This is a genomic window from Streptomyces eurythermus (assembly GCF_014649115.1).
GTDB classification, from domain to species: Bacteria; Actinomycetota; Actinomycetes; order Streptomycetales; family Streptomycetaceae; genus Streptomyces; species Streptomyces eurythermus.
Window position 1 is genome coordinate 376,074 of record NZ_BMSK01000006.1, and the last position, 57,671, is coordinate 433,744.

General features: G+C 73.8%; 42 protein-coding genes and 1 pseudogene (2 of these 43 cut by a window edge). 25 read left to right on the plus strand and 18 right to left on the minus strand.

Annotated elements, in window-relative coordinates; all coding sequences use genetic code 11:
• A protein-coding gene (locus IE251_RS14340; protein WP_189753293.1) for a cytochrome P450 crosses the window boundary here: on the plus strand, positions 1-183 show its final stretch. It extends 978 nt beyond the left edge of the window; the window shows 183 of its 1,161 coding nt (coding positions 979-1,161); its start codon lies beyond the left edge, outside the window; it ends in the stop codon at positions 181-183.
• A 179-nt stretch (positions 184-362) separates the two neighbouring features.
• Here the strand turns inward: IE251_RS14340 and IE251_RS14345 are convergent, their stop codons facing one another.
• Complete coding sequence (locus IE251_RS14345; RefSeq protein ID WP_373301994.1) at positions 363-2,099, minus strand: SpoIIE family protein phosphatase; 1,737 nt, start codon at positions 2,097-2,099, stop codon at positions 363-365.
• Positions 2,100-2,901: 802 nt separating this feature from the next.
• A complete protein-coding gene (locus tag IE251_RS14350; protein ID WP_229896754.1) occupies positions 2,902-4,035 on the minus strand; it encodes an acyl-CoA dehydrogenase family protein in 1,134 nt (377 codons plus the stop codon).
• A 245-nt stretch (positions 4,036-4,280) separates the two neighbouring features.
• On the opposite strand from IE251_RS14350, the gene IE251_RS14355 reads away from it, so the two are divergent.
• From IE251_RS14355 to IE251_RS14410, 12 genes are all read left to right on the plus strand, one after another.
• Entirely contained in the window at positions 4,281-4,589 is a 309-nt protein-coding gene (locus tag IE251_RS14355; RefSeq protein WP_189753294.1) for an acyl carrier protein, read from the plus strand.
• Complete coding sequence (locus IE251_RS14360; protein WP_229896755.1) at positions 4,586-5,749, plus strand: acyl-CoA dehydrogenase family protein; 1,164 nt, start codon at positions 4,586-4,588, stop codon at positions 5,747-5,749. The genes IE251_RS14355 and IE251_RS14360 overlap by 4 nt, the downstream gene beginning before the upstream one ends.
• On the plus strand, positions 5,746-6,963 hold the full coding sequence (locus IE251_RS14365; protein ID WP_189753295.1) for a 3-oxoacyl-ACP synthase: 1,218 nt from the start codon (positions 5,746-5,748) through the stop codon (positions 6,961-6,963). The genes IE251_RS14360 and IE251_RS14365 overlap by 4 nt, the downstream gene beginning before the upstream one ends.
• Positions 6,964-7,047: 84 nt before the next feature.
• The gene (locus tag IE251_RS14370; protein WP_189753296.1) at positions 7,048-8,142 is read left to right on the plus strand and encodes an HAD-IIIC family phosphatase; all 1,095 of its coding nucleotides are present in this window, start codon (positions 7,048-7,050) and stop codon (positions 8,140-8,142) included.
• Entirely contained in the window at positions 8,139-11,753 is a 3,615-nt protein-coding gene (locus IE251_RS14375; protein WP_189753297.1) for a non-ribosomal peptide synthetase, read from the plus strand. The genes IE251_RS14370 and IE251_RS14375 overlap by 4 nt, the downstream gene beginning before the upstream one ends.
• 5 nt (positions 11,754-11,758) lie before the next feature.
• On the plus strand, positions 11,759-15,028 hold the full coding sequence (locus IE251_RS14380) for a non-ribosomal peptide synthetase (RefSeq protein ID WP_189753298.1): 3,270 nt from the start codon (positions 11,759-11,761) through the stop codon (positions 15,026-15,028).
• 335 nt (positions 15,029-15,363) lie between these two features.
• Positions 15,364-22,041 carry a non-ribosomal peptide synthetase gene (locus IE251_RS14385; protein WP_189753299.1) on the plus strand — a complete coding sequence of 2,226 codons (6,678 nt, stop codon included), beginning with the start codon at positions 15,364-15,366 and terminating at the stop codon, positions 22,039-22,041.
• Positions 22,038-22,937, plus strand: coding sequence for a 3-hydroxyacyl-CoA dehydrogenase family protein (locus tag IE251_RS14390; protein WP_189753300.1), 900 nt, complete (start codon positions 22,038-22,040; stop codon positions 22,935-22,937). The genes IE251_RS14385 and IE251_RS14390 overlap by 4 nt, the downstream gene beginning before the upstream one ends.
• Positions 22,934-24,628, plus strand: coding sequence for an AMP-binding protein (locus IE251_RS14395; protein WP_189753301.1), 1,695 nt, complete (start codon positions 22,934-22,936; stop codon positions 24,626-24,628). The genes IE251_RS14390 and IE251_RS14395 overlap by 4 nt, the downstream gene beginning before the upstream one ends.
• A gap of 68 nt (positions 24,629-24,696) precedes the next feature.
• On the plus strand, positions 24,697-25,587 hold the full coding sequence (locus tag IE251_RS14400; RefSeq protein WP_189753302.1) for an ABC transporter ATP-binding protein: 891 nt from the start codon (positions 24,697-24,699) through the stop codon (positions 25,585-25,587).
• Positions 25,587-26,366: an ABC transporter permease gene (locus tag IE251_RS14405; RefSeq protein ID WP_030776524.1), complete on the plus strand. Its 780-nt coding sequence runs from the start codon at positions 25,587-25,589 to the stop codon at positions 26,364-26,366. The genes IE251_RS14400 and IE251_RS14405 overlap by 1 nt, the downstream gene beginning before the upstream one ends.
• A gap of 88 nt (positions 26,367-26,454) precedes the next feature.
• The gene (locus IE251_RS14410) at positions 26,455-26,883 is read left to right on the plus strand and encodes an OsmC family peroxiredoxin (RefSeq protein WP_189753303.1); all 429 of its coding nucleotides are present in this window, start codon (positions 26,455-26,457) and stop codon (positions 26,881-26,883) included.
• Between the two features lie 120 nt (positions 26,884-27,003).
• Here the strand turns inward: IE251_RS14410 and IE251_RS14415 are convergent, their stop codons facing one another.
• The 7 genes from IE251_RS14415 to cynR all read right to left on the minus strand — a co-directional run bounded on the left by IE251_RS14415 (position 27,004) and on the right by cynR (position 33,463).
• Entirely contained in the window at positions 27,004-27,945 is a 942-nt protein-coding gene (locus tag IE251_RS14415; RefSeq protein WP_189753304.1) for an ADP-ribosylglycohydrolase family protein, read from the minus strand.
• A 104-nt stretch (positions 27,946-28,049) separates the two neighbouring features.
• Complete coding sequence (locus IE251_RS14420) at positions 28,050-28,895, minus strand: LLM class flavin-dependent oxidoreductase (protein ID WP_189753305.1); 846 nt, start codon at positions 28,893-28,895, stop codon at positions 28,050-28,052.
• A gap of 180 nt (positions 28,896-29,075) precedes the next feature.
• Positions 29,076-29,975: a class I SAM-dependent methyltransferase gene (locus IE251_RS14425; RefSeq protein ID WP_189753306.1), complete on the minus strand. Its 900-nt coding sequence runs from the start codon at positions 29,973-29,975 to the stop codon at positions 29,076-29,078.
• Entirely contained in the window at positions 29,972-30,616 is a 645-nt protein-coding gene (locus tag IE251_RS14430; RefSeq protein WP_189753307.1) for a cysteine hydrolase family protein, read from the minus strand. The genes IE251_RS14425 and IE251_RS14430 overlap by 4 nt, the downstream gene beginning before the upstream one ends.
• Entirely contained in the window at positions 30,613-31,746 is a 1,134-nt protein-coding gene (locus tag IE251_RS14435) for an isocitrate/isopropylmalate family dehydrogenase (protein WP_229896757.1), read from the minus strand. The genes IE251_RS14430 and IE251_RS14435 overlap by 4 nt, the downstream gene beginning before the upstream one ends.
• Positions 31,743-32,279, minus strand: coding sequence for an EF-hand domain-containing protein (locus tag IE251_RS14440; RefSeq protein ID WP_189753308.1), 537 nt, complete (start codon positions 32,277-32,279; stop codon positions 31,743-31,745). The genes IE251_RS14435 and IE251_RS14440 overlap by 4 nt, the downstream gene beginning before the upstream one ends.
• Before the next feature lie 293 nt (positions 32,280-32,572).
• Entirely contained in the window at positions 32,573-33,463 is an 891-nt protein-coding gene (gene cynR, locus IE251_RS14445; RefSeq protein WP_189753309.1) for a transcriptional regulator CynR, read from the minus strand.
• Positions 33,464-33,610: 147 nt separating this feature from the next.
• Here cynR and IE251_RS14450 point away from each other — a divergent pair.
• From IE251_RS14450 to IE251_RS14475, 6 genes and pseudogenes are all read left to right on the plus strand, one after another.
• Positions 33,611-34,209, plus strand: a pseudogene (locus IE251_RS14450) (carbonic anhydrase).
• 52 nt (positions 34,210-34,261) lie between these two features.
• Positions 34,262-34,732: a cyanase gene (gene cynS, locus IE251_RS14455; RefSeq protein WP_189753310.1), complete on the plus strand. Its 471-nt coding sequence runs from the start codon at positions 34,262-34,264 to the stop codon at positions 34,730-34,732.
• A 126-nt stretch (positions 34,733-34,858) separates the two neighbouring features.
• On the plus strand, positions 34,859-35,833 hold the full coding sequence (locus IE251_RS14460) for an L-threonylcarbamoyladenylate synthase (protein WP_189753311.1): 975 nt from the start codon (positions 34,859-34,861) through the stop codon (positions 35,831-35,833).
• A gap of 507 nt (positions 35,834-36,340) precedes the next feature.
• Positions 36,341-37,774: a uracil-xanthine permease family protein gene (locus IE251_RS14465; RefSeq protein ID WP_229896758.1), complete on the plus strand. Its 1,434-nt coding sequence runs from the start codon at positions 36,341-36,343 to the stop codon at positions 37,772-37,774.
• Positions 37,771-39,207: an amidohydrolase family protein gene (locus tag IE251_RS14470; RefSeq protein ID WP_189753313.1), complete on the plus strand. Its 1,437-nt coding sequence runs from the start codon at positions 37,771-37,773 to the stop codon at positions 39,205-39,207. Before IE251_RS14465 ends, IE251_RS14470 begins: the two co-directional genes overlap by 4 nt.
• A complete protein-coding gene (locus IE251_RS14475) occupies positions 39,204-39,914 on the plus strand; it encodes a sulfite exporter TauE/SafE family protein (protein WP_189753314.1) in 711 nt (236 codons plus the stop codon). Before IE251_RS14470 ends, IE251_RS14475 begins: the two co-directional genes overlap by 4 nt.
• 24 nt (positions 39,915-39,938) lie before the next feature.
• Here the strand turns inward: IE251_RS14475 and IE251_RS14480 are convergent, their stop codons facing one another.
• Positions 39,939-40,979, minus strand: a complete 1,041-nt coding sequence (locus IE251_RS14480) for a LacI family DNA-binding transcriptional regulator (RefSeq protein ID WP_189753315.1) — start codon at positions 40,977-40,979, stop codon at positions 39,939-39,941.
• A 158-nt stretch (positions 40,980-41,137) separates the two neighbouring features.
• Between IE251_RS14480 and IE251_RS14485 the strand changes: the two genes are divergently transcribed.
• Positions 41,138-41,734, plus strand: a complete 597-nt coding sequence (locus IE251_RS14485) for a GNAT family N-acetyltransferase (RefSeq protein ID WP_189753316.1) — start codon at positions 41,138-41,140, stop codon at positions 41,732-41,734.
• A gap of 36 nt (positions 41,735-41,770) precedes the next feature.
• On the opposite strand, the gene IE251_RS14490 is transcribed toward IE251_RS14485, so the two are convergent.
• From IE251_RS14490 to IE251_RS14505, 4 genes are read right to left on the minus strand one after another with little or no spacing between them, the layout of a single operon-like run.
• The gene (locus IE251_RS14490) at positions 41,771-42,061 is read right to left on the minus strand and encodes a lasso peptide biosynthesis PqqD family chaperone (RefSeq protein WP_189753317.1); all 291 of its coding nucleotides are present in this window, start codon (positions 42,059-42,061) and stop codon (positions 41,771-41,773) included.
• The gene (locus tag IE251_RS14495) at positions 42,061-42,510 is read right to left on the minus strand and encodes a lasso peptide biosynthesis B2 protein (RefSeq protein ID WP_307784798.1); all 450 of its coding nucleotides are present in this window, start codon (positions 42,508-42,510) and stop codon (positions 42,061-42,063) included. The genes IE251_RS14490 and IE251_RS14495 overlap by 1 nt, the downstream gene beginning before the upstream one ends.
• Before the next feature lie 21 nt (positions 42,511-42,531).
• Positions 42,532-44,367: an asparagine synthase-related protein gene (locus IE251_RS14500; RefSeq protein ID WP_189753318.1), complete on the minus strand. Its 1,836-nt coding sequence runs from the start codon at positions 44,365-44,367 to the stop codon at positions 42,532-42,534.
• 10 nt (positions 44,368-44,377) lie between these two features.
• Complete coding sequence (locus IE251_RS14505; RefSeq protein ID WP_189753319.1) at positions 44,378-44,503, minus strand: lasso RiPP family leader peptide-containing protein; 126 nt, start codon at positions 44,501-44,503, stop codon at positions 44,378-44,380.
• Positions 44,504-44,771: 268 nt separating this feature from the next.
• Between IE251_RS14505 and IE251_RS14510 the strand changes: the two genes are divergently transcribed.
• The 4 genes from IE251_RS14510 to IE251_RS14525 all read left to right on the plus strand — a co-directional run bounded on the left by IE251_RS14510 (position 44,772) and on the right by IE251_RS14525 (position 48,921).
• Positions 44,772-45,656 (plus strand): tetratricopeptide repeat protein, encoded by an 885-nt coding sequence (locus IE251_RS14510; protein WP_229896765.1) that lies wholly within the window; start codon positions 44,772-44,774, stop codon positions 45,654-45,656.
• A gap of 118 nt (positions 45,657-45,774) precedes the next feature.
• Positions 45,775-47,202 (plus strand): FG-GAP-like repeat-containing protein, encoded by a 1,428-nt coding sequence (locus IE251_RS14515; RefSeq protein ID WP_189753320.1) that lies wholly within the window; start codon positions 45,775-45,777, stop codon positions 47,200-47,202.
• 173 nt (positions 47,203-47,375) lie between these two features.
• Positions 47,376-47,681 (plus strand): hypothetical protein, encoded by a 306-nt coding sequence (locus IE251_RS14520; protein ID WP_189753321.1) that lies wholly within the window; start codon positions 47,376-47,378, stop codon positions 47,679-47,681.
• A 355-nt stretch (positions 47,682-48,036) separates the two neighbouring features.
• Positions 48,037-48,921, plus strand: coding sequence for a DUF5995 family protein (locus IE251_RS14525; RefSeq protein ID WP_189753322.1), 885 nt, complete (start codon positions 48,037-48,039; stop codon positions 48,919-48,921).
• 80 nt (positions 48,922-49,001) lie between these two features.
• On the opposite strand, the gene IE251_RS14530 is transcribed toward IE251_RS14525, so the two are convergent.
• Both IE251_RS14530 and IE251_RS14535 read right to left on the minus strand, forming a co-directional pair.
• The gene (locus IE251_RS14530) at positions 49,002-49,508 is read right to left on the minus strand and encodes an MSMEG_6728 family protein (protein ID WP_189753323.1); all 507 of its coding nucleotides are present in this window, start codon (positions 49,506-49,508) and stop codon (positions 49,002-49,004) included.
• A 122-nt stretch (positions 49,509-49,630) separates the two neighbouring features.
• A complete protein-coding gene (locus tag IE251_RS14535) occupies positions 49,631-51,262 on the minus strand; it encodes a flavin-containing monooxygenase (RefSeq protein WP_189753324.1) in 1,632 nt (543 codons plus the stop codon).
• 267 nt (positions 51,263-51,529) lie between these two features.
• Between IE251_RS14535 and IE251_RS14540 the strand changes: the two genes are divergently transcribed.
• Positions 51,530-53,056, plus strand: coding sequence for an alpha/beta hydrolase domain-containing protein (locus IE251_RS14540; protein WP_229896759.1), 1,527 nt, complete (start codon positions 51,530-51,532; stop codon positions 53,054-53,056).
• Between the two features lie 97 nt (positions 53,057-53,153).
• Here IE251_RS14540 and IE251_RS14545 read toward each other — a convergent pair whose 3' ends face one another.
• Both IE251_RS14545 and IE251_RS14550 read right to left on the minus strand, forming a co-directional pair.
• Positions 53,154-55,538 (minus strand): SpoIIE family protein phosphatase, encoded by a 2,385-nt coding sequence (locus tag IE251_RS14545; RefSeq protein ID WP_373301997.1) that lies wholly within the window; start codon positions 55,536-55,538, stop codon positions 53,154-53,156.
• A gap of 97 nt (positions 55,539-55,635) precedes the next feature.
• Positions 55,636-57,671: the 3' portion of a HAMP domain-containing protein gene (locus tag IE251_RS14550; RefSeq protein WP_189753326.1), read on the minus strand. Its footprint extends 2,242 nt past the window's final position; the window shows 2,036 of its 4,278 coding nt (coding positions 2,243-4,278); the start codon falls outside the window, past its right edge; its stop codon occupies positions 55,636-55,638.

Consider the following 57,671-nt stretch of genomic DNA (forward strand, 5'->3'; position numbering starts at 1 on the left):
GGTGCCGCGGTGGCGCAGGCGCTGCTGACCGAGTCGCTGACCGCGCTCATCCGTGACGCCCGCCTGACCGTCACCGGCGGCGACACCCGCGCGGTCGTCTCCGAAGGCAATGTTCCGCGACCGTTCGTCCTCCACCGCACCCCACGCCACGGGGGAACCGGACACGACAGGGAAGGGAGGTGAGCAGTCATGGCCGCATCGATGCGACGCATCTTCAGCAACAAGCCCGCCCGCCGCTGGTACTGGTACTGAGCACCAGGGCAAGGGAGGCCCGGAAGCCGGCCCCGGCTTCCGGGCCGTCCCGGACCCGTCGGGGAGGCGTCAACCGCACAAGCGCCCGTCCGGCTTCGGGCCCCCTCCAGTCATCTCGCGGTGGGTTCGAGCGGGGTGCGCAGAGCGAGGAGGGCGACGTCGTCGTCGTTGTCTTCGGGACGGACCCGGCGCAGGAGGTGGTCGGTGAAGGCCGCCAAGGGGCGGTGGGCAAGAGCGGCGGCGTGCTGGCGCAGCCGCCCCAGGCCCTCGTCCAGGGAGTGACCGGCTGATTCGATGAGGCCGTCGGTGTACAGCAGGAGGGTGGATCCGGGGGGTAGCACGAGGGTGGCGTCGGGGCGGGATTCGCGGACTCCGGTGCCCAGGAGGATGCCGTGGCCGTCGGTGAGGTAGTGGGTGAGGCCGTTTCGGGTGATGAGCAGGGGCGGTGGGTGGCCGGCGTTGGTCCAGCACAATTCCCAGTGGCCGTTGCCGGTGGTGTCGAGGCGGGCGAAGATCATGGTGGCCATGGGCACGTTGGTGATGTGTGTGACGGCCTCGTCGAGCCGCTCGACGACACGGCTGGGCGGATCTTTCCGGGACCAGGCGTAGGCGCGGAGCATGTTGCGTACCTGGGCCATGCCGGCGGCGGCTTCCAGGTCGTGGCCTACGACGTCCCCGATGGTCAGGGCGGTGGCATTGTCGGACAGGCGGAAGGCGTCGTACCAGTCGCCGCCGACCTGGGAGGCGTCGGGTGCGGGCAGGTAGCGGGCGATCATCTGCGGCCCGCCCAGGCTGGGCAGCCGGGGCAGCAGGTGGTTCTGCATGGTCTCGGCGACCTTGCGCTGACGCTGGTAGAGGCGAGCGTTGTCCACGGCGAGCGCGGCGCGGCGTGCGATGTCCTCGATCAGAGGGAGGTCCGCGGTGGTGAAGTCGCCCGTCTGGTCGGCGCGGCCCAGCGTGAGGGCCCCCAGAACCTCCCGGGCACTGCGGAGGGGGACGATGGCGGCGGAGCGGATGCCGGTCGCCTCGAACAGGCGCCGCTGTTCGACCGCGATGCCGGAATCCGGAGTCCGCCGGTAGGTCTCGGGGCCGGCCACGGTGGAGGCCACTCCGCGCAGTGCTCTGGACAAGGGCATGGGCGATTGCTCCGGCACCGGGGGCATGGGCCCTTCGAGTTCCTCGTGGCGTTTCAGGGTATGGCCGTCGGCATGGGCCACGGTGTTGCGCCATACCTCGTCACCCTCTGTGATCAGGTCGATGATCACCCAGTCCGCCAGCCGAGGTACGACAAGCCCCACGAGCCGGCGCAGGGCCTCTTGGACATCCAGGGTGGAGGTCAGCTGTGTGGTGGTCTCTGCCAGCAGGGCCAGACGCTCGAGCTCTGTCAGCGGCTGCGGCCGCGGGACGGGCCCGGGGTGTTGCCGGTCGTCCGCCGGTTGCCGGTCGGTGTGGAAGACGACGAGGGTGGCGGCTTCCGAGCCCTGGATGTCGTAGGGGGTGATCAGCCATGAGACCGGCAGCAGGGAGTCGTCGCCTCGCGAGAACCAGTCCCCTGCCGCCTGCGCCGGATTGCTGGCGTGGAACGCCTGCCGCATGCTGCATCTGCTGGTCGGCATCGGCTGGCCGTGGGCGTCGCGGTGCAGCAGATCGTGCGCGTCCCGCCCGACCATCTCCTCGGCCGGCCGGGCCAGCAGTCGTTCGGCGCGTGCGTTGACCGCGATGATGCACCCCTTGTCGTCCACTACGTACGCCGCCGCGCCGATGGCGGCCAGTGCCCCCGCCAGCGCGGTGTCCCCCGGTCCAGGGGACCGCTGGTCGGCACTCCTGGTGCGCCCTGCCTCCACCACCGTGTGCCTCCTCCGTGATCGCCGGTCGTGCCGTGTGCTCGCCCCCTTCCCGAGTGCCCAGATCCACGGGTAAGCGGGCCTTCCCCTGTGCCCGCCGTCTCGAGTGGCACATGTGCCGGACTGCCGGGTACTCGGCCGGGGACGGCACAGGAGGGCCTGGTGCCGGCAGGAGGTGACGCACGGCGGAGGCGAACAAGGGGTACGGCGAGTGCTCGCCCGTGTCCGCGAGCCCGGCGAGTACACCGACCGGGGCCGGGCCGCCACGCTCACCGAAGCCGTGCCCGGCGTGCCGGCACAGTGGGACACGGCCTGTCCTGCATTGGATCCGGGACGCGCTTGTCAGAGCCTTTGATCTTCATGACTCATCGAAGGCCGCGCTCGGCGACAAGACCATTCCACGGCGCGGGAAGGCCACCCGGAGCCAAGGACGACCACTGACGGCGTTGGCGCAGCGGCCGGCGGCGGGAACTGTGGTTCTACGGCCGAGGGGGTCGGGGCGACGGGGGAGCGGGCGGGTCGGTGCCTGATGGGCGGGCGGGCAAGGGCGAACGGTGACCAGCTGTCGGACCGGTCCGCCGTCGGCCGTGGGACGGCCGCGGCGGTGCCGTCCGCCTCGACCGCGGCCCGGTGGTGGCAGAGGGCCGGTCGATCGCTTCCGCACGTGGTCGTCGGCGGCGTCGGTCAGGTCGTTCCTCGTCACCTCGAAGGGGACGCGTACGCGGTCGAGGCGTCCCCCGCCACCTTCCGTCTGCCCGGGGCGACGAAGACCACCCGGGCGCTCGCGCCGTTCGCCGTCCTCCGGTCACAAGGAACTCGCCACCATCTCCAGCATGACCTCGTTCGTCCCTCCGTAGATCCGCTGCACCCGCAGATCGTCACGCATCCGCACGAGCGGGAACTCCGGGTCGTGTGCGGCGGTTTCCCCGAGGGCGTCCAGGCAGCGGTCGATGATGTGGCCCGTCGTCTCCGTGCACCAGATCTTCGCCATCGACGCCGTCGCCGTGTCCAGCTCCCCGTTCAGTGCCTGCTCCACGCAGTCGTCGAGGAAGGACTCGGCCACCCGCGCCTGCGTCGCGCAGCGGGCGATCTCGAAGCGGACGTGCTGCTGTGCGAAGAGCCCGGCCTCCCGGGCCCGGTCCAGCGTCACGTCCACCGCGCGCCGTGCCGCCGCCACCGCCTCGGCCGCGATGATCAGCCGTTCGCGCGGCAACTGCCGCATGAGCATGAGGAATCCGGCGCCCTCCCGGCCGAGCAGGTTCTCCGCCGGCACCAGCGCGTCCTGGAAGTACAGCGGCGCGGTGTCGGAGGTGTGCTGGCCGAGTTTGGCCAGCCGCCGGCCCCGCCGCAGCCCGGGGGTGCGATCGGCCTCCACCACCAGCAGCGACATGCCGCGGGTCCCGGCGCCCGGGTCGGTGCGGACCGCGGTGACGATCAGATCGGCACTGGAGCCGTTGGTGATGAACATCTTGCTGCCGTCGACCCGGTAGCCGTCGTCCCCGCGCACCGCCGTCGTGCGGATCCCGCGCAGATCGGACCCGGCGTCGGGCTCGGTGAGGGCCAGTGCGCCGACCAGGTCGCCCGAGCACATCCCGGGCAGCCAGCGGAGCTTCTGCTCCGGAGTGCCGTACTGCTCGATGTACTGGGCCACCACCCCGCTGTGCATGGAGTTCCCGAAACCGTGCTCGCCCACCCGCACCTGCTCCTGGAAGATCACCAGATCGTGGGCGAGGGTCCCGCCACCGCCCCCGTACCGCTCGGCCACGGAGGCGCCGAGCAGGCCCAGTGAGCCCGCCTTGCGCCAGAAGTCCTTCTCCACACCGCCCCGGCGCTCCCATTCGGCCCGCCGGGGCACGGCCTCGTCGGTGAAGAAGGAACGGGCGAGTTCACGGACCGCAAGTACGTCATCGGTCATCCAGCGGCGAACGTTCTGAGCCACGTTGTGTGCCACTCCTCCAAGGTCCGCCGGTCTCGGGGCCGTCGGCCACGGCGTTGCAGGCCGAGCGGCCGCACGCCTCCGGCCACGGACATCGACCACACCATCAAACACCGCCATTCCCAAGCGAGTTGGCGACCAGTCACGCCTGGCCGAAAGAACCCGGTGGTCGGCAGGGGACGTTGTGGCGCCCGATCACGGTTGTTACAGTGCCGCCGTCTCTGGTCGAGATACGGGGGTGATCGGTTATGCCGTCTTCCGCAGCCGTGATCGAGCGGGATCTGTTGCAGTTTCTCGAAACTGTCGCACGAGAGAGTGTCCGCGGCCCGGACGACGATCTTTTCGCCGGGGGTTATCTCAACTCGCTGGGCGCTCTGGAACTCGTCGCCTTCCTCGAAGGTCAGTATGGGATAGCGGTCGAGGTGGAAGACCTCGATCTGGACAACTTCCGGTCGGTGACCAGGATTGTCGACTTCGTCCTGGCGAAACGTTCTTCCCGTGAACAGGGTGGCACACCGGGGGCCGCCGCCGCGGCCCCGGGCGGGGGCGGGCGGTGACCGAGCGCCTGCCCCGCACCGAACCGAACGACTTCACCGAAGGGATCCGGCAGGCCGCGGCGGAGTGGGACACGGCCGGAGGACCGCCCCGGGACATGGCGGAGCGGATGGCCAAGGCCGGTCTCCTCGGCGCCGACCTGCCCGCCGGCTACGGCGGCTCCGCCCGCTCCGCACTCCAGCTCGGCGAACTGACCGCCGCGCTCGGCGCCGTGTGCACCTCGCTGCGCAGCCTGCTCACCGTGCAGACCATGGTGGCCGCCGCCGTGCTGCGCTGGGGCACCGAGGAACAGCGGCACACCTGGCTGCCCGCCCTGGCCTCGGGCGAGCGGATCGCGGGCCTCGCCGTCACCGAGGCGGACGCGGGAAGCGACCTGAACGCCGTCCGGACCACCATCGAGCGCGACGGCGACCGGCTGCGGATCAGCGGACACAAGCTCTGGGTGACCTACGGCGAGTGGGCCGACGTCCTGCTGGTCCTGGGCCGCGACGGCGACCGCCCGACCGCCGTCCTGGTTGAGACCGACCGCCCCGGAGTGGAACGGGAACCGGTCTCCGGCCAGCTCGGGCTGCGCGGCGCCCGGATCGCGCACATCCGGCTCCGGGACGTGGAGGTGCCGGCCGGAAACCTGGTCGCGCCACCGGGGTTCGGCCTCTCCCACGTGATCGGCACGGCACTGGACCACGGCAGGTTCACGGTCGCCTGGGGATGCGTCGGCATGGCGGGCGCGTGCCTCGACGAGGCCGCCGGCCATGTGCTGACCCGCCGTCAGAACGGTGTCGCGCTCGCTGAACACGAGCTGGTCCGGGCGAAGATCGCCGAGATGCACCTGGCCGCGGAATCGGCCCGGGCGCTGGCCGAGCGGGCGGCCCGGCTGCGCGACCACCGCGCCCCGGACGCGGCCTCGGCGACGTTCGCCGCGAAATACGCCGCCGCCCGCGCGGCGGCCTTGGTCAGCCAGGACGCGGTGCAGCTCCAGGGCGCCGCCGGATGCGCACCCGACAGCCTGGCCCAGCGGTTCTTCCGGGACGCCAAGGTCATGCAGATCATCGAGGGCGCCGACGAGGTGGCCCTGCTGCGGGTCGCCGAGCACGTCCTGGGCGGACGCCGGGCCCGGACCGCCCCCGGGCGGAACCCGGCCGGGAACGAGGCGGCACGATGAGCGCGTACGCCGGCACGCGGGCCGGGATACGCATCGGGCCCGTCCACTTCTGGCACCCCGAACACACCCTGGCCGTCACCGACCTGCCCGAGCGGGCCACCCTGCCCGAGGCACGCGACCGGCAGTTGCTCGCGCTCGGCATCGACCGGGTGCGCGTCGCCGGCGGACTGACCGAGACCGACCTCGCCGAGCGCGCCGCGCTGGGCGCGCTCGCCGACTCCGGCACCGACCCCGCCGACCTGGACGGGCTGCTGCTCGTGCAGGGCCGGGCCCCGGAATACCTCATGGCCTCCGAGGCCACCCGGCTCCAGCACCGGATCGGCGCCACCCGCGCGCTGACCCTCGGCGTCGGCGACCTGGGGTGTGTGTCCAGCAGCGCCGCCATCGAGATCGGCGCCGCGCTGCTGCGCGGCCGGGGCGGACCCGGGCGCATCCTCGTCGCGATGGGCGTGCGGGCCGCGGCCACCGCCCGGTACCGCCCGCCGATGACGGTCCTGGGCGACTGCGGCGCCGCTTTCCTGCTCACCACGGGCGACGACGACAGCGGCGGCGCGCTGTCCATCGCGGGCGGCGCCACCGGCGGCGGTGCGCCGTACCCCTCGGACGGTGACACCGTCGGAGCCGCCCCGTACACCAACGGGAGTGGCCCGTCCGTCGTGGGCGGTACCCCGTACACCAGGGGGAGTGGTGGCCCGTACACCCCCGGCGACGACACCGCCGGCCGAGCCCCGCGCCCCGCGGCCGGCCGGACCGCCCGTTACCGGCTGCTCGGCCAGGAGCTGCGCAGCGACGGCCGCTACGCCGATCTGTTCCGCATCCGCTACCGCGAGCTGCCGCCCGAGCGGTGGGCCGAGGAGTGCGCGGACGAGAACGCGTACTCCTTCCAGCTCGCCATCGAAAGCCGCAACCGGCTGCGAGACCTCAACGCCGAACTGCTGCGGCGGTGCGCGACCACACAGGACGAACTGGCCGCCGTGGTCATGCAGAACCTGTCCATGGGCGCGTTCGCCTTCTGGCAGGACGCCCTGGGACTGAAGATCGCCGACGTCTGCCGCGACAACCTGGCCGGCCACGGCCATCTCGGCCCGGCGGACGTGCTGATGAACCTGGAGAGCCTGGCTCCGTCCGTGCCCGCCGGCGGCAAGGTGCTGGTGATGAACAGCAGCCCCGTCGCCGCCTGGTGCACCGCGCTCGTGGAGCGGCTGCCCGACTGAGCACGGGGACCCGCCGGTACGACGGCCCGCGCCCCGGGCCGTCCGCCCGGGGCCGCCCCGCGCCACCGAACCGGAAGGACGCAGATGACCGCGGCCGTTGGCCTTCCCACCGTCAAATGCCTGGTGTGGGACCTGGACGACACCCTGTGGGACGGGGTGGTGCTCGAAGGCGACCGGCCCAGGCCGTTCGCCGCCGCCCTGCGCACCCTGGACACCCTCGACAGCCGCGGCATCCTGCACGCGGTGGCCAGCCGGGGCGAGCGCGACGTCGCCGAACGCTGGCTGAAGGAATGCGGTCTGGCGGACCGCTTCGTCGCCCTGGAGATCGGCTGGGGCGCGAAATCCGACGCCGTGGCCGCCGTGGCCGAGACCCTCGGCATCGGCATCGACACCCTCGCCTTCATCGACAACGATGCCTTCGAACGCGGCGAGGTCGCCGCGGCCCACCCCACGGTGCGCTGCTACCCGGCCGACCAGGTGGGCGTCCTGCCCGACCTGGACGACTTCCGGCCGCCGTTCGTCACCCCCGAGTCCCGCCAGCGCCGCGCCATGTACCAGGCCGAGCAGCGCCGCAGGGCCGCCGAGGAGTCCACGAGCGGCTCCCCGGCGGAGTTCCTCGCCTCCCTCAGGCTGACCCTGACCGTGCGCCGCGCCCGCCCCGGCGACCTGGAGCGCGCCCACGAACTGACGGTGCGCACCCACCAGCTCAACAGCACGGGCCTGACCTTCTCCCTGGAGGAACTGCGGGACCTCGCCGCCTCACCCCGGCACGAGGTGCTGGTCGCCCGGCTCACCGACCGGTTCGGCTCCTACGGCACCATCGGGCTGGCCGTCAGCGACCTGCTGGACGGCGAACAGCGGCTGCGGCTGCTGCTCATGTCCTGCCGCGTGCTCTCCCGGGGCATGGGCCGGGTCCTGATCGGACACATCGTGGAGCGGGCCCGCGCCGCCGGCCGGGTGCCGCGCGCCGAGTTCGTCTCCACCGCGCACAACCGGATCACGCTCGTCACGCTCGGCTTCGCCGGCTTCGTCCCGGTCGTGCGTGACGGCGACCGGATGCTGCTCGAACACCGCCCGGACCGCGGCGAGGCCGGCTCCCCGCACGTGCGGATCATCGACGAGGACACGGACCCGGCGGGCCCGGCCGGCACCGAGGAAGGGGAGGGGAGCACCACGTGAGCGAGATCGACACCGCCGAGCTGACCGAGCTGGTGCGCCGCACCGTGGCCGAGGCCGTCGGCCGCGCGGACGACGAGATCGGCGACGACGACACCCTGGTGGGCCTCGGCCTGGACTCGCTGCGGGCCCTGGAACTCGCCGCCCGGCTGGAAAAACGCCTGGGCGCACGCCTCGACCCATGGCTGCTGCTCGACCGCGAGACCGTCGCCGAGGCGGCCGAGGGCATCGCCGAGCAACTGCGCGCGGACGGCACCGGCCGGGCGGAACCGGAGCCGGGCGGCGCCGCGACCGCCGGCGGCCGGCGCGAACTGTCCGACGGTGAACGCAGACTGTGGTTCCTGTACCAGCTGGCCGAGGACTCCTCGGGCTACCTGCTCTCCTGCGGGCTGCGCCTGCGCGGACCGCTGGACCCGCCCGCCCTCCAGGCCGCGTTCGCCGCCGTCGTCACCCGCCACCACCCGCTGCGCACCCGCTACGCGGAAGGCCCGGACGGCGAACCCGTCGCCGAGACCATGCCCCCGCCCGCCCCCTTCCCGCTGCCCGTCACCGACCTGCGTGACCGCGCGGACCGCGAGCAGGCGGTCCGGGCCGCCGCCGAGGAGGACCGCCACACCCCGTTCGACCTCGGCGCGGGCCTGCCGCTGCGGGCCCGGCTGCTGCGCACCGCCGACGACGAGCACGTCCTGCTGCTGGCGATGCACCACATCGCCTTCGACGCCTGGTCCACGGCCGTACTGCTGCGCGAGCTGACCACCGCCTACCGCGCGCACCGCGAGGGCACCGACCCCCTGGCCGCGCTGCCCCGCCTGGAGGAGGGCTACGACGCCTTCGCCCGGGCCCAGCGCCGCGGCTCGGTGCTGCGCAGGTCCCGTCTGGCCTGGTGGCAGCGCTACCTGGAGGGGGCACCACCGCGCATCGACCTGCCCGGCGACACCGACGGCGCCGCCCCGCACGCCGGCACCCACGGCTTCGACCTGCCGACCGACCTCGTCGCCCGGCTGAAGGAGTTCTCCGTCGGCGAGGGCAACACCCTCTACACCACGCTCCTCGCCGGATTCCTCGCCCTGCTGCGGGCCCGCGGCGCCGGCGCCGACCTGGTGGCCGGCACGCCCGTGACCGGCCGCGTCACCCACGCCTACCAGCAGCTCATCGGGCTGTTCGTGAACACCGCCGTGGTCCGCGCCGACCTGTCGGGCACACCCACCGTGCGCCAGACCGTCGACCGCGTCCGGGCCGCGGTACTGGGCGTGCGCGACCACCAGGAGCCGTTCAGCGAGATCGTGCGCGCCGTCAACCCGCCCCGGGTGCCCGGACGCAACCCCCTGTTCCAGGTCATGTTCGACATGCACAGCCTGCCCATCGACCTGCTCGATCTGCCCGGGGTCACCGTGTCCTCGCTCGACGGCCGGCCGGTGTCCCTCAACACCGTCGAGGCGGCCGGCGAGGAGGCCAAGTTCGACCTCACCCTCACCGTCGAGGACCGCGGCGAACGGGTGCTGTGCGCGCTGGAGTACGAGGCCTCGCGCTTCAGCCGCCACTGGGCCGAGGAGTTCGCCGCCGACTACGCCCGGCTGCTCGGCGCCTGGGCCCGGGACCCGGACCAGCCCCTCGCCGCCACCCTGCCCGCCGCCGCGTCCGCCGCGCCGCCCTCGGTCCTGACCGGGCCGGCCGAACCCCTGGACGACCTCGCCGCCCACCGGCTCGTCGAGGACCACGCCGCCAGGCACCCGGACGACCCCGCCGTCCGCGACGGGCACGAGGAGCTGACCTACGGCGCACTCGACACCCGCGCACAGGCACTCGCCCACACCCTGCGCCGGGAGGGCGTACGCCCCGGCACCGTGGTCGGCCTGCTCCTGCCGAAGTCCGCGAGCCTGGTCACGGCCGCCCTCGCGGTGTGGAAGGCGGGCGGCGCCCATCTCACCCTCGACCCGCGCTACCCGGCCGAACGACTGCGGGCCATGCTCACCGAGTCCGGCTGCCGGCTCGTCGTCGGCGACCCGGGCCTCGTACCGGAACTCGCCGACGCGGCCCGCTTCCTCCCCGCGGCACCGCCACCCAGGGACACCGACCGCACCGGCGACACCGACGGCGCCGATGGCACCAGCGACACCGACCGCATCGGCGGCACCGGTGACCATCTGCCCGGTCCGCCCGGCGAGGAGGCGGACCGCACCGCCTACGTCGTGTTCACCTCCGGCTCGACCGGACGGCCCAAGGGCGTCGCCGTCACCCACCGCGCGCTGCTGAACAACTTCCGCGCCTGGAGCGCCGCCTACCACCTCGACCAGGTCCGCGCCCACCTGCAGATGGCCGGCTCGTCCTTCGACGTCTTCCACGCCGACCTGGTGCGCGCGCTGTGCTCCGGGGCCTGCCTGGTGCTCTGCCCGCAGGACGCGCTGCTCGACCCGCCCGCACTGCTGCGGCTGCTGCGGGAGAACCGGATCGGCTTCGCCGAGTTCGTGCCCGTCGTCCTCCAGGGACTGCTCGAACACCTGGAGGAACAGGACGCCGACCTGTCGTTCCTGCGCGCCCTCGCCGTCGGCTCCGACGCCTGGCCGGCCGGCGCCCACCGCCGCCTGCTGCGCCGCATGGCCCCGGACGCCGTCCTCGCCAACTCCTACGGCCTGGCCGAGGCCACCGTGGACAGCGCCCTGTTCACCGGCGACCCGGCCGGCCGGACCGACGAACAGCAGGTGCCCATCGGCCGCCCGCTGCGCAACACCCGCCTGTATGTGCTCGGCGAGGACCTGCGTCCGGTGCCGCGGGGCACCCCCGGCGAACTGTGGGTGGCCGGCGCGGGCGTGACCGCCGGATACCTGGGCCGGCCCGACGAGACCGCCCGGCGCTACCTGCCCGACACCGTCGCCGGAGCGCCCGGCGAACGGATGTACCGCACCGGTGACCGGGCGGTGCTCCTCGACAGCGGCGACCTGGTGCTCCTCGGCCGGGTGGACCGCCAGCTCCAGGTGCGCGGGCTGCGGGTGGAACCGCAGGAGGTGGAAACGGTGCTGGCCGCCACCCCGGGCGTGCGCCGGGCCCTGGTGGTCGCCGACCCGCGCGGAGCCGCCGAGGGCCTGGTGGCCTACCTCGTGCGCGAACCGGGCGCCGACCCCGACCCGCGGCAGGCCGCGGCGATCGCCCGCCGTGCCCTGCCGGAACCCGCCTGCCCCGGCCACTACGCCGTCGTCGACACCCTGCCGCTCACCCCCAACGGCAAGCCCGACCTCGCGGCCCTGGCCCGGGTGCCCCTGGCCGCCGCCGGCGCGGGCGGCACCCGGACCGCCCCGCGCACCGACGCGGAGCGGTCCGTCGCCGCCGTGTGGCGCGAACTGCTGGAGACGGACGACATCGGCGCCGACGACGACTTCTTCGAACGCGGCGGACACTCCCTGCTGCTCACCCGCATGGTGGCCACCCTGCGGCGGCGGCACGGCGCCGCGCTCGCCCTGTCCGAGGTGTTCCGGCAGCCGACCGTGGCCGCCGTCGCCCGGCTGCTGGAACAGTCCGGCCGGGCGGCGCCGACGACGGTCCCAACGCGCCGCACGGCGGCCCGTACCACCGTCAGGATCGGCGCCGACGGCACCGTACTGGCGGCAGAGGACAGGTGAGCCCCGTGGACTCCGCACCCGCCCGGGAGGCGGCCGCCGAGGTGCTGCCCGCCACCTCCGCCCAGGAACGGCTGTGGTTCGAGGAGCAACTCGACCCCGAGCGCGCCCTCTACGCGGTGCCGTGCGTGCTGGAGCTCACCGGGCCCGTGGACCGGGAAGCGCTCGCCGCCGCCCTCACCCGGCTGGTGGCCCGGCACGAGGCCCTGCGCACCGGCCTGCTGCGCCAGGACGGCCGTCTGCTCCAGGTCGTCCTCGGCCCGGACCAGGTGCGCGCCGAACTGGCCTACGAGGACCTCGGCGGTGGCCTCGGTCCGACCGCTCTGGCTGACGAGGACCTCGGAGGTGATCCCGGCCCCGCCGCTCTGGCTGACGAGGATTCCGGCGGCCGCCCCGGCCCCACCGCCCGGGCGCTGGCGCGCGCCGAGCGGGAGTTCCGGCGGCCCTTCGTGCTGGCCCGGCCCCCGCTGCTGCGGGCGCTGCTGCTGCGCACCGGCGCGGACCGGCACGTGCTGGTGCTCACCGTCCACCACACCGTCTGCGACGGCGCCTCCGTCGCCGTCCTCGTCGACGGGCTGCTCGACGAGTACGCCCGGGTGCGGCGCGGCGAGCCGGCCGCCCCGCCCCCGGACGGTCCCGGGTTCGCGGACTGGGCCGCCTGGCAGGAGGAGCGGCTCGTCCCGGAGCGCGAACGGCTGCTGGCGCACTGGAAGAGCGCGCTGGCCGGCCTCAGCCCGCTCGCGCTGCCCACCGACCGGGAGCGGCCCGCGGCCCCGGACCACGAAGGGGCCGTCCGCCACACCGCGCTCGGCGGCGCCCGGCTCGCCGCCCTGCGCGCACTGTGCCGCGCGGAGGGTGTCGGCAGCGCCACCGGGCTGCTCGCCGCCGTCTGCGCGCTGCTGCACCGCCTCACCGGACAGCGGGACGTGTGCGTCGGCATGCCCGTCTCCCGGCGCGACGACCCCGCGCTCGCCGAGGTCGTCGGCATGCTGGTGAACACCGTGCCCGTACGCGTCGACCTGCCGGGGGAGACGACCTTCCGGGAGGCGCTGCGGCGCACCGGACGGGCCGTGGCCGACGCCGTCGCCCACGGCGACCTGCCGTTCGACGAGATCGTGCGGGCCGCCGACGTGCCCCGGGGCGCGGACACCCCGCTGTTCCGGGTGCTGGTCGGCCACGAGCGCGCCGGCGGCCCCCGCGCGGACGACACCGGGCCGGCCGTGCGCGAACTGCGCCCGCCGTTCCCCACCGCGCGCTACGACCTGTCGTACTACTTCACCGAGGACGCCGACGACGCCGCCCTGTCGGTGGAGTACCGCACCGCCCTGTTCGACCCCGACCGGGTCGAGCGGCTGCTCGGCCACTTCCGCACCCTGCTCACCGCCGCGCTCGCCGCCCCCGACCGCCCGCTCGCCGAGCTGCCCCTGCTCACCCCCGAGGAGGAACGCGAGACGGCAAGGCTCGCCACCGGCACCTGCGTGGCAGCGCAGCCGCCGGTCACCGGACAGATCGCGCACTGGGCCCGGCGCACCCCGGACGCCGTCGCGGTCGCCTGCGGCGGCACCCGGGTGACCTACGCGCGACTGACGGAGCGCGTGCGCCGGCTGGCCGCCCGGCTCCGGGCACTCGGCGCGGGCCCCGAACGGCCCGTCGTCGTCGCCGTACCGCGCTCCGCCGACCTGCCCGTCGCCCTGCTCGCCGTACTCGCCTCCGGATCGGCCTTCGTCCCCGTCGACCCCGGCCACCCGCCCGCCCACCTGGCGCGGGTGTGCGCCGACAGCGGCGCCCGGCTCGCCGTCACCACCACCGACGCGCGGCCCGCACTGCCCCGGGACGGCCTGCGTACGCTCCTGCTGGACGCCGAGGAGCCGCCGCCCGGGACACCGGAGCCGATCGCGGTGCCGGAACCCGGCCACCTCGCCTACGTGCTGTACACCTCCGGCTCCACCGGACGGCCCAAGGGCGTGATGATCGAACACCGGTCGCTCGCCGGACTGATGGCCGTGATGGACGAGGTGGACCCCATCGGCCCCGGCGACACCTGGCTCGCCACCTCCAGCGTCACCTTCGACGTGTGCCTGGCGGAACTCCTGTGGCCGCTCACCCGGGGTGCCACGGTGGCGGTGTCCGCCGCCGGCGTCGGGCGCCCGGGACTCGCCGCCGAACTGCGCCGCTTCGCGCCCACCCACCTCCAGGTCACGCCCTCGGCCGCCCGGCTGCTGCTCGCCGACCGCGACACCGCCGCCGGGCTGCGCGGCCTGCGCGCCCTGATCCTGGCCGGCGAACCCCTCACCGGGCCGCTGGTACGGGAGTTGGCCCGCGCCACCGACGCCCGGGTGCACAACCTGTACGGGCCCACCGAGGCCACCGTGTACGCCACCCACCACGCCGGCCCCGACCCGGAACAGGCCGCGGTGCCCATCGGCCGGCCCGTCGCCGGCGCGGTCGTCCAGGTCCTCGACGAGCGGGGCCGCCCCTGCCCGCCGGGCGTGCCCGGCGAGCTGTGGATCGGCGGCACCGGCGTCGCCCGCGGCTACCTGGGACAGCCGGAACTGACCCGGGAGCGGTTCACCGACGCCCCCGCCGCCGGCGGACGTGCCTACCGCACCGGGGACCTGGCCCGGCGCCGCACCGACGGGGTACTGGAGTTCCTCGGCCGCCTCGACCGCCAGGTGAAGGTGCGCGGCGCCCGGGTGGAGCCCGCCCAGGTGGAGCGGGCCCTGGAGGAGCACCCATGGGTACGGCAGGCCGTCGTCGCCCCGCGGACCGGGCCCGCCGGCATCACCGAACTGATCGCCTACGCGGTCCCCGCCGGCTGCGACGAGGCCGAGCTGCTCGCCCATCTGCGCGCCCGGCTCCCGCAGGCGATGGTGCCCGCCGCCGTGGTCGCCCTGGACCGGATCCCGCTCACCCGGAACGGCAAGACCGACTTCGCCGCCCTGCCCGAGCCGGCGGTACGGCGCCCCGCACCGGGCGACGGCCCGCCGCGCACCGACGCCCAGCGCGCCGTCGCCGCCCTGTGGGCCGAGGTACTGGGCCGTCCCGGCCCGGGGACCGACGCCGACTTCTTCGCCTCCGGCGGTGACTCCCTCAAACTCGTCGCCCTGTACGAACGGTTGGAGAGCCGTTGGCCGGGGGCGCTGCGGCTGGCCGAGCTGTTCGACCTGACCACGGTGGCGGCCCAGGCCGAGGCGGTGGAGCGGCGAGCACGCACGACACCGGCCGGGCCGGACGGTGCGGGATCGGATGGTGCCGGGTCGCGGAGGGTGGAGCTGTGACGGACCGGCCTCCCGCGCGAGCCGGGCGCCCCGGCCCCGCGCCCGCGCCCGGTCCCACGGCCGGGCACCTGGACTCCGCATCGCCGCCCGATCTCGTACGCCTGCCCGGTCTCGCACCCCAGCCCGATCTCGTACGCCTGCCCGGTCTCGCACCCCAGCCCGGTCTCGCACCCCAGCCCGATCCCGTACGCCCGCCCGTTCCCGCATCCCCGCCCGATCCCGGCTTCCCGTCCGGGCCCTCGGCCAGGTGGCCGGACCCCGCGCCCCCGACCGGAGCCACGACCCGGGGCCGTGCCCCGGGTCCCCAGACGACCCGCAAGGAGACCGTCGCAGCCATGAACGACGTCGCGATCATCGGGGTCGCCGTCCGCTTCCCCGACGCGCCCACCCTGGACGCCTTCCGGGACAACCTGCGCCGGGGCCACGACAGCGTCCGGCCGCTGTCCCCGGAGCGGATCCGCACCAGCGGCATCGACCCGCACCGCGACTACGCGGAACTCGCCCACCTGGACCGCGTCGACACCTTCGACCACCGGTTCTTCGGGCTCTCCCGGCGCGAGGCCGAAGTGCTCGACCCGCAGCACCGCCTCGCCCTCCAGCTCGCCTGGCACGCCATGGAGGACGCCGGGCACAGCCCCGCGTCGCTGCGCGGCACCCCGACCGCCGTCGTCCTCAGCGCCCCGCGCGCCGACTACTTCCGGCTGGTGCCCCGGCCCGACACGCTCAGCCTGCTCGGCAACCTGCCCGCGGGCCTGCCCGGACGCGTCTCCCAGGTGCTCGGCCTGACCGGGCCGTCGTACGCGATGGACACCGGCTGCAACGGCTCCCTGGTCGCCGTCCTCCAGGCCTGCCGCGAACTGGCCGACGGGGAGGCGGAGTACGCGCTGGCCGGCGGGGTCAGCCTGAAGGTGCTGCACGAGCCGCGCGACGCCCACGCGCACTTCCCCGAGATCCTCTCCCCGGACGCCCGCTGCCGCGCCTTCGACGCCTCCGCCGACGGTACGGGCGACGGCGAAGGCGGCGCCGTCCTGCTGCTCACCACGCTGGAACGGGCGCTGCGCGACGGCGACCACGTCTACGCCGTCGTCAAGGGCGGCGCCGTCGCCCACAACGGCCCGCGCACCGGAGCCATGGGCACCCCGTCCCCGGCCGCCCAGGCCGAGGTGATCCGCCGCGCCTGGCGCCGGGCGGGCCTGGAGCCGGGCGACGCCGGATACCTGGAGGCCCACGGTTCGGGCACCCGGCTCGGCGACGCCGTCGAGCTGCGCGGGATCGCGCTGGCCCGCGGCCAGGCGCCGGGAGCACCGCTGCCGATCGGCTCGGTGAAGACCAACATCGGCCACCTCGACCACGCCGCGGGCATCGCTGGACTCGTCAAGGCACTGCTGTCGGTCCGTCACGGCGAGCTGTACCCGTCCCTGCACTACACGGCCCCGCCCCAGGGGCAGGACCCCGCCGAGCACGGTGTGGAGGTGGTCACCCGGGCCCGGACGTGGACCGAGCCGGACGGCCGGCCGCGCCGCGCCGGGATCAGCTCCTTCAGCCTCGTGGGGTCCAACGCCCACCTGGTCATCGAGCAGGCCCCGCCCCCGAGACCGGCGGCGCCCTCGCGACCGGCGGAGGAGAGGGGGGCGCGCACCCACCTGGACGCGCCCCTGGCCGTTGGGGTGTCCGCCCGGAACCCGCGCACGCTGGCCGAGACCTGCGAGCGCCTGGCCGCCGCCCTGGACACCACCCGTCCTCCGCTCGCCGGCACCGTCCTCACCCTCACCACGGGCCGCGACCACCACGACCACCGGGTCGGCCTGGTCGCCCGGACCACCGAGGAACTCGCGGGTGCCCTGGCCCTCGCGGCGCTGCGCACCCGGCAGGGCCAGGGCGCGGGCGCCGCTCCGGCACCGGCCCGCGACGGCGTCCATCTGCTGCTCTCCCGGGACATCACCGTCGCGGACCCCGCTCAGGACGTACCCGAGCAGGAGCGCACGCCGGAGGGGACGGCGGCCCGCGTGCTGGACCGGCAGCTCGACGCCCACCGCCGGCTGTCCGGATACGGCATCACCGTGACGAGCCTGCTCAGTTCCGGCGTCGGGCGCTGGGCCGCCCGGGTGATCGACGGCGAAGCGACCCGGGAGGAGGCCGGCGCCGCGCTGGCCGCGGCGGACGGGATCGGCCCGGCCCCGGACGGCGAGCGCCTACGGGCCGCGCTGGACCCGCTGTTCACGGCGGAGCGACCGCCGGTCTTCGTCGCCCTGGGCGAGGACGGCGAGCTGGCCCGCGCCGTCACCGCCCGGCTCGCCGAGCGTCCCGGCGCCGCACTCGTCACCGTGGGCAGCGGACCGGACGCCGTGGCCCGCGCGGTCGCCGAGCTGTACGCGCTCGGCGTGGACATCGACTGGCCCCGGCCCGAGGGCGCCCGGCGCACCCCGCTGCCCGGCTACCCGTTCCAGGAGGAGCGCTGCTGGGTCCGGCCGGAGGGCGAGTACCTGCGCTGGGAGGAGCTGTGGCCGGGCGCGGCCCCCCGGCCGGAGGCGTCGCCCGCGCTCCGGCCCGCCCCCGCGCCGGAACAGCCCGCCCCGTCCCCGGCCACGCCCGCCGAAGCTCCCGTGCCCGTGGGCCCTTCCGTCTCCGCCTACGCCCCCGCGCCCGACGGCGAGAGCGTCGTCGACCGGGTCCGCCGGGCCTGGACCGACGCCCTGCACGCCGGGGAAGTCGCCGACGGTGACGACTACTTCGAGCTCGGCGGCAACTCCATCACCGCCCTGGAGGTGATCAGCGCCCTCGACCGCGAGTTCGGCGTCACGCTGAAGCTCATCGACCTCTACGACCACCCCACCCTGGCCGACCTCGCCGCGTACGTCGCCGACCGCGCGGGACTGCCGAGGACGGAGCCCACGCGGCACCGGCCCACCGCCTTGCCGCCGCACACCACCGGCACAGAGCCACAGGAGCCCCAAGAGCCACAGCAGCCGCAACCCCAGCCCCAACCACACCTCGCCCCCGTCGGCGCCCCCACCGCCCCGCCCCCCATCACCCGCACCGACGCCACGGTGCTGTCCTTCGGCCAGGAACGCCTCTGGTACCACCAGCAGTTGGAACCCGGCAGCCCGCTGTACAACATCCCCACCCGCGTCCACCTGCACGGCACCCTCGACGTCGAGGCGCTGCGCGGGGCCCTGCACGACCTGGTGGAGCGGCACGAGATCATGCGGTCGTATCTCCCGGCCCGTGACGGCCGTCCCGAACTGCGCATCGCGCCGTCGCTGCCCGGCCTCGGCCGGTTCGTGGACGTCCGCGGCGAACCCGATCCGCTCGCCGCCGCCCGCCGCCTGGTCGAGGAGGAGGCCACCGCCCCGTTCGACCTGGAACACGGCCCGCTGACACGCGCCCTGATCGTCACCTACGGACCCCAGGACCACGTGCTGTGCCTCAACGTCCACCACGCCGTGGACGACGGCTGGAGCCCGGGCATCCTCGACCGGGAACTCACCGAGTTCTACACCGCGCGCGTCGAGCGCCGCGCCCCGCGCCTCGACCCGCTGCCGGTGCGCTACACCGACTACGCGCACTGGCAGCGCCAGTGGCTGACCGGGGACGTACTGCGCCGGGAACTCGACCACTGGCGCACGGTGCTGCGCGACGCGCCCGTGCTCGACCTGCCCGCCGACCGGCCCCGCCCGCGCCGCAAGGACTTCGGCGGCGGCCTGCACACCTTCACCATCCCCGCACCGGTCGCCGCGGCGCTGCGCGAGACCGGCAGACGGGAGCGGGCCACCCTGTTCATGGTGCTGCTCACCGCGCTCGACGTGCTGCTCGCCCGGCTCACCGGCGGACGCGACATCGTCGTGGGCTCCCCGACCGCCGGCCGCGACCGGCCCGAGACCCGGGGCCTGATCGGCTTCTTCAACAACACCGTGGCCCTGCGTACCCGGCTGGCCGACGGCCAGCGGTTCACCGAGGTGCTGCGCGAGGCCCGCCGGGTGGTGCTCGACGCCATGGAACACGCCGAGGTGCCCTTCGAGAAGGTCGTCGAGGCGGTCGCACCGGCGCGGGACCTGAGCCGCAACCCGCTGTTCGACGTGGTCCTGCTGCACCAGACCATCCCCGTCGTCCAGGGCCGGATGCCGGGGCTGGAACTCAGCTCCTTCGAGGCCGAGGACCGCACCATCGTCCACAACGGACTGGCGCCCGGCACCGCCAAGTTCGACCTGACCTTCTGCGTGTGGGAGCGGGACGGGCACGACGACCTGCCGGTCGGCCTGGAGTACAGCACGCAGCTCTTCGACCGGGAGACCGCCGCCGCCATCGGTGACGCCTTCCTGGCCCTGCTGCGCGCGGTGGCCGCCGACCCCGAGGGCGAGGCCCTGGCACTCCCGCTGACGGACGGGACGTCCGCCGCCCCCCTGTACACCCCGCCCCTGTCCGGCGCGCCCGACACCACCCTGCACGCCCTCGTCCTCGACCAGGCGCGGCGTACCCCCGACGCGCCCGCCGTGGCGCTGGACGAGGCCACCTTCACCTACGGCGACCTCGACCTGTGGTCGGCCGACACCGCCGCCCGGCTGGCCGCCGCCGGAGTCGCACCCGGTGACATCGTCGCCGTACGCCTGCCCCGCTCGGCGCACATGGTCGCGGCGGCGCTCGGCGTCCTCCGGCTCGGCGCCGTCCACCTGCCGCTCGACCCGCGCCAGCCGGACACCCGAACCGCCGCCATGCTCACCGACGCCCGCCCGCGCGCCCTGATCACCGACGGCGAGGCACCACCGTCCTGGACCGGACCCGTCGTCCACCTCGCCGGGCGGCCGCCGCGGACCGCGGAGCCCCCGGCGGACCCGGCCGCGCCCGGCGACCCGGCCTACGTCATCTTCACCTCCGGCTCCACCGGACGGCCCAAGGGCGTACTGGTCGAGCACCGCGGCGCGGCCACCCTGGTGCGCGCCACCCGCGAGGAGTGGGAACTGCGGCCCGGCGAACGCGTCCTGCAGTTCGCCGCGCCCACCTTCGACGCCTGGATCTGGGAGGTCTTCACCGCCCTCGCCGCCGGCGCCGTCCTCTGCGTGCCCGACCACCGCACCGTACTCGTGGGCGACGACCTGGCCGCGGCCATGACCCGGCACCGGGTGCACACCGTGATGCTGCCGCCGTCCGTCGCCGCCTCCCTGCCCGAGGACGCCGACCCGCCCGCGCTGCGGCTCATGGTGCTCGGCGGCGAACCGGTGCCGCCCGAGCTGGTACGCCGCTGGGCGGGCCGGTGCCGGGTCGTCAACGCCTACGGGCCGACCGAGGCCACCGTCTGCGTCACCATGGGCGACTGCGTGCCCGACGGCTCCCGCCCCGCCATCGGGCACCCGCTGCCCGGCACCCGGCTGTGGGTGCTCGACGAACAGGGCCGCCCCGTGCCGCCCGGCGTCCCCGGCGAGCTGTACATCGGCGGCGCCCAGGTGGCCCGGGGCTACCTCGGCCGGCCCGAGCTGACCGAGCGCCGGTTCGTCACCGTGCCCGGCACCACCGAGCGCGCCTACCGCACCGGAGACCTCGTACGCCGCCGGTCCGACGGATCGCTGGCCTTCGTCGGCCGCGCCGACAACCAGGTCAAGCACCGCGGCTACCGCATCGAACTGGAGGAGATCGAGGAGGCGCTGCGGGCCTGCGGCGCCAAGGACGCCGCCGTGGTGCTGGACACGGACACCGACGGCGGCGTGCTGCGCGCCTTCGCCGTACCCGGCGCCGATCCGGCCGGCACCGGCGAGGAACTGCGCGCCCGGCTCGCCGACCGGCTGCCGCCCTACATGGTGCCCGCCGCGCTCACCCTGCTGCCCGCGCTGCCGCTGACCCCGCACGGCAAGGCCGACCGCCGGCGGCTGTTGGCCCTCGGCCGTGAACTCGCCGGCGAAGGAGCGCCCGCCCCCGCCGGCCCCCCGGCGGCCACACCCGCCGACGCCCTGGAAGCGGACCTGCTCGCCCTGTTCCGGACCGTGCTGGGACACGGCGGGATCGGCGTGGACGACGGGTTCTTCGAGTCCGGCGGCCACTCCCTGCTCGCCGTCCGGCTGATGAGCCGCGTCCGGGAACTGACCGGCCGCACCCTGCCGCTCGCCACCCTCTTCGAGCACCCCACGGTCCGCGACCTGGCCGCCCTGCTGCGCTCCGGCCCGGACCCGGCCGCCCCCCGCTGCCTCGTACCCATCCGCGAGCGGGGCGACGGCGAACCGCTGTTCTGCGTCCACCCCTCCGGCGGCAACGTCCTCGTCTACCAGCCACTCGCCGACGCGCTCGCCGGGGACCGCCCGCTGTGGGGCGTGCAGTCCCACGGCCTCGCCGAGCACACGGAACCCGACCGCACCGTGGCGGCGATGGCCGAGCGCTACCTCGCCGGGATACGCGAGATCCAGCCCACCGGCCCCTACCACCTCGCGGGCTGGTCCTTCGGCGGCGCCATCGCCTACGAGATGGGCGTGCGGCTCCTTGAGGCGGGCGAGCGGGTCGCACCCGTCCTGCTGCTCGACACCGACCTGACCGCCACCGTGCCCCGCCACTCGGACGACGACGCCGCACTGCTGGCCGGTCTGCTGGCCCCGTTCACCCCGCCGGACACCGCCCGGGAACTGCACGCCCGCCTGCCGGGCACCCCCCTGGAGAAGGCCGTCGCCACGGCCCGCGACCTCGGGGCGCTGCCACCCGGCACCGGCCACCCGGAGGTACGGCGGCTGCTGCGCGTCCTGCGCGCCAACGACGCGGCCTTCGCCGCCTGGGAGGTGCCCGACTACCCCGGCGACCTGACGGCCGTACGCGCCACCGGCGGACGACTGACGGACCAGGGACTGGCGGCGCTGCGCGAGCGGGTGCGCGGCCGGCTGACCGTGGTGGAGGTGCCGGGCGACCACTTCACGATGCTCACCGAGCACCGCGCCGCCCTGGCCGAGCGGCTCGCCGCGCACCGCGCGCGCGAACGGGAGACGACCGGGCACGGCGGCACAGGCAGCGCAGGATCCAGGACGGTTGGAGGAGGACAGTGAGCCAGGAAACCCAGCGGCCCGTGGGGATCGTCGGCGCCGGGGTCATGGGCGCCGGGATAGCCCAGTGCGTCGCCCAGGCGGGCCACCCCGTGGTGGTGGTCGACCCCGGCCGGGAGGCCCTGGACGGCGCGCGCCGCCGCGTCGCGGACGGACTGCGGCTGAGCCGCCTGCTGCGCGGCTCCGGGGGCGGTACGGCGCCGGCCCCCGGGACGGACCCGGCGGCACTCATCCGGTGGACCACCGACTACGGCGACCTGGACACCGCGTGGTTCGTCGTGGAGTGCGGCCCCGAGCGCACGGACGTCAAGGAACGCATCTTCGAACAGCTCGACAAGGCCTGCCCCGAGGACACGGTGTTCGCCACCAACACCTCGGCGATCCCCGTCGACCGCCTGGCCGACCGCACCCGCCGCCCCGGACAGGTCCTGGGCATGCACTTCATGAACCCCGCCCCGCTGAAGGACACCGTGGAGGTCGTCCGCGGCCCCAGGACCGGCGAGGTGGCCCTGCGCCAGGCGGAGCGGCTGCTGGAGATGACCGGCAAGAAGGGCATCCACGTCGCCGACGGCCCCGGCTTCGTCACCAACCGGGTGCTCATGCTCACCTGCAACGAGGCCGCCCAGGTCGTCCAGGAGGGCACCGCGGACGCCCGGACCGTCGACCGGATCTTCCGGGACTGCTTCGGCCACCCCATGGGCCCGCTGGAGACCGGCGACCTCATCGGCTGGGACGTCATCGTGGACACCCTGCACGTCCTGCGCGAACACACCGGCGACCCCAAGTTCACCCCCTGCGACCTGCTGGTGGGGATGGTGGAGCGCGGCGAGACCGGCCGCAAGGCCGGGCGCGGCTTCTTCACCCACACGGCGGCCGGGGCCCGGGGAGGCGCCCGATGAGCCGCGAACCCACCCTCGCCGAGGCATTCCTCGACGCGGTCCACGACCGGCCCGACCACCCCTTCCTCACCCTGGTGGAACCCGACGGCGACCGCACCGTCACCCTCGCCGAACTGGCCGGGCACGCGGCCGGAGCCGGCCGGCTGCTGCGCGAGGCCGGCGCCCGGCCCGGCGACCGGGTGCCGCTGGTGTTCGACTCCGGCCTCGCCGCCGTCGCCGCGTTCTTCGGCACCCTGCTGGCCGGAATGACCCCGGCCATGGTCGCCCCGCCGATGGGCCGCCGCCAGGGCGCCGCCTACCAGGAGCACGTGCGCGGCGTCACCGAACGCTGCGCCTCCCGGCTCGGCCTGACCGACCGCGAGTTCGCCGGCGCGCTCGACGGCGCCGCCGCGCACCCGTTCCTGCCGCTCGTCCCGGACCGGCCCGAACCGGTCCCCGACCGGCCCGACGCACCCGAGGCGGCGGGCCCGGTCGCCCTGCTCCAGTTCACCTCCGGCAGCACCCGCGTCCCCAAGGGCGTCCAGGTCACCCACGCCGGAGTGCTCGACAACACCGCCGTGTTCGCCGAGCGGTTCGGCCTCGGCCCCGGCCGGCCCTTCTGCTCCTGGCTGCCGCTCTACCACGACTTCGGCCTGATCGGCGGCCTGCTCAGCTCGCTGCTGTCCGGCGGCAGCCTGGTGCTGATGCCCCCTCAGGCGTTCATCCGCTCCCCGCTGGGCTGGCTGCGCGCGGCACAGCGGAACGCCGCCACGGTCACCGGATCGCCCAACTTCGGCCTCGCCCTGTTCAACCGGCGCTTCGCCGCCGAACCCGCCGAACACCTCGACGGCCTGGACCTGTCCGGCCTGCGCACCGTCGTCGTCGGCTCCGACCCCGTCGTGCCCGAGACGGTCGAGGCGTTCCAGAAACTGCTCGCCCCCCACGGTCTGCACGACCGCGCGGTGCGCGTGGGGTACGGCCTGGCCGAGAACACGCTCACCGTCACGGCGGTACCGGACGGACAGCCGCTGCGCACCCTCACCGTGCGCCGCCCGGACGGCGTACGCGGCCCCGTCCGGCCGACCGGGAGTACCTCTGACGGCCCGGTGGTGACCGCAGTATCGTGTGGCACGCCTGCCGGCAATCAGGAAGTGAGCATCGTGGACGAGCACGGAACGACCGTCGGCTCCGACGTGATCGGTGAGATCCAGGTGTCGGGGCGCAGCGTGGCGCTGGGGTACCTGGACGACCCCGAGGCCACCGCGGCGGCGTTCCCCGGCGGTGCCCTGCGCACCGGCGACCTCGGCTTCCTGCACGACGGCGAACTGTACGTCACCGGGCGGCTGAAGGACGTGGTGATCGCCCGCGGCCGCAACCTCAACGCCCTGGACGTGGAACGCGTCGTGCGCACCCTGCCCGGCGCCCACGAGGGCGAGTGCGCGGCCTTCGGGGCGCGCACCGCGGAGGGCGAGGAACTGGTCGTCGCCCAGGAGGTACGCCCCGCGTCCCCCGAGGACCACCGGGCCCTCGCCCGCGAGGTGACGGCGCTGATCGTGCGGGAGTTCGGCATCGCCCCCGCCGATGTGCTCCTCGTCCGCATGCGCACGCTGCCGAGAACGTCCAGCGGCAAGCTCCGGCGTTCCGGGTGCGCCGACCTGTACGAGCGCGGCGAACTGGTGACGCTCCACCGCCAGGGATCCGCCGCCGTGTGAACGGGGCGGACGACCGGGTGGCGGCAGGCGCTCGAAGTGACATCGGGTCCGTGTGCGAGAGGAGTGAAGTGCTCGAAGTCATCGACTTAGTCAAGCGCTACGGCGAGGTGACCGCCGTCGACGGTGTGTCCTTCCATGTGGCGGCCGGTGAGATCGTAGGGCTGCTGGGAGTCAACGGCGCCGGGAAATCGACCACACTGGAGACGATCGTCGGCCTGGTCACACCCGACTCGGGCACCGTCACGGTGGACGGCCACGACGTGCGCGCGCACCCGGAGCGGGCCCGCGCCCACATCGGGTTCGCCGCCCAGGACACCGCCCTGTACCCGAGGCTGACCGTGCGGGAGAACCTGCGGTTCTTCGGCCGGCTCACCGGGGCGAGCCGCCACGACGCCGACGCGCGGGCGGACGAGCTGATCGGCCTCCTGGGCCTGACCGAGCAGGCCGGACGGCTCGCGGGCGTCCTCTCCGGCGGCGAGGCGCGCCGCGCCCATGTCGCGGTCGCCCTCATGGCCCGCCCCCGCCTGCTGCTCCTGGACGAGGCCACCGTCGGCCTCGACGTCCGCACCCGCACCCACATGCTGGAGCTGGTGGTCCGGGCGGCGCGGGACAGCGGCGCCGCGGTGCTGTTCTCCAGTCACTACCTCGCCGAGGTGGAGAGCATCTGCGACCGGGTCGTGATCATCCACCGGGGCCGGGTGCTCGCCGACGGCACCGTCGCCGAGACCATCGCCCGGCACGCCAAGTCCGCCGTCGAGTTCGCCTTCGGCGACGGCACCCGGCAGCGGCACGAGGTCTCCGACCCGGCGGCCGAACTGCCCGCCCTGCTGGCCCGGCTCGACACCGGCGCCGGCGCCCCCGAACTGAAGTCCGTCAACGTGCTGCCGGCCTCCCTGGAGACCGCGTTCTGGGCCCTGACCGGGGAGGAACCGGCGGGGCTCGTCGAGGAGGTGGCGTGATGCGGCTCGACCGGCTGGCCGTCATCGGCGGCAACGAGTGGCGCATGCTCTGGAAGGACCAGGCCGTCGTCATGCTCCTGATCGTCACCCCCGCGGTGATGATGGGCATCATGGCGGACGGGCTCGCCCCGGTGGTCCGCGAGAGCTTCGACGCGGGTGCCTCCATGAGCGGCGCCGACTTCGCCGTGCCCGGCTTCACCGTCATGTTCGCCTTCTTCATGACCGGCTTCATGGGCAACGGCTTCTTCCTGGAACGCGGTTGGGGTACCTGGCAGCGGCTGCGGGCCTCGTCCGCCCGTTCCGCGGAGGTGCTGCTGGGCAAGACCGCGCCCTACGCCGCGGTCTCCACGCTCCAGATCCTGCTGATGCTCGCCTTCGGCTGGCTCGTCCTGGATCTGCACCTGCGCGGCTCCGTGGCCGGGCTCGTGCTCATGATCGTCGCGGTGGTGGCCGTCATCATGGCGATCGCCCTGTTCCTGGTCGCCCACTGCGGGTCCAGCCAGCAGATCAGCGCGCTGACCAACCTGGTCGGCATCGTGGGCGGGGTGATCGGCGGCGCCTTCCTGCCGGTGGACTCCCTGCCCGGCTGGACCCAGGCGGTCGCCTACGTCACCCCCCAGTACTGGGCGGTGGACGGCCTGTCCGGCGTCCTCGGCGCCGGGGACGGCCTGGCGGACGTGGTACCCAATGCCGCGGTGTTGCTGGGCGCGGCCGTCGTGCTCATCGCCCTGTCGGCACGCCGCCTGTCACTGACGGAACAGGAACGCGTCGCCGCCTGAGGACGCCGGACGACAGGCGTCCGGCGTCCGCCGGGGGCGCTCCACGCCCCCCGTCTCCACTCGCACAACCCATAGCGAAAGGTTCACCATGGCAGTCATCCGTACCGCCGGTTCCCACTGGGAAGGCACCCTCCAGGACGGCCGGGGCACGGTCACCCTCGTCTCCTCCAACGCCGCCACCCACGAGGTGAGCTGGCCGAGCCGCGCCGAGGAGCCGGCCGGCCGGACCAGCCCCGAGGAGCTGATCGCGGCGGCCCAGTGCGCCTGCTACAACATGTCCCTCACCCACACGCTGGAGAGCAAGGGCCACACCCTGGAGTCCGTGGACACCAAGGCGGAGGTCACCTTCGAACTCGGCGCGGGCCTGACCCGGCTGGCCCTCACGGTCCGCGCGACCGTCCCCGGCATCTCGGAGGAGGACTTCCGCGAGGCCGCCGAGACCGCGAAGACCAACTGCCCGGTCACCATGGCCCTCTCCGGCATCAAGGAGATCACCCTGGACGCGTCCCTCGCCTGACCGTCCCCGCGCGACGCGGAACACACACTCGGCGGCCACGGAACACACCGTGGCCGCCGGGCTTGCGGCGGGAGGCATGGCCTGTACGACGAGGGGTGCGCCCAAGCCACCGCTCGCGCGTCACTTCAGGCCGGTCCCGAGGCGCTGTGCGAGTTCGATGAGATCCGCCGATCGCAGCACCCGCCCGTCGAACCCCGGCAGGGGTACGTGCAAGGGCTCGGTCCAGCGCGCGGGAATCGCTTCCCATCCGTAATACGCGCCCGCGAGCCCTCCGGTGACCGCGGCGACGGTGTCCGTGTCCCCGCCGACGTCGACGGCCGCGCGCAGGGCGTCCTCGAAGGTGGCCGTGGTGCGCAGGGCCCAGACCGCCGTGCCCAGGCAGGGCCAGACCGCGCCGTTGAACTCGGTGGCCCGCTCGGGATGCCAGTCGGCGGCGAGAACGACGCCGTATCGCCGGCGGTGGTCGGGATGAACGGCGGCCAGCACACCGGGAAGGGCGGCGAGCGGGTCGGCACCCTCCAGCGCGAGGCGGACGAGTTCGTGGAATATGGCGGTGCCTTCCCAGGCGGCGCGGTCGCCATGGGTAAGGGCGGCGATACGCCGGGCGGCATCCATCGTGGCCGCCCGACCAGCACGCGCGAAGCAGACCGCGGAGGTCGAGGCCCTCATCAACGCGCCGTTGCCGGCCGCCCGCCGGTTGACCCGGAAGTGAAGCGCGGCGGCCAGATCCCACGGCATGCCGTTCGTCAGCACGTCCTCGGTCTGCAGCCCGATGTCTTTGGGGTCGGCCGCGGCCCACCGCTGGAAACGGGCGAAGATGTCGGGCAGGTCCAGTCCGCCCTGCCGCAGGAGTGACTCCGCGACAAGTACGGCCATCTGCGTGTCGTCCGTGGCTTCGCCCGGCTCCCAGCCGCCGCCTCCGCACATCTCTCCACCGCACCCCGGCTCCGGGAACCGGGCGGAGAACGCACCCGGGGGACCGAACTCGAAAGGGGCTCCCAGCGCGTCGCCCACCGCCGCGCCGACGACCGTCGCGATGACTCGCCCCGTACGCTCTTCCATCCGCGCAGGCTATCGGCGCCACACGGCAGCCGCACCGGCCGGTTCCCCGGCCGGGCGTGCTCTCAAGGTCGGCCGCGTGGTGGTCCTGTGCATGTCCCAGGCCCTCAGACGACGTCGGCGAGGCGGTCCACCTGGTCGGGGTCGAGGCCGTAGCAGTAGAGCATGACCTCGTCGGCGCCCAGGTCGCCGAAGGCGGTGATCGCGGCGCGGATCTCGGAGGGTGTGGTGAGCAGCCCGGCGACCATGCGGTCGGCCATGCCGGTGAAGGTGTAGTAGGCGTGCATGGCGGCCCGGGCGTCGGCGACGACCTCGTCGGGGCCGAGCGCGACATTGACCTGTGCGACCATGCGGGGTTCGCCGTCGCGGCCGTACTCCTTCCAGAACGCGCGGACGGTCTCGAACATGCCGCCCGCCCAGGCCGGTGCCGCGGCGGAGAGGAAGCCGTCGCCCCAGCGTGCGACGCGTTCCAGCGCGGGGGGCTGGAAGCCGCCGAACAGCACCTCGGGGCCGCCGGGCCGGGCGGGAGCGGGGCCGATCGGGCCGGCCCCGTCGCCGTACGGCCGGCCGGACCACAGGCGGCGCAGCACCGCCATCTGTTCGTCCAGGCGCCGGCCCCGGGTGCGCTTGTCGATGCCGGTGACCTGGTGATCGTCGTCCCGGCCGCCGATGCCGAGGCCGAGGACCAGGCGGCCACCGGTCATCCGGTCCAGCGTGGCGGCCTGCTTGGCCAGGAGGGCGGTGTCCCGCAGCGGGGCGAGGAGCACCTCGGTCTGGATCCGGACGCGGGAGGTCGCGCCCGCGAGAACGGCGAGGGCCACCAGGGGCTCGGGGTTGTGGTAGACGAGCCGGTCGAGCAGGCCGAGCGTGCTGAAAGGACCGGCGTCGGCGCGCCGGGCCCAGGTGAGCAGAGTGGTGGGGTCGCCGATGGGCAGGCCGATACCGACGTTCATGAAGGAGCCTCCGAAAGGAAGGAAGGGTCGACAAAGACAACTGCCGCCCCTCCGGCACCTCGGGGAGGTGGGACGCTCCCGCTCTGCGGCGTATTTCCGGGGGAGCTTCTCGTCGAAGTGTCCTCACCCTAGGACAGCCGACTTCCGGCAGCAATCCAATTCCGGCCACGCGCCCGCCCGTTACCGAGTTCCCGGGCCGGGCGGGAGTGGGGGACGGGTGGCGAAGCACCAGCGGTTGGCCGCCAAGGCGTCGTCCGGTTCGGGGCGGGGGCCACGGCCGTGTACGGCGGTGAAGTCGAACGGCGTGCGGGCGGTCACCGTCCAGCCGCGCGCGGTGAGGTCGCCCGCCGTGTCGGGACGTGGCCCGCCGTCGAACAGGGCGAGCAGGTCGATGCCGGCCCGCTGCCGGGCGGCGGCGTAGACCGGACTGGCCCGTACCCGCGGTGCCTCGACGCCCGGTTTCACCTCGTAGGCCAGGGAACTGCCCGGGGCGCTCAGCCGGTCGATCGTGTCCACGAGGCGGCGCTCGGCCGCCGCCGGGAGGTAGAGCAGCAGCCCCTCGGCGAGCCACGCGGTGGGCGCGGCGGCGTGGAAACCCGCCGCCCGCAGAGCCTCGGACCAGTCGAGCCGGAGATCGGCCGCCAGGACCCGGCGCCGGGCCGTGGGGACGGCGCCGACCCGGTCGAGCACCGCTTGTTTGAACGTCAGCATCCCGGCGGTGTCCACCTCGTGGACCACACAGCCCGGCGGCCAGTCGAGCCGGAACGCCCGGCAGTCCAGGCCCGCCCCCAGCAGGACCACCTGCCGCACGCCCTGGCGCGCCGCGCGGAGCAGGTGGTCGTCCAGGACGCGGGTGCGCAGGCCGAAGTACCGCCCGAGCCGGCCCCACAGCGGGTCGGCCTCGCCGGCGGGCACCTGTTCCGGGCGGACCGGCCAGCCGGCCGAGGCCGGCGCTGCGCGCACGAAGTGCTCCGCGAACGGATCTTGGGCCAGGGCGTCGGGACGATGGGTCTCGATGGCCCGGGCCGCGGCCACCAGCAGGGCCGTGCGGCCCACACCCGCCGCGACGGCGGGGTTCACTCCGGCGGCCGCGCGGACGTCTCCTCCTCGGCCCGGTACACCGGTGCGGTCCACGCCCGGGGGTCGTCCGCGGTGATGGTCCGGGCGCCGTAGACGAGCCGCATGAACCTCAGCACCGCGTCGTACGGCAGGTGCAGCGCGGCCGTGCAGTCCGTCAGGACGGTCACGTGGAAGCCCTTCTGGAACGCCGTGCGGGCGGTGGTGTCCACGCACACGTCCGCGTACAGCCCGGCGAGGACCACATGGCTCACGCCCCGCGCGCCGAGGTACTCCTCGAAGCCGTCGGACAGGAAGGCGTCGAAGCAGGCGCGTTTGGTGAACACCCGCTCGCCCGGGGCCGGGACGACGGCGTGGAACCGCGCGCCCCATGAGCCCTCCAGGCACTTGGGCCGCTTGCCGAGCGTACGGTCCCGCAACCGCCAGCCGGGGCCCTGGTGTTCGGGGTCGCCGACGAAGCGTACGAAGAGCACCTCCACGCCCGTCTCGCGCGCCCGGGCCACCGCCCGGACACAGCCGGCGACGGCCCGTTCCATCACGGCCATGTCCTTGCCGAAGCGGGCCAGGGCCGCCGGGCCGGCGCAGAAGTCGTTCTGCAGGTCCACGACCAGCAGGGCCGTCCTGTCCGGTTCCGCGCTGGTCATGACCCGCCGACCAGGACGTCGCCTCTCGGGGCCCCGCCGGTTCGGGAGGCGTCGAGCAGGGAGAGCAGGGCGTCGACCACGGCGCTGGTGGAGTGCCGCCCGCCGAGGTCCGGGGTGCGTACGCCCCGCTCGTCCAGGGCGCGCAGGGCCTGCTCGGTGGCCCGTACCGCTCCGGGGCATCCGGCGTGGCGTTCCGCGACGAGCGCCGCGGCGCGGATCGTCGCGACCGGGTTGACGAGGTCCCGGCCCGCCAGGTCGTCGGCGGATCCGTGGACCGTCTGGTACTCGACCAGGCCGGACAGCCCGGGATCGAGGCAGACGTTCTCGGTGCACCGGCTCTCCTGCCGGCCGGAACCGAACCGGTCGAGCAGCACGACGTGCATGATGTCGGCCCACTCGTTCCCGGCGACGATCAGCGCCCGCTCGGGCAGCCCGTGGGTGATCAGATCGCGGTTGACCGTGTCCGGCTGGAACAGGTCGACGCGTATGCCGAGCCGGTCCGCGAGTCCGGCCACCCAGGCGTCGAGGGCGCCGTCCAGCAGGTGGAACTTGTAGGCCATGACGATGCGGTCGGGCGGTCCGTCCGGCCACTCGCGCCGGGCCCGGCGCAGGGCGTACGTGACCACGGCCTCGGTGATCTCCCGGCTGAAGGTCATGGTGCGGGTGACCTCGCCCTGCGTGTGCCGGTTGTCCCCGGTGTAGAACCCCTGGGCCTGGTCCCGCACCAGCAGCAGCGAGCGGCCGGCGCCGGTGAGGAGATCGACCTTCACGGAGCGCAGCCGCTGCCGGACAAGGTAGAGCGACTGGGCGTTGACGGCGGTGCGGAAGACCGCCCGGACGCCCCGCGCGGCCAGGGTGCGGCAGAACCGCTCGTAGTGGTCCGCGTCCTCGGCGGTCAGCGCCTGGATCCTGGCCACGTCCCCTTCGGCGCGCAGCGACCGGTACGAGTGGTAGAGGCGGGGGGAGCGCTCGATCGCCACGCCGTGCGGAAGCCCGGCGGTCAACGCGCCGAGCACCCGCTCGAAGACGTCCGCGACCTCGGGCCCGGTGCCCCGGCCCACCGCCAGTCCGACAACGGGCCGCACGGTGCCCGGTTCCCCTGCGGGCGCGGCGACTTGGGGGAGGCTCATCGGACGGTGCCCGCGGTGAGGTGGTCGCCGGGGATGCCGGACTTCTCCGGGCGGTAGTAGTCCCGGATGCCGTCCGCCCAGGTGGTCACGGGGACGCGGTCGCCGTCGACGGGCTGGAAGGCGTCGAACAGGGCGTCGATGTTGGGGCGCTGGAATCCGATGGCCGTCATCAGGGCGGTGAAGTGCGCGCGTTCGACGAGGCCGTCACCGTCCGGGTCGCCGATGGTGGCGAGGGCGTCCGCGAACTCGTCGACCGTGGCGTCGAACCGCTCCGGGTCGAGCACGACCGCGGCGAACTCCTCGGGGCTCACGCGCCCGTCACCGTCGGCGTCCAGTTCCTGGAGGAGTGTCTGCCAGTAGCCGCGGAAGGCGTCGAGCAGCCTGCTCTTCGCGCTGTCGCCGGCCTCGGGCACCGCCGCGATGACCCGCGTGCCCATCAGCTCGAAGTCGTCCGCTTCGAGGACGCCGTTGCCGTCGGCGTCGAACAGGGAGAAGACGAGCTGGACGCGGTCGTTCGCCTCGGTGGTGGGCATGGTGTGTCCCCTTACGACGGAAGAGCGGTTCGGCGGATGACCGAAGGGCTGTCGGGAGCGTTGAAGAGCCGCCCGGCGGACGCCGGCGGATCCCGGCCCTGCGGCCCGACCACTATCGGCACGCCCCTGCCGCCCCGGCGCGGAAAGCCGGGCGCGTGCACACGAAAGGAGGGAATCCGCGGGCCGGCGCATGAAACGCCGCCATCCTGGAAAGCACCCCCGGCCACCACCCGTGACCAGGCCCGGTGACCCCGCCCCGACACCCGCCGGAATCACCCCGTCGGCCATGGACCTCACCCGCGCGTGCGGACGAGATCGTGGGTGAGGTCGGTGAAGGCGCGCGCGGCGGCGCTCTGGTAGGCGTCGGTGCGGGTGAGGAGCGCGACGGTGCGCACCGGCAGGGGCGGGTCGAGGGGGACGAGGGTGAGGTGGGGGTGGTCGTGGGCGATGGCGTCGGGGAGGACGGTGGCCAGCGTGGTGCGCTGGACGATCGCGGTGAGGGCCTGGATGGAGTTGGCCTCCACCGCCGTGCGGGGGCTGATGCCGTGCCGGGCGAAGTAGTCGTCGATGTGGGTACGGGTGGCGAAGTCGCCGGTGAGCAGGGCCAGTTGCATCCGGGTGAGGTTCTCCACGGGCAGTGCGCGGTGATCGTCGGCGCCATGACGGGCGCTGGTGACCAGGGTGAGGGCCTCGGTGAACAGTTCGGTGGCGGTGATGCCGGGCAGGTGGGTTCCGGTGAAGGCGATGCCGAGGTCGATCTCGTCGGCGAGCAGACCGGCCTCGATGCGGTCCTGGGTCATCTCCCGCAGGGTCAGGGTGATGCCGGGGTGGCGGCTGTGGAGCTCGGCGGCGAGCGGGCCGGTGAGGTACGCGGTGAAGGTGGGGGTGACGGCGAGGCGCAGATGGCCGCGGGTGAGGTCCCGCACGTCGTGGACGGCCCGCTCGGCGGCGGCGAGGTCGCGCAGGGCACGGCGGGCGTGGTGGGCGTACGCCTCGCCGGCGTCCGTCAGGCGCACGCTACGGCCGGTGCGGTCCAGCAGCTGCGCACCCAGCAACCGCTCGAGCTGCTTGATCTGCTGGGAGAGCGTGGGCTGGGAGACGTGCAGCTCTTCGGCGGCGCGGGTGAAGGTGCCGTTCTCCACCACGGCGAGCAGATAGCGCAGATGACGCAGTTCCAGGGCCATACCGCGACTATAGGTGACGACTATAGGGGCTAGGTCCAGCAAGTCTTGGACGCTATAGCTGCCGGTCGTGCAGGGTGGGATGCGCCAGCCCGACAGGGGCGGCGATCCCGTCCGAGGGAGTGACCCGAGGCGAAGGGAAGTGACCCCGTGCATGATCTCGCCGAGGGCGTCGCGCGGTTCCAGCGGGACGTCTTCCCGGCCGAGGAGGGGCCTCTTCGCCCGCTTGGCCGGTCAGCACAGCCCGCACACCCTGTTCATCAGCTGCTCGGACGCCCGTGTCGTCCCGGAGCTGATCACCGGCAGTGAACCGGGCGAGCTGTTCGTCGTCCGCACCGCCGGCAACCTCCGCCCACGGCCCCTGTCCGGACGGGGTCGCGGCGAGCGTCGAGTACGTCGAGTACGCCGTCGCGGTCCTGGGTGTCCGGGACGTCGTGGTGTGCGGTCGTTCGGCGTGCGGCGCGATGACCGCCCTCGCCCGGCGCCACGACCTGTCCGGCACCCAGGCGGTCGCCGGCCGGCTGCGGCATGCCGACGCCTCCCAGGCCCGTGCGACCCGGGCCGGCGACGTCGACGCGCTGGTACGGCACAACGTGCTCGCGCAACTGGCCGACCTGGCCACCCACCCCTCGGTCGCCCGCGCCCTGGCGCAGCGGACGCTCACCCCGCACGGCTGGGTCTACGACATCCCCACCGGCCGTGTCGACGTCCTCACCCCCACCGGTCACCCGACCGCCCTGGCGTCCTGACCTCCCCTTCTCGCGGACTCCCCGCGACGAACCCGTAAGGAATGTGATTCCCATGGTGCACGCCCAGTTCGACCCCGCCGCCCGTCAGGCCCTCGCCGTGAAGGCGGTCGAGGCCAAGACGCGCAAGAACCTGTCCTGGGAGCGGATCGCCGAGGCCTCGGGTCTGTCGGTGGCCTTCACCACCGCCGCCCTGCTCGGCCAGCACGCCCTGCCGGAAGAGCCGGCCAAGGCCGTCGCGAAGCTGCTGGACCTGGACGAGGAGGCGGTGATGCTCCTGCAGACCATCCCCACCCGCGGCTCCATCCCCGGCGGCATCCCCACCGACCCGACGATCTACCGCTTCTACGAGATGCTCCAGGTCTACGGCACCACCCTGAAGGCACTCGTCCACGAGCAGTTCGGTGACGGCATCATCTCCGCGATCAACTTCAAGCTGGACGTGAAGAAGGTCGCCGACCCCGAGGGCGGCGAGCGCGCGGTCATCACCCTGGACGGCAAGTACCTGCCGACCAAGCCCTTCTGAGTACTCGCTCCGCACGGAGACCGCCCCGGCGGAGCCGCAGGCCCCGCGTGACCCGGACATGCCGAGACAGGGGGTCGCGCGGTGCCGTCGGCCGGGGCCCGGCGGAGCGGTGAGAGAATTGCCGGCGTGAAGGCAACAACCAGTGACATCGAGAAGGCGGCCGAGGTGCTGCGCGCCGGGGGCCTGGTGGCCCTCCCGACGGAGACCGTCTACGGTCTGGGCGCCAACGCCGAAGACCCCGCCGCCGTCTCGCGCATCTTCCAGGTCAAGGGGCGCCCGCCCACCCACCCGCTGATCGTCCACATCGGTGGCGCGGAACATCTGGACGAGTGGGTCGAAGAGGTGCCCGCGACGGCGCGCCTGCTGGCCGAGCACTTCTGGCCGGGTCCCCTCACCCTGGTCCTGCGGCGCGGCCGGCGGGTGCCCCTGGAAGCGACCGGCGGCCTGGAGACGGTGGCCGTGCGCGTGCCCGACCACCCGGTGGCACTCGCGCTGCTGGCGGCCTTCGGCGGCGGTGTCACGGCTCCGTCCGCCAACCGCTTCGGCTCGGTCAGCCCCACCACGGCGCACCACGTCCGCGCGGAGCTCGGTGAGGGCGTCGACTTCGTGCTCGACGGCGGCCCCTGCGAGGTCGGCGTCGAGTCGACCATCGTCGACGCCACGGGCGAGGTCCCGGCCATCCTCCGGCCCGGCGGAGTGACCCGTGAGGACCTCGAAGCGGTGCTGGGGCGCCCGGTCGCCGTCCCCGCCACGAGCCAGGTCCGGGTGCCCGGCCAGCACCCGTCGCACTACGCGCCGCGGGCGCGGGTCGTCCTCGTCGAGCCGGAGAAGGTCGTCGCCGAGGCGGAGCAGGCGCAGGAGCTGGGACACCGGGTGGGTGTCCTGCTTCCCGCCCCGTTCGCCGGTGCCTCGGTGAAGACGCACGTCGTGGAGACCGTCCCCGATTCGATGGCCGACTACGCGCGCGGGCTGTACGGGCTCCTGCGCGAGCTCGACCAGCGGGGGTGCGACCTCATCGTGGCGTCCCTGCCGGCGGAGGAGGGACTGGGACTCGCGATCGCCAACCGGCTCCGGCGCGCCGCGGGACCCCGGCCTTCCTGACCGACCGTTCCAAAACCAGGTGCCGGGGGCGTCCCGGGCCGGACGCTTCCCGAGGCGGATAGCCGGAGCCGGCCGGACGGACGAGCCGGCGCGGGCCTCCTGGCGGCTTCGGGCCGTCCAGGCGAAGGCCGGCTCGACAGCGAAGCGGCTCCTGCCGAGGCAGGAGCCGCTTCGCTGTGCCGCCCCGGCGGCTGACGCCGGCCGAACTGCGGCGTCGCCGGGGCGAGTCGGCCGGTGCGGCCACCCTTGACGGCGGATCGACGGGCTCACATACTGACGGCCGAATCGATGGCCAAATCGATTTGGCTCACCGTCCGGGGCCGGATCGCGGCTGAAATCCGAGCGTGTCGTACGACCGAACGGAGCCCGAACGTGTCCAGTCCCCGCCAGAGCCGCCGTCCCGGCGTCGGCCAACCGCCCGCCCCCGGCCGGACCCCAGCCCCGGCCCCCGCCATGACCCCGGTTACCGATCCCACCGATGCCCATCCCCCCGGCGCCCACCCTCCCGTGGACGCCGGCGCCGACCAAACCGGCTGCCCGGCCGGTGACGACCGCCACTCCTCGGCCGGTGACGTCACCCGCTCCTCGGCCGGTGACGCCACCCGGCCCGGGACCCACCCCGTGGACGAGGCGCGACCTCTGGGCCGGATCCTGCTCTTCGGCATCCAGCACGTCCTGGTCATGGCCGCCACCCCCATCTCGGCGATCTTCCTGATGAGCGCCACCCTCCGGCTCGGCAGCGAGCTGACCGTCGACCTGCTCTCCGCGGCCTTCGTACTGTCCGGCATCGGATCGCTGATCCAGTCGCTAGGACCGTGGAAGGTCGGGCCGCGGCTGCCGTTCATGATGCTGCCGGGCGGCGCGCCGCTCATCCTCTTCCTCGCGATCGCCGAACAGCACGGCCTGCCCACCGCCACCGGCTCGGTGATCCTGACGGCGCTGTTCTCCCTCGTCGTCCTGCCGGTCTTCACCCGGCTGCTCAGGTTCTTCCCCGCCCTCGTCATCGGCACCATGATCGTCATCGTCGGGGTCAACCTGGTGAAGGTCGGCGCGGTGCTCGTCACCGGACAACCCGGCACGCCCGGCTTCGCCGACCCCGTCAACCTCGGTCTCGGCATGGCGACGATCGGGTTCACCGTCGTCTTCCACCTGCTCTTCACCGGCGTCCTGCGGCAGCTCGCCGTGATGCTCGGCCTGCTAGCCGGTGCCGCGCTCGCCGCCGTGACCGGCGCGATCGACGCGAGCGGTGCCGGCGGCGGCGGGCTGGTCAGCCTGCCGCGGCCGGCGCCCTTCGGCTCACCCGTGTTCCATCTCGTCGCCGCGCTGCCGCTGCTGCTCTACAGCCTGGCCTCCATGGCGGAGGCCACCGGCCAGACGGTCATCAACGCCGAGGCCGTCGGCAAGAAGATCGACCGTCGCACCGACGTGCCGAAGACCGTCCGCGGTGACGCGCTCACCTCACTCCTCGGCGCGTTCTTCGGACTGCCGCTCATGGTCACCAGCGGGGAGAACATCGGGATCGTCCGCGTCACCGGCGTCCGCAGCCGGTTCGTCACCGCCGCGGCCGGCGTCGTCCTCGTCGTCATCGGTTTCCTCGCCCCCGTCACCCGCGCGATCAGCGTCATCCCGTCCGCGGTCGTCGGCGGCACCGCCATGGTCGTCTTCGCCGTCGTCACCGTGCTCGGCATCCAGACGCTCGGCCGCTCCGACCTCGACCGGCACACCAGCACCTTCATCTGCGCGGTCGCCCTGGCGCTGGGGCTGCTGCCGATCCTCGTGCCCGGCGTGTACGGCCACTTCCCGCCGAGCGTCCGCATCCTCCTGGACAGCGGCGTCGCGGTCGGCGCGTTCGTCGCCGCCGTCCTCAACATCCTCTTCCACCACATCAGGCCGGGCATCGCCGCCCGGCTGACCGTCGTACGCACGGAAGGCGACCGATGAACCAGCCCGAGCGCGAACTCCTCACCGGCCCCGGTCCGCTCCTCCTCGTACCGGACGTGGTCCTGCTGCCGGAAGGCCCCGTCGACGACCTTGCCGTCGTGATCGACGACGGCTGCTTCGAGGCCGTCGGACCGGCGGACGAACTGGAGCGCGCCCATCCGAGATCGCGGGCCGTGCGACTGCCCGGCCGGCTGCTGATGCCCGGCTTCGTCGACGCCCACCACCACCTCACCCAGAGCTTCGGCGCCGCGCTCGCCTTCGGGGAACCCTCGGAGATCTTCCGCCGGGTGTGGGTGCCGCTGGAAGGCGCGCTGGACGAGGAGTCGGCCTACACCGCGGCCAAGCTGGCCGCCCTCGAAGCACTGCGCGGGGGCTTCACCACCGTCGCCGACGCCGGCACCCGCGCCGGCGTGGACGTCGACGTGGTGGCGTCGGCCGCGCGCGACGCCGGGATCCGCTGCGTACTGGGACTCGTCTGCGACGACGCGAACGACGCGAACGACGAGAAGAGCGGCGGCGGTGCCCCGGCGGAGGACCCGGCCGTGCTGCGGAGCGCGGAGAAGCACCTCGCCCGTTACGCCGGCGACCCGCTCGTCCACGCCTCCCTCGCCCTCTCCATCCCCGAGGCGGCCACCGAACGCACCCTGCGCGCCACCGCCCGCCTGGCCGCCGAGTCCGGCGCGGTCGTACAGATCCATGTGAACGAGCACCTGGCCGGCGTGGAACGCTCCCTGGTACGGCACGGACTGCGGCCCCTGGAGCACCTGCACCGCATCGGCGCGCTCGGCCCCCAGCTGCTCGCCGCGCACGCCGCGCTCCTCACCCCGCACGAGCTGACCCTCCTCGCCGACACGGGCACCGCCGTCAGCTACAACCCCGTCGCCAGCGCGTGGAAGGGCAACGCGGTGGCGCCCGCGACCGCCATGGCCGAGCGAGGCATCCGCTTCGGCCTCGGCACCGACGGCACCCGCGGCGACGGCTTCCGGCTCGCGGAGGCCGCCGAGTTCGCCCAGCGGCTGGCGTACGGGCTGAGCACCGGCGACTCCTCCTGCGGCGCCGGCTGGACATGGCTGGAGACCGCCACCCGGGGAGGCGCCGACGCCGTCGGCCTCGGCGCCCGCACCGGCACCGTCGCCCGGGGCCTGGCGGCGGACTTCCTCCTCGTCGACATCGGCACCCCGGAGCTGGCCCTCTCCTGGGACCTGCCCTGGGAGCTGGTACGGCGCGGCAACCGGGACCAGATCACGGCCGTCTTCGTCGCCGGGCGGCTGCGCGTGTGGCACGGCCGGCCGGCCGACTGGGACGGGGCCGCGCTGGTGCGGCGCGCCGCGGAACTGGCCCGTGCCACCGTCGGCAAGGCGGACATCACCCGGGCGCACCGCACCTCCACCGAGGCGCGGGCACTGCGCCGGGCGCGGGGGGCGGCGCGGTGACGGTCCAGACGCTCACGGTCCTCGCCCTCACGGTGGCCGTGGCCGCGTTCGTCCAGGGCAGCAGCGGGCTCGGCTTCGCACTCATCGTCGCGCCGGTGGCCGGGATGCTCGATCCCCACCTGGTCCCGGTCTTCGTCCTGGCGTCGATGATCCCGCTCAACCTGTACGTCGCCTGGCGCGAGAGGGCATCGCTCGATCTGCGCGGCGCGGGCTGGATCACCGGGGCGAGGCTCGCCGCCACCCCGGCCGGGCTGGCGGTGCTCTGGATGGTCCCCGAACGCGGCCTCGGTGTGTTCGTGGGCGTCTCCACCGTGCTCGCGGCCGTCGTGAGCCTGGCCGCGCCCGTGTTCACCCCCGGCCGGGCCGCCTACGTCGGAGCGGGCGCGGTGACCGGACTGACGGAGACCGCGACCGGTGTCGGCGGGCCTCCGCTCGCGCTGGTCTACCAGCACCGGCCGCCCGCCGAACTGCGCTCCACCGTCGCCGCGTGCTTCCTCGTCGGCGAAGTCGCCTCCCTGGCGCTGCTGTTCGGAACCGGGAAGGCGCAGGCGGCGGAGCTCGGCCAGGCCGCCCTGCTGCTGCCGGCGACCGCCGCCGGCGCGTGGCTCAGCCGGCTGGTGCACCACCGGCTGGACGCACGCAGGATGCGCCTGTTCGTCCTCGTCTTCGCACTGGTCTCCGGGCTCGTCCTGGTGCTCGGGGCCTGACGGCGCCCCGGACCGGTCCGGGCTTCAGGTCCGGGCGGCCCGGACGGACGACGCCCGGGCGATCACCCGCGGTTCGGGGGGCACCGCCACCGACGGTACGGCGGTGTCCCCGCGCAGCCGCCCCAGCAGCAGCTCCACCGCGTCGGACGCCGCCCGGTCCAGGTGCAGATCGACCGCCGTGAGCGGCGGTTCGCAGGTGCGGGCACGCAGGCCGTCGTAGCGGGTCACCACCATGACGTCGTCCGGTACGGACCGCCCGCTGTCCCGGATCGCCCGGACCGCACCCACCGCGAAGGCATCCACCAGCGCGCAGACCGCGTCGATGCCGGGATGCTCGGCGAGCAGGGCGGCGCACCGCTCGTATCCCGCCCGCTCTCCGCCGGACTCGGCGGCCCGCGCCAGGATCGGTGTCCAGCCGTACTCCTCGGCGAGCCGCTCGTACGCGGCGATCGCGTCCACGGACGAGTGCCGCGCACCGGCGCCCACGATCAGCGCCGGCCGGACGGCGCCCTGCTCGCGCAGGTGCCGCAGCAGCAGCTCCGCGACCAGCCGGCCGCGCAGATCGACGTACGGGGTGTCCTCCTCGGGCGACACCGGCCGGCCGAGCGCCACGTACGGCAGCCCGCGCTCACGCAGCTGGGCCGCCGCCGCGTCCTCGACGTCCGGCTCGACCACGATGGCCCCGTCGATGTCGACGGAGTACAGCGCCGAGCCCGATTGCACGGGCGGTACGAGCACGAGCGCGTAGTCGTGCAGCAGGGCGCGCTCCGCGGCGGCCGCCGCGACCTCCATGTAGAACCCGAGCCGGGACGGCCCGCCCGCCACCGCGAACGGCATCGAGGAGGCGAGCGCGATCACCTTCGCCTGCCCGCGCCGCAGCCGCTGTGCCCGGAGGTTGGGCCGGTAACCGAGATCGGCCGCGACCTGCCGGATGCGCTCCCTCGTCCGGGGGTCGACCTTGCCGAGCCCATTGAGCGCATGGGACACGGTCGTACGCGAAACCCCGGCGACGCGAGCGACATCCGCGATCGTCGGCGGCTTCGGACCGGAGACGGAGGCAGCCATCTGCGCGGACACTCCTCACTGACAAAAACCCTTGACCCGCCCATCTTCCCCGACCCCGCCTTCCCGTCCACCCTTCCCCCGGCCCCCACGCCCCCCTCGCCAACGGGCGGTCCCCGGAGGGCCGCTGAGCGACAGGTCCCCGGTGGCATGATGCCCCGATGATCTCTTCGACACCTGCCGTGGTGCCCGCGGGCCGGATGAGCCGGGGCGGACAACCCGTGTTCCGGCTCGCAGGGGATGTGGAACTGCGTCCATGGCGGCAAGACGATGCCCAGACCCTCGTGGATGCCAGTCTCGATCCGGACATTCAGCAGTGGAGCCGGCCGGGGCGTGACGTCTCCCTTCAGGACGCCCGAGCGAGGATCGCACGCTGGCATGAGCGATGGACGTCCGAGCAGGCGGCGATCTGGGCCATCGCGCGCCCTGGTGAGCGACCCATGGGGTTGATCGGTTGGGGGGACGTCGATCTCCGGGGCGGAAGCGCCGAGATCCTGTACTGGCTGCTGCCGGCCGGCCGTGGCGGCGGCGTCATGACCGACGCCGTCGTGCGTCTCAGCCGGTGGGCCATGGACGACCTGGGCCTGCACCGGCTGCGCCTCACCCACTCCGTGGCCAACCCGGCGTCCTGCCGGGTGGCCACGAGGACCGGCTTCGCCTTGGAAGGCACTATGCGTCGTGCCCTCCTGCACGCGGACGGGTGGCACGACGAGCATCTTCATGCCCGGGTACGAGGTGACGAGTGGCCCGCTGAATGAGGCCGGCCGGGCTTGGGGGCTCGGCCCGGGGCGCCGTTATCCGGTGGGCCGGCCGGTGTCCGGGGCGGAGTCCAGGAGGCCGGCGGAGCGGAGTCGTTCGAGGAAGGTGCGGACGTCGGATTCCGCCTGTTCGCGTCCGATGCCGTAACGGGACACCAGATGCTCCGCGGTCGTGCGGGGGTCCGACCCCCGCGCGAGGTGCTCCAGGATCGCCGCCGCGGTGGTGTTCAGCTGCCAGTACCGTCCGCCGCGCTCGTCCAGCAGGACCAGCCCGTCGTCGGTCGCGACGGTCGTCACGTGCGGGTGCAGTCGTGCTCTGCGTGTCATCAACGGCCTTCCCCGGCCCCGGAGCGGCTTTCGACCGTGATCAGCGGCCGCCACAGGGTGGTGTCCGTGCTTTCCCCGACCGCGGTCCCCTCCGCCTCCACCCAGGCGTGCGCGCGGAAAGGCATCGTACGGACCCCGACCCGCCACGTCGGCCACGCGCCCCGCGCACGGCACAGCAGGGCGATGGCCACGGACCGCTGGAGACAGCCGTCACCGGCGCACATGACGCTCACCCTGAGCACCGCCGCTCGCGCGGCCTCCGCCTCGCCGTAGGTCGCCGGTCTCGCTCCCTTGGCCAAGCGGGTCAGCACGCGCCGCACGTCGTGGGGCGGCCGGCGTGTCAGGAGGCGTGCCGCGCCGACGGCCAGTACCGCGCACAGATGCCGTCCCGGGGTCAGGGGCGGCTGATCACCGGGCCGCGCCAGGGCCGCACCTCTCGCTTTCCTCACGTTGTTCCTCCGGTAGGTGTGTCATGGGCCGGGACCGCCGGTCACGGTGCCGCGAGGCGTGGGCGACACACGGCCACGCAGCCAGGATTCGCAGTTCAGCGTCAGGATGAGGGCGGCCGGCAGGGGACCCGGCCGCTGCGGGGCCAGGCACGCCTGTCGCAGTTCCCCGGCGTCGATCAGTCCCATCCGGGCCAGCCGCGAGTCGTCGCACAGCGCCGCGAGCCTCCGACGCTGACCGCGCAGGCCGGTGTGGACGTCCTCGGCCATGTCGTTCTTCGTGGAACGCTGGAGCATTCCGTGGGGCACGGTCCGGGCCAGGGCCTCCCGCAGGAGCGGTTTGAACTCCCAGGGACTGGAGCGTTCCTCGGGGCGGGTCGCCAGGCAGATCTCCACCACACGGTCGTCGAGGTAGGGCGCGGCGGTCCGCACACCCGCCTCGGCCGTCAGCTGGCCGACCAGCCGGGCGATCCGGCCGGACGTCCTGATGTTCTCCAGGGCCAGGTGCTGGGTACGGGTCTCGGCCAGCGGCCGGGCATGGCGGGCCGCGTCGGACAGGGCGTCCGCGACCGCCTGTGCGGCCGGCGCGGTGATCCACGGAGGGAGCCGCAGGGCCTGGTGCCAGAGCGGCGGGGGAACGCGCCACTGGCCGGGCATCGGCGAACGCAGGTGCCGGGCGCTGTGCGCCAGCCAGGCCCCGTACGAGCGGCGGTCGCCGACCAGCTGCCAGGTCTGCCGCACCGACCACCGCCGCAACCCCCTCTGCCCGGACAGGTGGTTGAGGGCCGACAAGGGGTGTTGCCGGATCAGCGTGTGCACATAGGACGGCGGCGCTGTCAGGACCTCGTCACCGCCGTGGCCCGTCAGATGCAGCCGGGAGCCCGCCGACCGGGCGAGGCGCGCCAGTTCCAGGAAGCGCGCGCTCTGCAGGCCCTGGAACGGCTCGTCATGGCGGGGGCGGGTGTCGAAGAGCCCTTCCAGGGCATGGGGCAGTCCGTCCGCGCCGATCAGCCTGTGGTCGGCTCCCGGCATGTGACCAGCGGCCCGCACCGCCGCTGCCGTGTCGTCGTCCTCACTGGTGAGACCGGTGAGGGTGAGGGCGACGAGCCGGGTCGCCCGCTGCCACGCCAGATAGGCGACCGGGGTGGAGTCGAGTCCGCCGGACAGGTCGCAGCTGACGACCGGGCCGCCCGTCTCGACTCGGGCGTGCACGGCGGTGGAGAGAGCCTCACACAGCAGGACGGCGGCCTGGGCCCGCGTCAACTCGGGGTGGGGCGGGGTCCATCGCCGCCCGGTGCGTGTCCTGCCGTCCGGGGTCAGTTCGAGGAAGTGGTCCCCGGGCAGCGATCGGACGCCCTGCCACACGGTCGTCTCCGACAGGGGGTGCGGCACGCCGGGGAGGAGGAGCCGCAGGGCCAGTGCGGTCTCGTCCAGCGCGGTGGCGCCGGCGGCCAGGAGGTCCGCGCGATTCGCCGCCCGCGACCTCGTGTCGTGGAAGAGCCGTCGGGTGTGGGCCAACGTGCCCCAGGCGCGGACCGTTCCGCCGGACGAGACGACGACATGATGGCTGCCGGGGAGCCCCGACGCGGCCCGCTGCATGTCCGCCGGCGTCCGTGAGCCGGCCAGGCGGCTCTCCAGCAGGCGCCGGTCCACCGGGCAGAAGCCCAGCACCGCGACGGTTCCCGCAGGGGTACGGCTCACCAGGAGCCGGTCACCGTGGAGCGCGCCGACGATCAGCGGCCGTCCCGACGGATGAGTGGCCAGGACCCCGGTGCCCGGGGCGGTGGGGGAGGGGACGCCGTCGCGATCGGGAAGGATGACGAACTCGCCCTCACCGCCCGGCTCGTGCGTGTCCGGCACGGCCAGGGCCTCAGTCCCACAGCCAGATGCTGTCCCAGGTCCGGGAACCGATGCCGTTCGTCAGCTCGGCGAACTCCCCGAGTTCCACCATCATCGGGGACTCGTACTCCTCACCCGTCACTTCCTGGTCGTCCATTTCGTTCCTCCTTCCAGCGGCCCACGGGAAGCCGCTACGGGGGCCTGGTGCGGCCCGGTGCCATGAAGGGCAAGGACAATCCTTCCGCACGAACAAGCCGGGCAGGACCGGAATGTGACTACCTTTCGTGTCCAGTCCGCTTCTTTCTGTATATAGGTCAGAAGTGCGACCTCTGAAGTGTCCGGGCGTGAGCGATGCCCGAGCGCATCGGGTGATGGCGCACTGCGGGGGCAGTCCGTCGGCAGCCGTGCATTATCTGGCGGGTGCCATGGCCTCCGCACCTGAGAACCCCGAACCGTACGCGGCTCTTGCCGAGTTGTGGAGGGACAAGCCGTCGGAGCTGGCCGAGGCCGTCCAGGGGGCCGGCTCCTTGAGGACCGTACTGGCGCAGTCGTACGTCAACTTCCTTCGGGGCGACATGGACGGCGCGGCGCTGGCGATGGGATCGGTCACGGGTGTGCGACCCGACATCGCCTGGGCCGACGCCCCCTGGTTCAGCGACGAACGATTCCTCGGTGCGGTGAGTGCCGACGCGCTGGCCGAGGCCGCGATGCGGACGATGGACTACGGCCATGATCTGGACACCGAAACCATGCGGGAACGCTTTCGGCCCTGGTTCCAAGCCGTCGACGTGGTGTCTGCCCGCGAGCCGTTGCCGGAGGCGTTGGCCAAGATGGCGATCCTGCTGCGGGCATGCGGTCTCACCGATGCCTCGTTCGCCCTGTGCGACCAGGCGGACTCCGTCGAACGGATCATGCTGACGGAAGTCGTGCGAGCGGGCACGTGGCGCAAGGTGGGTGACTATCAGCAGACCGTGGCGGCGTTCGAGCGCGCTCTCGCCCTGGAACCGGCCAACTGGTCGCTCTGTCTCGATCTGGCCGATGTGCATGCGGAGCGGGGCGACTTCACCTCCGCGGTCCGGCTGGTCGATCAGGGCCTGCGGCACGAGCCGGCTGAGCTCTCCCTGCGCGCGGCCGGGGCCGCCTACCGTGCACGGCTGACCGGCTCGGTCACCGATCTGCGCGAACTCGTCGAACTGGCCCGGGAAATACCGAACGACTCGTACCGGAACCTGCTGATCGACCACGCGTGTGCCGGTCCCGCGCTGCCTGCCGAACTCGTGGCCGAGGCCCGGCACATCCGGAACGAATGAGGCTCCGCTGGATGGACGGCGCCGGCCGGGGGCCGTTGCGGGCCGCTACGCGCGTGGGCCCTACGATGCCCTGACTGCGGCGCACGCCAGGTGCGCCGTGTGGGAGGGGATCCGGTTCATGGTGAACAGATATCACTGGCGCGGCGGTTGGAGATCGGGGGCGCTCCTGATCGCCGCCGTCATGGGCGCTCCGCTGCTGTCGGCCACGCCCGCGGCGGCCGTGCACGGGGCGGTGCCCGGAGATTTCAACGGCGATGGTTACCGCGACGCCGTGTTGCCCGCGCCCGGGGCGAACGTCGCCGGTAAGGCGGGAGCCGGCGCCGTGGTCGTGCTCTACGGCTCGAAGTCGGGGCTGTCGACGTCCCGGCGGGCGACCATCACGCAGAACACCGCGGGGGTGCCGGGCGCGGCGGAGACGGACGACGGGTTCGGTGCCGCCACCGCGACGGCCGACCTGAACCGGGACGGCTACGCGGACCTGGTGGTCTCCACCCCCTACGAGGACACCCCGAGGGGCAGGGACGCCGGCATGGTGACGGTCCTGTGGGGCGGCAAGAAGGGGCTGACCTCCGGCACCGACCTGCCGGCGACCACCGCGGGCAGCTACTACGGCCTCGACGTGGCCGCGCTGAGCAGCGGCCCGGGCGAGAGGACAGAGGTGCTCGTCGCCGGGTACGAGGGGGCGATGAGCTTCACCGGGCCGTTCAGCAGCAAGGGCACCTACGGCCGAGCCCTGGAGAACCGGGAGACGGCCAGCGTCGGAAGCGTCGCGCTGGGTGATTTCAACCGAGGGGGCTTCCCCGAGGAGGTGGTCGTCACCGTCCGGCTGAGCGAACTGAGCGGCGGGTCGGTGTACATCGACCCCGTCATCGGGGGTGAGCAGCAGAAGGGCAACGGCCTGATCGCGGCCACCGGGGACGTCAACGGCGACGGATACGCCGATCTCGTCGTCGGAGACCCGGACGAGCCGGACAAGACGGGAGCCGACGGCGCGCTCGGCGGCCGGGTACTGCTGTGGTACGGCTCGGCGCACGGCATCGCGCGGGACGCGAAACCCGTGCAACTGACCCAGGACACGCCCGGTGTCCCCGGCGCGAGCGAGAAGTACGACGAATTCGGCGGCGCCCTCACGGTGGCCGATCTGAACCGGGACGGGCTGGCGGACATCGTGGTCGGCGCGCCGCTGGAGGACACGGGCAGGCGGAACGCCGGGCAGGTGACGGTCATCCCCGGCCGCCGGACGGGGGCCCTGGGCGGTGGCGCCTACGCCTTCACCCAGAACACCGCGAACATCCCTGACGCCGATGAGTCCGAGGACGCGTTCGGCAGCACCGTGGCCGTCGGTGACATCAACAAGGACGGCAAGCCCGAACTCCTCATCAGCGCGGCCGAGGAGAACTTCTCCACCGGCGCGGTCTGGGTCCTCCCCGGCGGCACCGGCGGCCCCACCGCCAAGGGCAGCCGCATGATCACCGCCGCGTCCGTCGGCTTCCCGCAGAAAGAGAACACTCACCTCGGCGGTTACGGACTCCTCGGAGTGATCTGACCGGGTGCCTGCGCGGCGTCGTCCCGACGGCGGCACGCCCAACCCGGTGCCGGATGTCGCGAAGCGCTTGCCGCCGACGTCGACGGCTGCTGCACTGAAGGAATCAACCGGCCATACCGCCCATACGGAAGGCTTGCGTTGAAGCGCATCGCGACACCCGACCAGGAGATGACATGAAGCGCTTGACCTCCATGCTGTCCGCGGCAGCCCTCACCGGGACGGCCCTGATCGGCTTCTCCATCGCGTCCGCGGCCCCGGCCGACGCGGCGGTGCGGAACGTCCAGAGCGTCCAGAGCTGCTACGACTATCTGCGCGATCACAACTACCGGCTGACGGACGTCCGCATCAAGGCGTGCTACGAGGGCGCCAAGGGCGGGGCCACCCCCATCGCCAACTGCGTGCGGATGATGCTGGAGGCAGACGTGACGGATCCCGGGGTCGCTCGGGGGGCGTGCAACGCGGCAGCGGCCCGCGCCTGACCTCAGGGAAAGCAGCCGGCGGAGCCCGGCCCCCGGCGTTCCGACGGTGGGTCGCAGGACATCCGGTACGGCAGGCGCGGTAAGCGTAAGTAGTCCCTTCCGGCGGACTCGGACGACAACAGCCGCGCCGGCCTCCGCCGTCGGGCCGCCGGGGCCAGCAGCGTCAGCAGTCCGTCCCAGGCGCCGCCCATCGTGCCGCCGCACCAGGACGCGCCTTCCCCCGCCGCGTGGTTCCCGCACGCGCGGGGCCGGCTGTCGGCTCCCCTCCGTCCTTGCCGGCCGTAACCTCGCGTCCCTCGGTCTCGTTCCAGCAGGCGACACATCCACCGTCCGGCAGTACGGGGAGGGACGAGCCATGGGCCGTCGGCCGCGCGGAATCCGTACGTGGACGGCCGTCGCCATGGCGGCCGTCATCGCCCTGAGCGGCGGCACCGCCTCCGCCGCCACGCCGGTCCCGGTCACGGCCGGGCCCCTGGTGTGCCAGGGGCCGGTCATCCGGTGTGTGCAGGACGCGCGCCGCACCCTGGAGGGGATCCGGGACCGGCTGGGCTGCGACCACCGCGCCCCCTTCCCCGCCATCTACGTCCACCTCGAGCGCTCGCTGGAGACGGCGGTCGCCCACGGCGAACCGTTCGACGAGCCGTCCTGGCTCGCCGGCAGCCTCAACACCGGCTTCGTCAACCTGTATCTCGACGCCTACGAGGCCGACCGCGCGGGACGCCCCGTACCGGCCGCCTGGCACGCGGCGTTCGCGGCGGCGCGCACCGCCGATGTCAACGCCGGGCAGGACGTGCTCCTGGGAGCCAACGCGCACATCCAGCGCGACATGCCGTACGTCCTCGCCGCCCTCGGACTCACCCGTCCCGGAGGGGGCACGCGCAAGCCCGACTACGACCGCTTCCAGGCGGTCCTGGACCGTGCCTACGGCCCCGCCGTCCAGGACGTCGCCGACCGCTACGACCTGCTCGTCGCCCTCGCCGACGACCGCTGGAACCCCATCGCCGGCCTCACCGGCCGGGAACTGTTCCGATCCTGGCGCGCCCAGGCGTGGGAGCACGCCCGGCAACTCGTCGACGCCCCCGACCAGGCCGCCCGTGACCGCGTCGCCCGCGGGATCGAGACGAACGCCGCGCGATGGGCGCGACTGCTGAGCGCTGTCCGCATCCCCGGCTACCGGACGGTCCGCGACGACTACTGCCGGACACACACCGGTCGCGGGCTCGCGCCGACCCGCCCGTAGAAGACCGAAGTCCCGCGGCGCGCCCCGCTCTCGTGGGCCCGCCGGACGCCCCGGTGGGAACCGCCCACTCCGGCAAGCCACTACGGCGCCGACGGGCCCGGCGGGATGCCGGCCGTCCCGTCGGCCCCGCGGTCGGAGGACGGCCACACGTAGGGGAGGTCGTCGGGGACGCCGGGGAAGAGGTCCGCGTAGGTCTCCGGGTCCTTGCGGACGAGCGCGGACTGGTGGCTGCGGTGGAAGGCGGCGTCGCCGAGCCATGGCGGCAGTTCCCCCGCGCGGGCGAGCGCGGCCTGGTCGCGTACGTGAGCGCCGGGATGGGTGCCGGCGTAGTCGGCGACCAGTGAGGCGGCGCAGCTGTCCTGGTGTCCCTGTTCCCGCCACACCCGGCAGATCTCCAGCCCGTAGCGGACCAGGGCCTCCTCGTAGCCGCTCCACATCCGCACGGCCGGGTGCCTGCGCCAGCCGTAGCCGGGCACGGTCAGCCCGCGCAGGACCTGGAGCGCCTCGACCCGCTGCTTGCCCAGGCGGCGGCGGTCCAGGAGCAGGGCGGAGCGCCGGAAGTCGGAGTCGGGCAGGAACGTCTGCATGGTGCTCCCTGGATGCGGTGGCCGGTGCCGTGCACCCGTCTCCCTTCCCGCTCCGCCGCACCTGACGGATGCGCCGTCGGCCGAACGGGTCAGGCGCGCCGCCGTGGCAACGGCCGTTGCCCTCAGGGGCGGGAAGAGAGGGCGAAGCCGGTGTAGCCGTCGCGGGCGACGGCGTCGCACTCCTCCCGGTACCGGTCGAGCCCGCCCGCGTAGGCGAGGAACACCCGGGGTTTGCCCGGGACGTTCGCTCCCGTGTACCAGGAGTCCACCGCCGGATAGAGCGTACGGTCGGCGACCCCGGCCACGTGGACGCCCCAGTCCGCCTCCGCGTCCGGGAGGGCGTCGATCTCCGTGACGCCGTTGCGCCGCAGGTGGGCGATGCAGTCGGTGATCCACTCGACCTGCTGTTCCAGGGACACCGCGATGTTGGTGAGCACGGACGGGCTGAGCGGCCCCAGGACGGTGAAGAGGTTGGGGAAGCCGGCCGAGACGAGTCCCAGATGGCTCCGGGGACCCTGCGCCCACCTGTCCCGGAGGGTCACGCCGCCCTTGCCCACGATGTCGATGGCGAGCTGGGAGCCGGTCAGGGCGTCGAAGCCGGTGGCGAAGACGATCACGTCCAGGGCGTGCTCCCCGTCCGAGGTCCGGATGCCCCGGGGGGTGATCGTCTCGATCGGGGTCGTGCGCAGGTCGACCAGCGTCACGTGCGGCCGGTTGTAGGTGGCGTAGTAATCGGTGCCCAGGCAGGGGCGCTTGGTCGCGAACGGGTAGGTGCGCGGGGAGAGCAGTTCGGCCGTCGCGGGGTCGGTGACGATCGACCGGATCTTGGCACGGACGAACTCCGCCACGGTCTCGTTGGCCTTCTCGTCGGTCAGGATGTCGGTGTAGGTGCGCAGCAGTCCGTTCAGGAAGCCCGTGTTCCAGGCGGCTTCGTAGGCGGCCGTGCGTTCGGTCTCGTCCGCCTCCAGGGCCGACCGGGTGGGCGGTTCGAAGACGGTTCCGCCCCGGGACAGCCGCTGGGCGCGCCGGAACTCGGGGTAGCGGGCCTTGAACCGTGCGGTCTCCGCGGACGGCAGCGGGCGGTTGTGCGCCGGCAGCACGTAGGCCGGGGTGCGCTGGAAGACGGTGAGGGAAGCCGCCTCGTCGGCGATGACGGGGATGGCCTGGACGCCTGAGCACCCGGTACCGATCACGGCGACCCGCTTGCCGGCGAAGGAGATGTCCTCGCGCGGCCACCGGGCAGTGTGGTGGACGGCGCCCGCGAAGCTGTCGGCGCCGGGTATCCCGGGATCCTTGGGGACCGACATGCAGCCCGTCGCCAGGATGACGAACCGCGCGGTGACGGTCCGTCCGGTGTCCGTGGAGAGCCGCCAGAGGTGACTGTCCTGGTCGTACACGGCGCGGGTGACCCGGGTGCGCAGGATGACGTCCCCGCGCAGGCCGAAACGGTCGGCGACGTGGTGGATGTAGCGCAGGATCTCCGGCTGGGAGGCGTAACGCTCGCTCCACTCCCACTCCTGGTCCAGTTCCGGGGAGAAGGAATAGGAGTAGGACATGCTCTCGATGTCGCAGCGGGCTCCGGGATAGCGGTTCCAGTACCAGGTGCCGCCGATGTCGTCACCGGCTTCCAGGACCACCGTCGACAGGCCGAGCCGCCGCAGCCGGTGGAGCTGGTAGAGGCCGGAAAGCCCGGCGCCTACGACGACGGCGTCGAACGGGTGCGCTGCGACCGGCGGGCCGGGCGTGCTGACCATCGGGTCTCCTGTTCTTCCGGACCGCCTCGCGGGTCACCTCGTCGTACGACACCGGGTCCACGAGCGGCCGCGCTGCCTTTACCGAAGACTCGAAAGTAAAGAGATGGTCAATCAACCGTCAAGGAGATCGGGGTGATTGACCTGAACCAGCCGACCGGTCACCGCCCTTGGAACACCGGTGGATTCACCGATGGCAGCCCGCCACCGTTCCTCGAAACTGCGGTCTCAGCCCCTTGGGAACCCGCATTCACGGAGGCAACCGTGCGCATGCTCGCCCGACCATCCCGGCGGTCCGTCACCGCCATCCTGCTGGGGACGCTGCTGTGCGGCGGCCTCCTCGGCACTCCGCCGGCCACCGCGGCCGCGGCCTCCGCCGCCGGGGCCGCGAGCCCCACCGTCACCGTCCCGCCCGCCGGCGGCCACGGCTTCCCGTTCCTCGCCGCGGCGGAGGACCTCGGCTCGTTCGGCTACACCGAGAGTGAGTACTTCATCTCGGGCACCGCCACGTCGTACGCCAAGTCCGGCCTGTGGACCTCGGACGGCCGGTGGAACGTCCGCGCGTCCGCCACCGCCCCGTACAAGAGCCGCCTGCTGGTGCGCCGCCCCGTCGACCCGGCGAAGTTCAACGGCACGGTGGTCGTGGAATGGCTCAACGTCAGCGGCCAGCTCGACCTCTCCCCGGACTACTGGTTCGAACGGGACGAACTGCTGCGCCAGGGCTACGCCTGGGTGGGCGTCTCGGCGCAGGCCGTCGGCGTCAACGGCGGGCTGGGCGAGATCAAGGGCCTGAAGGGCTGGGACCCGGCGCGGTACGGCAGCCTGGTCCACCCCGGTGACGCCTTCGCCTACGACATCTTCTCCCAGGCGGGCCAGGCGCTGCGCACCCCGGACGGGCCCGACCCGCTCGGCGGGCTCCCGGTCCGGACGCTGCTCGCCGACGGCGAGTCCCAGTCGGCGGGCTTCATGACGACGTACGCCAACGCCGTCCAGCCGGTGTCCGGGGTCTACGACGGCTTCATGGTGCACAGCAACAGCGCGATCGCCGCGCCGATCAGCGGCGTGCTCGCCGACACCCTGCGGATGCCGAACCCGTCCCGGATCCGGACCGACCTGCCGGTGCCCACGTTCGTCGTGCTCACCGAGACCGACGTGCCGGGCGCCGCGATCGCACGGCAGCCGGACACCGACGGCGTCGTGCACTGGGAGCTGGCCGGCACCGCGCACGGCGACCAGTGGGCCTACGACGCGGGCGAGGCCACCGTGCGCAAGTCGGCGGGCGAGGCCGCGCCGTCGGCCGACTGCGCCGCCGGTTCGGCCCCCTTCAACGACGGGCCCGGCCACTGGGCGATGAACGCGGCGCTGCGCCACCTGGCCGACTGGGCGCGAGGCGGCGCGCGGCCGCCGAGCGGGCAGCCGCTGAGCACCGTCCTGCGCGACCCGGCCACCGGCCTGGCCACCGGCGGGGTCCGCCTGCCGGACGTCACGGTGCCCACCCGTACCCTCACCGGTGCGCGCGACACCACCGGCAGCGGTGTCTTCTGCGGCCTGTACGGCGCCCGTGACCCGTGGAACGGCGACACCGACGCCTGGGACCGGCACAACGACGGCGACCCGTCCGACCCGAACTTCCCGCCCACCCCCGAACCGGTGCTCAGCCGGCTCTACCCGACCCACACCGACTACGTGGACAAGGTGCGCACGGCCGCGCGGACGTCCGTCGACGCCGGATACCTGCTGCCGGAGGACGCGGCGGCCATCGTCGCCGCCGCGCAGGACTCGGGCATCGGCGGCTGACCCACCGGCCGCCCGGCCGTCCCCGGCCCCGCGCCCCGGCCCCACCCCGGCGCGGGACCGCGGACGGACAGGACGCCGTGGTTCGCCCCCGGCAGCGCTACACCACCCGGATGCCCACGATGCAGGTGTCGTCGTCCGTGTCCGACCTGCTGTAGGTGAGCAGGCCGTCCAGTTGCTGGTCCAGGGTCTTCGGGGCCGAGCGGGCCGTGGTCAGCAGGTGGGCCAGGGACTCCTCCACGGAGCGGTCCCGGCGCTCGATCAGGCCGTCGGTGTACAGCAGCAGCGTGTCCTCCGGCGCGAACTCCAGCTCGGCCTCCTCGTAGACGGCGTCCGGTACCGCGCCCAGCAGCAGGCCCTTGACCAGCGGCAACGGCGCCGCCTCCGAACCGCGGACCAGAACCGGTGGCAGGTGGCCCGCCCGCGCCCAGCGCAGGGTGTGCCGGTCGGGGTCGTACAGCGCGCAGACCGCCGTGGCGGTGACCGCGCCGGTCAGATGGTGCGCCACGATGTTCAGCCACGACAGCAACTGGCCCGGCCCGGCACCGGTCACGGCGAGACCGCGCAGCGCGTTGCGCAGGACGACCATGCTGGTGGCCGCCTCGATGCCATGGCCGGCGACATCGCCCACGCACATCAGGACCAGCCCGGACGGCAGCACCACGGCGTCGTACCAGTCGCCGCCCACCAGGTGCTCGGTCTCCGCCGGGCGGTAGCGCACCGCGACCTCCAGACCCGGCACCGTCAGCGGCGCCCGGGTCGGCGGCATGATGGCGTGCTGCAACTGCAGGGTCAGCCGGTTGCGTTCGGCGGCCTGCTGCTCGGTGTGGGCGAGCTGGTCCCGGGTCGCGGCGAGCGCCACCTCCGTCCAGTGCTGTGCGGAGATGTCCTGGTAGGCGCCCCGTACGACGAACAGCCGGCCGTCGGTGTCCAGCACCGGTTCGGCGACCACGCGGATGTGCCGGGTCACGCCGTCGGGCCGCTGCAGCCGGAAGGCCGCCGAGGCGGGCCGGCGGTGGTGCAGCAGCGTGCGCAGGAACCGGCCGAGGGGCACGGAGTCGTCGGGGTGCGCGTACGCGGGCAGCTCCTCCAACGGCACGGGCGTGCTCGTCGGGGGCCGGCCGTAGAGGTGGAACAGCTGGTCGTTCCAGGTGATCTCACCCGTGAGCAGGTTCTCCTCGAACCCGCCGATACGGCCGAGGCGCTGGGCGTGCTGGAGCAGACTCGCCAGCCGCGCCGTCTCGTCCTCGATGCGCCAGATCAGCAGCACGCTGTTGCCGTGCCGGCTGATGCTGATGTCCGCGACCGCCGACAGCGACACCTGGTCGACCAGCGAGGTCAGCTGCATGCGGCGGGCCCGGAACGGCTCGCCCGTGGCGTACACCCGCTCCACCCGCTGGAACAGCTCGCTCTTGCCCGCGGCCATCGGGTACGCCTCCAGCAGCAGCGCCCCGTTGACCACCGCCCGCGGCCGGCCCGCCGGATCCAGGAAGTGGTTGTTGATGTGCTGGATGCGGAAGTCGACCAGCTGCCCGGAGTCGTCGAGGTACGGCACCAGGACCAGGGCGGGATCGTGCAGCCCGTCCGCCAGGTCCATCAACTCGGCGGTGTCGGGCAGGACACGGGGCTCCTGCCCGGCGTCCCGGCGCGGTGTGTACGTCTCCAGGGTGTGCGCGCACAGCTCGGCGAGGGCCTCCACCTGCCGGACGACCCCCGCCGGCTGGGGTTCCAGCGGGCCCGGCCAGGCGATCTCCAGCACTCCGTGGATCCGGCCCCCGGTACCGGCGGGCACCGCCACCCGCCCGCCGTCCGGGTGCAGGTGCCGGCCGATGGTGGGCAGCCCGGTCTCGGCGAGGGAGCCGAACCACTGACCGGTGCGCTCGGTCAGGCCCCGGCGCGCCACCGTCGCCACCTCCGGCGGCACATAACGCCATCGGGTGGCCTCCGCCGGGGAGAACCCGGCGCTGCCGGTGAGAGTCAGCGAGCCGTCGGCACCCGCGGCCCAGACGGCCACGGCCACCGCGCCGAGCGGGCGCAGCGCGTGCTCCAGCAGGGAGTCGGCGACGGCCTGGGTGTCGTCCGCGGCCAGCGCCCCGCTCTCGGCCGCCCGCAGCCGTACGGCCGCGGCCTCCCGCTCCTCGGCGGCCGTGGCGGCGGCCAGGAAGGTGGTGGTGATCTCCGACATCCGGTCGCGGGCGGCCTGGTTGATGACCTCCACCGCGAACTCCAGCGGGGTCGTCCCGGCCTGCTCGGTCAGCTCGGCGAGCTGCCGGGCGGCCTGCGCCGGACCGCAGCCCAGCCGCTCCACCAGGATGCCCTTGGCCAGCTCGATCAGCGCCCTGCCCTCCGCCTCCGCGTGCGCGGCGCGTACCTCACGGCGCAGCCGCTCCACGGTGGCGGCGAGCCTGCCGACGGGAGACGTGGGGGAGGCCCCGGCCGGGTCCGACGGCACCGGGTCGCCGGCCGCCGGCCGTCCGGCGAGCACGGACGGCTCCGCGCCCGCGACGATGCCCTCGGGCTCATGTGACTGATCGGTCGTGCTCACGACAGTGCTGCTCCTCGGCCGAAGCGCGCTCGCGCGCTCACGCGGACAGCCAGCGCCGGACGCAGGCCATGAGGTCGTGGGTGTCGACGGGCTTGGTGACGTAGTCGCTCGCGCCCGAGGCCAGGGACTTCTCCCGGTCGCCGGGCATCGCCTTGGCGGTGACGGCGATGATCGGCAGGTCGGCGTACTGCGGCAGCTTGCGGATCTCGGCGGTCGCCGTGTAGCCGTCCATCTCCGGCATCATCACGTCCATCAGCACCATCGCGATGTCCGGGTTGCCGAGCAGCGTGTCGATGCCCTTGCGCCCGTTCTCCGCGTGCAGCACCCGGAATCCGTACATCTCCAGGATCCCGCTCAGCGCGAACAGGTTCCGCGCGTCGTCGTCGACGACCAGGACCGTGCGGCCCAGGAAGCTGTCGTCCACCGGCGGGGCGAGGTCCTGCCGGTCCTCGGCCCGGACCAGGGACAGCACGTCCCCGGGCTCCTCGGCCGACAGGTGCAGCGCGATGCGCTCGCGCAGCTCGTCCAGGCTGGACAGGAACTCCAGCGCCCCGTTGTCCCGGAGCGAGCGCAGCGCCTCGTCCCGGGCCACCTCCGGCCGTCGGCCGCTGTGGACCAGCACCGGTACGCCCGCCAGCCCCGAGTCGCCCTGCAGGGCCCGCAGGAACCGGCCCGCCTCCCCGTCGGGCATGTCCAGGTCCAGTACGACGCAGTGGCACGGTTCGGCGGCCAGCGCGCCGGCCGCCTCCTGCGCCCCCACGGCGGTGATGACCTCCACGGCGGGCAGCGGGGAGCCGTCGTCCGGGCTGTGCCGGGCCACTTCCGCGACCACGCTCTCGGCGACCAGGGTCAGCAGCCCGCGCGGCCGCTCCTCCACCACGAGCAGCCGGCGCGGCCGCTGCCGGGCGGGGGAGGACTGCGGTGCGGCGCTGTCCTGGGCGGCCGTGGCGGCCGGGCCCAGCTCGGCCGGTTCCTTCGGCGCGCGCCGGCCGCTGCCGAGCAACTGCTCGAAGTCCGGGCGGGCCACCGGCAGGAACAGCGTGAACGTGCTGCCCCGGCCGGGAGCGCTGTCCACCGCGACGGCGCCGCCGAGCAGATGCGCGATCTCCCGGGTGATGGACAGACCGAGGCCCGTCCCGCCGTACTTGCGGCTCGTGGTGCCGTCCGCCTGCTGGAACGCCCCGAAGATCGTCTCCAGGTGCTGCTCCGGGATGCCGATGCCGGTGTCCCGTACCCGGAACGCCACGACGGCACCGCCCCGTACGACACCGTCCGGGACCTCCCCGTCCGCCGCCGGCTCGATGGACAGCTCCACGCGGCCCTGCTCGGTGAACTTCACCGCGTTGGAGAGCAGGTTGCGCAGGATCTGCCGCAGCCGGGAGTCGTCGGTCAGCAGGTCGGCGGGCGCGCCCGGCGCGGTGCTGACGGCGAACTCCAGTCCCTTCTGGGACGTCATCGGCCGGAAGGTGGCCTCCACGTAGTCGATCAGCTGGCGCAGCGGCACCCGCTCCGGGGTGACGTCCATCTTGCCGGCCTCGACCTTCGACAGGTCGAGGATGTCGTTGATCAGCTGGAGCAGGTCGCTGCCCGCCGAGTGGATGATCCCGGCGTACTCGACCTGCTTCGGGGTCAGGTTGCGCGACGGGTTCTGGGCCAGCAACTGGGCCAGGATCAGCAGGCTGTTCAGCGGGGTGCGCAGCTCGTGGCTCATGTTGGCCAGGAACTCCGACTTGTACTTCGAGGCCAGCGACAACTGCTGGGCGCGGGCCTCCAGTTCCTGCCGGGCCTGCTCGATCTGCAGGTTCTTCGCCTCGATGTCACGGTTCTGCGAGGCGAGCAGGGTGGCCTTCTCCTCCAGCTCGGCGTTGGAGCGCTGCAGTTCCTCCTGCTGGGACTGCAACTCGGCCGAGCGGGCCTGGAGTTCGGCGGTCAGCCGCTGCGACTCCTCCAGCAGCTCGTCGGTGCGGGCGTTCGCCACGATCGTGTTGAGGTTCACGCCGAGCGTCTCGCGCAGCTGCTCCAGGAAGTCCCGGTGGATCGGGGTGAAGGCGGTGACCGACGCCAGCTCGATGA

Excerpts from the sequence above, each read along its gene's own strand:
- IE251_RS14355 (WP_189753294.1), top strand. The coding sequence starts at position 4,281 with ATGCCGTCTTCCGCAGCCGTGATCGAGCGGGATCTGTTGCAGTTTCTC.
- IE251_RS14365 (WP_189753295.1), top strand. The coding sequence starts at position 5,746 with ATGAGCGCGTACGCCGGCACGCGGGCCGGGATACGCATCGGGCCCGTC.
- IE251_RS14370 (WP_189753296.1), top strand. The coding sequence starts at position 7,048 with ATGACCGCGGCCGTTGGCCTTCCCACCGTCAAATGCCTGGTGTGGGAC.
- IE251_RS14385 (WP_189753299.1), top strand. The coding sequence starts at position 15,364 with ATGAACGACGTCGCGATCATCGGGGTCGCCGTCCGCTTCCCCGACGCG.
- IE251_RS14395 (WP_189753301.1), top strand. The coding sequence starts at position 22,934 with ATGAGCCGCGAACCCACCCTCGCCGAGGCATTCCTCGACGCGGTCCAC.
- IE251_RS14405 (WP_030776524.1), top strand. The coding sequence starts at position 25,587 with ATGCGGCTCGACCGGCTGGCCGTCATCGGCGGCAACGAGTGGCGCATG.
- IE251_RS14410 (WP_189753303.1), top strand. The coding sequence starts at position 26,455 with ATGGCAGTCATCCGTACCGCCGGTTCCCACTGGGAAGGCACCCTCCAG.
- IE251_RS14415 (WP_189753304.1), bottom strand. The coding sequence starts at position 27,945 with ATGGAAGAGCGTACGGGGCGAGTCATCGCGACGGTCGTCGGCGCGGCG.
- IE251_RS14420 (WP_189753305.1), bottom strand. The coding sequence starts at position 28,895 with ATGAACGTCGGTATCGGCCTGCCCATCGGCGACCCCACCACTCTGCTC.
- IE251_RS14430 (WP_189753307.1), bottom strand. The coding sequence starts at position 30,616 with ATGACCAGCGCGGAACCGGACAGGACGGCCCTGCTGGTCGTGGACCTG.
- IE251_RS14435 (WP_229896757.1), bottom strand. The coding sequence starts at position 31,746 with ATGAGCCTCCCCCAAGTCGCCGCGCCCGCAGGGGAACCGGGCACCGTG.
- IE251_RS14440 (WP_189753308.1), bottom strand. The coding sequence starts at position 32,279 with ATGCCCACCACCGAGGCGAACGACCGCGTCCAGCTCGTCTTCTCCCTG.
- cynR (WP_189753309.1), bottom strand. The coding sequence starts at position 33,463 with ATGGCCCTGGAACTGCGTCATCTGCGCTATCTGCTCGCCGTGGTGGAG.
- cynS (WP_189753310.1), top strand. The coding sequence starts at position 34,262 with ATGGTGCACGCCCAGTTCGACCCCGCCGCCCGTCAGGCCCTCGCCGTG.
- IE251_RS14470 (WP_189753313.1), top strand. The coding sequence starts at position 37,771 with ATGAACCAGCCCGAGCGCGAACTCCTCACCGGCCCCGGTCCGCTCCTC.
- IE251_RS14480 (WP_189753315.1), bottom strand. The coding sequence starts at position 40,979 with ATGGCTGCCTCCGTCTCCGGTCCGAAGCCGCCGACGATCGCGGATGTC.
- IE251_RS14485 (WP_189753316.1), top strand. The coding sequence starts at position 41,138 with ATGATCTCTTCGACACCTGCCGTGGTGCCCGCGGGCCGGATGAGCCGG.
- IE251_RS14490 (WP_189753317.1), bottom strand. The coding sequence starts at position 42,061 with ATGACACGCAGAGCACGACTGCACCCGCACGTGACGACCGTCGCGACC.
- IE251_RS14505 (WP_189753319.1), bottom strand. The coding sequence starts at position 44,503 with ATGGACGACCAGGAAGTGACGGGTGAGGAGTACGAGTCCCCGATGATG.
- IE251_RS14510 (WP_229896765.1), top strand. The coding sequence starts at position 44,772 with ATGGCCTCCGCACCTGAGAACCCCGAACCGTACGCGGCTCTTGCCGAG.
- IE251_RS14515 (WP_189753320.1), top strand. The coding sequence starts at position 45,775 with ATGGTGAACAGATATCACTGGCGCGGCGGTTGGAGATCGGGGGCGCTC.
- IE251_RS14520 (WP_189753321.1), top strand. The coding sequence starts at position 47,376 with ATGAAGCGCTTGACCTCCATGCTGTCCGCGGCAGCCCTCACCGGGACG.
- IE251_RS14525 (WP_189753322.1), top strand. The coding sequence starts at position 48,037 with ATGGGCCGTCGGCCGCGCGGAATCCGTACGTGGACGGCCGTCGCCATG.
- IE251_RS14530 (WP_189753323.1), bottom strand. The coding sequence starts at position 49,508 with ATGCAGACGTTCCTGCCCGACTCCGACTTCCGGCGCTCCGCCCTGCTC.
- IE251_RS14535 (WP_189753324.1), bottom strand. The coding sequence starts at position 51,262 with ATGGTCAGCACGCCCGGCCCGCCGGTCGCAGCGCACCCGTTCGACGCC.
- IE251_RS14540 (WP_229896759.1), top strand. The coding sequence starts at position 51,530 with ATGCTCGCCCGACCATCCCGGCGGTCCGTCACCGCCATCCTGCTGGGG.